The organism is Cyanobium sp. Alchichica 3B3-8F6, assembly GCF_024346435.1.
Lineage (GTDB): Bacteria > Cyanobacteriota > Cyanobacteriia > PCC-6307 > Cyanobiaceae > Cyanobium_A.
Window position 1 is genome coordinate 1 of the sequence record NZ_JAGQCZ010000016.1, and the last position, 45,664, is coordinate 45,664.

At 67.9% G+C, this 45,664-nt stretch carries 53 protein-coding genes, 3 tRNA genes and 1 rRNA gene; 32 read left to right on the forward strand and 25 right to left on the reverse strand.

From position 1 onward, the window contains the following. Positions 1-102, forward strand: a 5S ribosomal RNA gene (gene rrf, locus KBY65_RS11785); the annotation flags it as partial. A gap of 141 nt (positions 103-243) precedes the next feature. Here rrf and KBY65_RS11790 read toward each other — a convergent pair. From KBY65_RS11790 to KBY65_RS11810, 4 genes are all read right to left on the reverse strand, one after another. Further along, the gene (locus KBY65_RS11790) at positions 244-645 is read right to left on the reverse strand and encodes a DUF4440 domain-containing protein (RefSeq protein ID WP_255001689.1); all 402 of its coding nucleotides are present in this window, start codon (positions 643-645) and stop codon (positions 244-246) included. Beyond that, positions 642-2,048, reverse strand: a complete 1,407-nt coding sequence (mtnC, locus tag KBY65_RS13975; RefSeq protein WP_315860078.1) for an acireductone synthase — start codon at positions 2,046-2,048, stop codon at positions 642-644. The genes KBY65_RS11790 and mtnC overlap by 4 nt, the downstream gene beginning before the upstream one ends. A gap of 17 nt (positions 2,049-2,065) precedes the next feature. Then, entirely contained in the window at positions 2,066-2,911 is an 846-nt protein-coding gene (locus KBY65_RS11805; protein ID WP_255001690.1) for a DNA-formamidopyrimidine glycosylase, read from the reverse strand. A gap of 136 nt (positions 2,912-3,047) precedes the next feature. Further along, a complete protein-coding gene (locus tag KBY65_RS11810; protein ID WP_254988875.1) occupies positions 3,048-3,257 on the reverse strand; it encodes a photosystem I reaction center subunit IV in 210 nt (69 codons plus the stop codon). Positions 3,258-3,406: 149 nt separating this feature from the next. On the opposite strand from KBY65_RS11810, the gene KBY65_RS11815 reads away from it, so the two are divergent. Then, the gene (locus KBY65_RS11815) at positions 3,407-4,453 is read left to right on the forward strand and encodes a hypothetical protein (protein ID WP_409996069.1); all 1,047 of its coding nucleotides are present in this window, start codon (positions 3,407-3,409) and stop codon (positions 4,451-4,453) included. A gap of 134 nt (positions 4,454-4,587) precedes the next feature. Next, positions 4,588-6,111, forward strand: a complete 1,524-nt coding sequence (locus KBY65_RS11820) for a RecQ family ATP-dependent DNA helicase (protein ID WP_255001737.1) — start codon at positions 4,588-4,590, stop codon at positions 6,109-6,111. A 13-nt stretch (positions 6,112-6,124) separates the two neighbouring features. Here KBY65_RS11820 and KBY65_RS11825 read toward each other — a convergent pair whose 3' ends face one another. The 7 genes from KBY65_RS11825 to KBY65_RS11855 all read right to left on the reverse strand — a co-directional run bounded on the left by KBY65_RS11825 (position 6,125) and on the right by KBY65_RS11855 (position 12,668). After that, positions 6,125-7,597, reverse strand: a complete 1,473-nt coding sequence (locus tag KBY65_RS11825) for a LysM peptidoglycan-binding domain-containing protein (RefSeq protein WP_255001691.1) — start codon at positions 7,595-7,597, stop codon at positions 6,125-6,127. 116 nt (positions 7,598-7,713) lie between these two features. Continuing rightward, positions 7,714-9,102 carry an aldehyde dehydrogenase family protein gene (locus tag KBY65_RS11830; RefSeq protein WP_255001692.1) on the reverse strand — a complete coding sequence of 463 codons (1,389 nt, stop codon included), beginning with the start codon at positions 9,100-9,102 and terminating at the stop codon, positions 7,714-7,716. Between the two features lie 64 nt (positions 9,103-9,166). Beyond that, positions 9,167-9,712 (reverse strand): hypothetical protein, encoded by a 546-nt coding sequence (locus KBY65_RS11835; protein ID WP_255001693.1) that lies wholly within the window; start codon positions 9,710-9,712, stop codon positions 9,167-9,169. A gap of 73 nt (positions 9,713-9,785) precedes the next feature. Then, positions 9,786-11,852 (reverse strand): sensor histidine kinase, encoded by a 2,067-nt coding sequence (locus tag KBY65_RS13980; protein WP_255001694.1) that lies wholly within the window; start codon positions 11,850-11,852, stop codon positions 9,786-9,788. Beyond that, positions 11,849-12,445, reverse strand: coding sequence for a response regulator transcription factor (locus tag KBY65_RS11845; protein WP_233128735.1), 597 nt, complete (start codon positions 12,443-12,445; stop codon positions 11,849-11,851). The genes KBY65_RS13980 and KBY65_RS11845 overlap by 4 nt, the downstream gene beginning before the upstream one ends. Before the next feature lie 59 nt (positions 12,446-12,504). Then, positions 12,505-12,576: transfer RNA gene (locus KBY65_RS11850), tRNA-Thr, on the reverse strand. Between the two features lie 10 nt (positions 12,577-12,586). Continuing rightward, positions 12,587-12,668, reverse strand: a tRNA-Tyr gene (locus KBY65_RS11855). 56 nt (positions 12,669-12,724) lie between these two features. Between KBY65_RS11855 and aroQ the strand changes: the two genes are divergently transcribed. Both aroQ and KBY65_RS11865 read left to right on the forward strand, forming a co-directional pair. Beyond that, positions 12,725-13,165, forward strand: coding sequence for a type II 3-dehydroquinate dehydratase (gene aroQ / locus KBY65_RS11860; RefSeq protein WP_094561438.1), 441 nt, complete (start codon positions 12,725-12,727; stop codon positions 13,163-13,165). Further along, on the forward strand, positions 13,162-13,842 hold the full coding sequence (locus tag KBY65_RS11865) for a tRNA-(ms[2]io[6]A)-hydroxylase (RefSeq protein ID WP_233128733.1): 681 nt from the start codon (positions 13,162-13,164) through the stop codon (positions 13,840-13,842). The genes aroQ and KBY65_RS11865 overlap by 4 nt, the downstream gene beginning before the upstream one ends. A gap of 571 nt (positions 13,843-14,413) precedes the next feature. Here the strand turns inward: KBY65_RS11865 and KBY65_RS11870 are convergent. After that, on the reverse strand, positions 14,414-14,962 hold the full coding sequence (locus KBY65_RS11870) for a 1,2-dihydroxy-3-keto-5-methylthiopentene dioxygenase (protein WP_094561437.1): 549 nt from the start codon (positions 14,960-14,962) through the stop codon (positions 14,414-14,416). A 55-nt stretch (positions 14,963-15,017) separates the two neighbouring features. On the opposite strand from KBY65_RS11870, the gene cobI reads away from it, so the two are divergent. Next, a complete protein-coding gene (cobI, locus tag KBY65_RS11875) occupies positions 15,018-15,773 on the forward strand; it encodes a precorrin-2 C(20)-methyltransferase (RefSeq protein ID WP_233128731.1) in 756 nt (251 codons plus the stop codon). Between the two features lie 13 nt (positions 15,774-15,786). Beyond that, positions 15,787-16,500: a DUF4079 domain-containing protein gene (locus tag KBY65_RS11880; RefSeq protein ID WP_255001696.1), complete on the forward strand. Its 714-nt coding sequence runs from the start codon at positions 15,787-15,789 to the stop codon at positions 16,498-16,500. On the opposite strand, the gene dusB is transcribed toward KBY65_RS11880, so the two are convergent. Continuing rightward, on the reverse strand, positions 16,491-17,519 hold the full coding sequence (dusB, locus tag KBY65_RS11885; RefSeq protein WP_255001698.1) for a tRNA dihydrouridine synthase DusB: 1,029 nt from the start codon (positions 17,517-17,519) through the stop codon (positions 16,491-16,493). The genes KBY65_RS11880 and dusB overlap by 10 nt on opposite strands. A 28-nt stretch (positions 17,520-17,547) precedes the next feature. Here dusB and KBY65_RS11890 point away from each other — a divergent pair, with 28 nt between their 5' ends. Next, entirely contained in the window at positions 17,548-18,027 is a 480-nt protein-coding gene (locus KBY65_RS11890; protein ID WP_255001699.1) for a DUF1823 family protein, read from the forward strand. Between the two features lie 36 nt (positions 18,028-18,063). Here the strand turns inward: KBY65_RS11890 and KBY65_RS11895 are convergent, their stop codons facing one another. Further along, positions 18,064-19,680, reverse strand: a complete 1,617-nt coding sequence (locus KBY65_RS11895; RefSeq protein WP_158217077.1) for a gamma-glutamyltransferase family protein — start codon at positions 19,678-19,680, stop codon at positions 18,064-18,066. 364 nt (positions 19,681-20,044) lie between these two features. Between KBY65_RS11895 and KBY65_RS11900 the strand changes: the two genes are divergently transcribed. The 7 genes from KBY65_RS11900 (at position 20,045) to proC (ending at position 26,958) form a co-directional block, all read left to right on the forward strand. Then, complete coding sequence (locus KBY65_RS11900; RefSeq protein ID WP_255001700.1) at positions 20,045-21,943, forward strand: carbon-nitrogen hydrolase family protein; 1,899 nt, start codon at positions 20,045-20,047, stop codon at positions 21,941-21,943. Between the two features lie 210 nt (positions 21,944-22,153). Then, the gene (der, locus tag KBY65_RS11905) at positions 22,154-23,521 is read left to right on the forward strand and encodes a ribosome biogenesis GTPase Der (protein ID WP_094561432.1); all 1,368 of its coding nucleotides are present in this window, start codon (positions 22,154-22,156) and stop codon (positions 23,519-23,521) included. Between the two features lie 31 nt (positions 23,522-23,552). Then, on the forward strand, positions 23,553-24,485 hold the full coding sequence (locus KBY65_RS11910; RefSeq protein WP_255001701.1) for a CbiQ family ECF transporter T component: 933 nt from the start codon (positions 23,553-23,555) through the stop codon (positions 24,483-24,485). 52 nt (positions 24,486-24,537) lie between these two features. Further along, positions 24,538-24,804 carry a PipX family protein gene (locus KBY65_RS11915; protein WP_094561450.1) on the forward strand — a complete coding sequence of 89 codons (267 nt, stop codon included), beginning with the start codon at positions 24,538-24,540 and terminating at the stop codon, positions 24,802-24,804. 4 nt (positions 24,805-24,808) lie between these two features. Next, on the forward strand, positions 24,809-25,468 hold the full coding sequence (locus tag KBY65_RS11920; RefSeq protein ID WP_369802058.1) for a YggS family pyridoxal phosphate-dependent enzyme: 660 nt from the start codon (positions 24,809-24,811) through the stop codon (positions 25,466-25,468). Positions 25,469-25,583: 115 nt separating this feature from the next. Beyond that, complete coding sequence (locus tag KBY65_RS11925) at positions 25,584-26,135, forward strand: cell division protein SepF (RefSeq protein ID WP_094561429.1); 552 nt, start codon at positions 25,584-25,586, stop codon at positions 26,133-26,135. A 7-nt stretch (positions 26,136-26,142) separates the two neighbouring features. Next, complete coding sequence (proC, locus tag KBY65_RS11930; RefSeq protein WP_255001702.1) at positions 26,143-26,958, forward strand: pyrroline-5-carboxylate reductase; 816 nt, start codon at positions 26,143-26,145, stop codon at positions 26,956-26,958. Between the two features lie 22 nt (positions 26,959-26,980). On the opposite strand, the gene plsY is transcribed toward proC, so the two are convergent. Genes plsY through KBY65_RS11955 form a run of 5 tightly spaced genes read right to left on the reverse strand, consistent with a single transcriptional unit; the run spans position 26,981 to position 31,170 of the window. Then, positions 26,981-27,601 (reverse strand): glycerol-3-phosphate 1-O-acyltransferase PlsY, encoded by a 621-nt coding sequence (plsY, locus tag KBY65_RS11935; protein ID WP_254988702.1) that lies wholly within the window; start codon positions 27,599-27,601, stop codon positions 26,981-26,983. Between the two features lie 11 nt (positions 27,602-27,612). Further along, complete coding sequence (locus KBY65_RS11940; RefSeq protein ID WP_255001704.1) at positions 27,613-28,521, reverse strand: DUF3086 domain-containing protein; 909 nt, start codon at positions 28,519-28,521, stop codon at positions 27,613-27,615. Between the two features lie 8 nt (positions 28,522-28,529). After that, positions 28,530-29,000 (reverse strand): DUF3119 family protein, encoded by a 471-nt coding sequence (locus KBY65_RS11945; RefSeq protein WP_094561425.1) that lies wholly within the window; start codon positions 28,998-29,000, stop codon positions 28,530-28,532. Continuing rightward, entirely contained in the window at positions 29,000-29,764 is a 765-nt protein-coding gene (locus KBY65_RS11950) for an MlaE family ABC transporter permease (protein WP_094561424.1), read from the reverse strand. Before KBY65_RS11950 ends, KBY65_RS11945 begins: the two co-directional genes overlap by 1 nt. Further along, positions 29,761-31,170 carry an MFS transporter gene (locus KBY65_RS11955; protein WP_094561423.1) on the reverse strand — a complete coding sequence of 470 codons (1,410 nt, stop codon included), beginning with the start codon at positions 31,168-31,170 and terminating at the stop codon, positions 29,761-29,763. The genes KBY65_RS11950 and KBY65_RS11955 overlap by 4 nt, the downstream gene beginning before the upstream one ends. Positions 31,171-31,241: 71 nt before the next feature. On the opposite strand from KBY65_RS11955, the gene KBY65_RS11960 reads away from it, so the two are divergent. Together KBY65_RS11960 and KBY65_RS11965 are read left to right on the forward strand one after the other, a co-directional pair. After that, positions 31,242-31,312, forward strand: a tRNA-Gly gene (locus KBY65_RS11960). A gap of 144 nt (positions 31,313-31,456) precedes the next feature. Further along, on the forward strand, positions 31,457-31,600 hold the full coding sequence (locus tag KBY65_RS11965; RefSeq protein ID WP_255001707.1) for a chlorophyll a/b-binding protein: 144 nt from the start codon (positions 31,457-31,459) through the stop codon (positions 31,598-31,600). Between the two features lie 203 nt (positions 31,601-31,803). Here KBY65_RS11965 and KBY65_RS11970 read toward each other — a convergent pair whose 3' ends face one another. Beyond that, entirely contained in the window at positions 31,804-33,870 is a 2,067-nt protein-coding gene (locus tag KBY65_RS11970; protein ID WP_255001739.1) for a glycogen debranching protein, read from the reverse strand. A 157-nt stretch (positions 33,871-34,027) separates the two neighbouring features. Here KBY65_RS11970 and KBY65_RS11975 point away from each other — a divergent pair, with 157 nt between their 5' ends. From KBY65_RS11975 to KBY65_RS12015, 9 genes are all read left to right on the forward strand, one after another. Next, entirely contained in the window at positions 34,028-34,699 is a 672-nt protein-coding gene (locus KBY65_RS11975; RefSeq protein WP_255001740.1) for an MBL fold metallo-hydrolase, read from the forward strand. 225 nt (positions 34,700-34,924) lie between these two features. Further along, entirely contained in the window at positions 34,925-35,200 is a 276-nt protein-coding gene (locus tag KBY65_RS11980; protein WP_094561421.1) for an HU family DNA-binding protein, read from the forward strand. A gap of 101 nt (positions 35,201-35,301) precedes the next feature. Continuing rightward, complete coding sequence (gluQRS, locus tag KBY65_RS11985; protein ID WP_255001709.1) at positions 35,302-36,282, forward strand: tRNA glutamyl-Q(34) synthetase GluQRS; 981 nt, start codon at positions 35,302-35,304, stop codon at positions 36,280-36,282. Positions 36,283-36,731: 449 nt separating this feature from the next. Continuing rightward, entirely contained in the window at positions 36,732-37,028 is a 297-nt protein-coding gene (locus KBY65_RS11990) for a hypothetical protein (RefSeq protein WP_233128727.1), read from the forward strand. A gap of 73 nt (positions 37,029-37,101) precedes the next feature. Continuing rightward, positions 37,102-37,401, forward strand: coding sequence for an NAD(P)H-dependent oxidoreductase subunit E (locus tag KBY65_RS11995; RefSeq protein ID WP_255001741.1), 300 nt, complete (start codon positions 37,102-37,104; stop codon positions 37,399-37,401). Beyond that, on the forward strand, positions 37,392-37,607 hold the full coding sequence (locus tag KBY65_RS12000; protein WP_254988696.1) for a (2Fe-2S) ferredoxin domain-containing protein: 216 nt from the start codon (positions 37,392-37,394) through the stop codon (positions 37,605-37,607). The genes KBY65_RS11995 and KBY65_RS12000 overlap by 10 nt, the downstream gene beginning before the upstream one ends. Beyond that, positions 37,532-38,389, forward strand: coding sequence for a hydrogenase expression/formation protein HypE (gene hypE, locus KBY65_RS12005; RefSeq protein ID WP_255001711.1), 858 nt, complete (start codon positions 37,532-37,534; stop codon positions 38,387-38,389). The genes KBY65_RS12000 and hypE overlap by 76 nt, the downstream gene beginning before the upstream one ends. A 109-nt stretch (positions 38,390-38,498) precedes the next feature. After that, positions 38,499-39,185, forward strand: a complete 687-nt coding sequence (locus tag KBY65_RS12010; protein WP_255001712.1) for a response regulator transcription factor — start codon at positions 38,499-38,501, stop codon at positions 39,183-39,185. 112 nt (positions 39,186-39,297) lie between these two features. Continuing rightward, the gene (locus tag KBY65_RS12015) at positions 39,298-39,531 is read left to right on the forward strand and encodes a DUF3136 domain-containing protein (protein ID WP_255001714.1); all 234 of its coding nucleotides are present in this window, start codon (positions 39,298-39,300) and stop codon (positions 39,529-39,531) included. Here the strand turns inward: KBY65_RS12015 and KBY65_RS12020 are convergent. After that, positions 39,528-40,031 (reverse strand): hypothetical protein, encoded by a 504-nt coding sequence (locus KBY65_RS12020; RefSeq protein WP_255001716.1) that lies wholly within the window; start codon positions 40,029-40,031, stop codon positions 39,528-39,530. The two genes, KBY65_RS12015 and KBY65_RS12020, sit on opposite strands and share 4 nt — an antisense overlap. 84 nt (positions 40,032-40,115) lie before the next feature. On the opposite strand from KBY65_RS12020, the gene KBY65_RS12025 reads away from it, so the two are divergent. The 3 genes from KBY65_RS12025 to KBY65_RS12035 are packed head-to-tail and all read left to right on the forward strand — an operon-like array spanning position 40,116 to position 42,217. After that, entirely contained in the window at positions 40,116-40,400 is a 285-nt protein-coding gene (locus tag KBY65_RS12025; RefSeq protein WP_255001718.1) for a hypothetical protein, read from the forward strand. Between the two features lie 12 nt (positions 40,401-40,412). Continuing rightward, positions 40,413-42,011, forward strand: coding sequence for a heavy metal translocating P-type ATPase (locus KBY65_RS12030; protein ID WP_255001720.1), 1,599 nt, complete (start codon positions 40,413-40,415; stop codon positions 42,009-42,011). After that, positions 42,008-42,217, forward strand: a complete 210-nt coding sequence (locus KBY65_RS12035) for a hypothetical protein (protein ID WP_233128801.1) — start codon at positions 42,008-42,010, stop codon at positions 42,215-42,217. The genes KBY65_RS12030 and KBY65_RS12035 overlap by 4 nt, the downstream gene beginning before the upstream one ends. Here the strand turns inward: KBY65_RS12035 and KBY65_RS12040 are convergent. The 3 genes from KBY65_RS12040 to KBY65_RS12050 all read right to left on the reverse strand — a co-directional run bounded on the left by KBY65_RS12040 (position 42,208) and on the right by KBY65_RS12050 (position 43,141). Continuing rightward, positions 42,208-42,582, reverse strand: coding sequence for a VOC family protein (locus tag KBY65_RS12040; protein WP_255001722.1), 375 nt, complete (start codon positions 42,580-42,582; stop codon positions 42,208-42,210). The two genes, KBY65_RS12035 and KBY65_RS12040, sit on opposite strands and share 10 nt — an antisense overlap. Positions 42,583-42,744: 162 nt before the next feature. Continuing rightward, positions 42,745-42,876 (reverse strand): hypothetical protein, encoded by a 132-nt coding sequence (locus KBY65_RS12045; protein WP_255001724.1) that lies wholly within the window; start codon positions 42,874-42,876, stop codon positions 42,745-42,747. 37 nt (positions 42,877-42,913) lie between these two features. Then, entirely contained in the window at positions 42,914-43,141 is a 228-nt protein-coding gene (locus KBY65_RS12050) for a hypothetical protein (RefSeq protein ID WP_094561745.1), read from the reverse strand. A gap of 526 nt (positions 43,142-43,667) precedes the next feature. Between KBY65_RS12050 and KBY65_RS12060 the strand changes: the two genes are divergently transcribed. The 3 genes from KBY65_RS12060 to KBY65_RS12070 all read left to right on the forward strand — a co-directional run bounded on the left by KBY65_RS12060 (position 43,668) and on the right by KBY65_RS12070 (position 44,960). Further along, complete coding sequence (locus KBY65_RS12060; RefSeq protein WP_094561747.1) at positions 43,668-44,324, forward strand: DoxX family protein; 657 nt, start codon at positions 43,668-43,670, stop codon at positions 44,322-44,324. A 90-nt stretch (positions 44,325-44,414) separates the two neighbouring features. Then, positions 44,415-44,558, forward strand: coding sequence for a chlorophyll a/b-binding protein (locus KBY65_RS12065; RefSeq protein ID WP_254988687.1), 144 nt, complete (start codon positions 44,415-44,417; stop codon positions 44,556-44,558). A gap of 165 nt (positions 44,559-44,723) precedes the next feature. Then, positions 44,724-44,960 carry a chlorophyll a/b-binding protein gene (locus KBY65_RS12070; RefSeq protein WP_255001728.1) on the forward strand — a complete coding sequence of 79 codons (237 nt, stop codon included), beginning with the start codon at positions 44,724-44,726 and terminating at the stop codon, positions 44,958-44,960. A gap of 327 nt (positions 44,961-45,287) precedes the next feature. On the opposite strand, the gene KBY65_RS12075 is transcribed toward KBY65_RS12070, so the two are convergent. Continuing rightward, on the reverse strand, positions 45,288-45,664 hold a 377-nt coding region (locus KBY65_RS12075), incomplete at its 5' end, for a transposase (RefSeq protein WP_255001733.1).

Below are 45,664 nucleotides of genomic sequence, written 5' to 3' on the forward strand. Positions count from 1 at the left end.
GCAGTGGAACCACTCCGATCCATCTCGAACTCGGTTGTGAAACGCTGCAGCGGCGACGATATTTGGGGGGCAGCCCCCTGAGAAAATAGCTCGATGCCAGGTAAAACCTTCATTCCATCTTCTGGTTAATCTGCTTTGGTTTCCTTTTGGAAGCCTGAAATCAGCGATCTCCCTTGAAGCAGAAAGCCACCCCCCTGGGTGGCTTTTTTGTTGGGCGTGTGCGCGCTTGTTGTGGTGGTTTGCTTAGGAGCGGTGGGCGTGTACCTGCAGCCAGTTGCCGTCGATGTGTTGCCACACGCGCGTTTCGCAGCAGCTGGCGGTGATGGGCACACCGTTGCTGAGCTTCTGAGTGAGGCGGGTGTAGCTCAAGATGGCCGCATCGGGGCCGATCCAGCGGATGTGGGGCCTGGCCATGTTCACCTGCACCGGTGTGGCGCTCGCCTGGGGATCGCCGGGAAGCTCGAAGTAAAACTTGTGGAAGGGCAGGCCTTCGGCCAGCACGCCGTTGGTTTCTGCTTCGAAACAGGTGAGATCCGTGCTGCAGAGGCTGGCGTAGGTGTCCCAGTCGCCGCACGCCACGCTTTCGAGCAAAGTCTGGTTCAGGCTCAGAAGGGCTTGATCGAGGCTCTTGAGATTCGAACTCACGGGGTCAGCACCAGGTCGTTGAAGCTCACGATCCTCTCAAACGGCCCCGGGTCGCGTCCGGGGTTGCCCTCGCGATCGCTGAACACCACCTGCATGCCCGCGGCAGCGGCCGCCTGACATTCCGTTAGGGCATCGCTGACAAACAGCATCTGCTCAGGATCGACGCCGAGCTGAGCGGCGATGGTCGCGTAGCTCTCGGGCGCCTGTTTCGGGCCGATTCGAGTGTCGAACCAATGGCTGAACAGCGGCCGTAAATCGCCTGCATTGCTGTGGCCGTAGATCAAGCGCTGGGCGGCGACCGACCCGGAGGAATACACCGCCAACACCAGACCGGCCCCATGCCAGCGCCGCAGCGCGCCAGGCACATCGGCGAATAGTGGCCCTGTCAGGGCACCGCTTCGGTAGCCCTGCTCCCACACCAAGCCCTGGAGATCCTTGAGGGGGGTGAGTTTGCGATCGCGGCGGATCAACCACCGCAGGTAGGCCAACGTTCCTACCCCGCCCTGTTGCCGCAACGCTTGGGCCTCGGGGTCGGCGTCCTGCCGCCAGGCGGCTTCGACCTCATCCAGGAGGCTTCGCACCGCGAGGTCGTTGCGATGGCTGTCCAGAAACGCTTCGAGTTGTTCTGCCGCATAGGGAAACAGGGTGCTCGAGACAAAGCTCACGGGGCAGGTGGTGCCTTCGATGTCGAGCAGCACGTGTGTCACCCCCTGCCGACACACCTGGTTTCGGGGCGCTTGGCGCTGCTGCCGCGGCGCGCTTAAGGCCTCAAGCAGCAGCTGGCGCCAGTGCTGCTCCAGCAGAAATTCCAGGATCTCCAGATGGCGATGGGCCGTTGGCAGATCACGCCCCCAGGCATAGAGGCCATGGCCCGCGATGAGCAGCCCGTGGGGCGCCTGGCGCAGGTGGGGTTCGGCCTCGGCCCGCAGACGCTGCAGATCCTGGTTGTTGTCCAACACCGGAATTGCCACCGAGCTCTCGTGGGTGGTGATGCCCTCCAGACCCTTGAGCATTTCCAGGTCGTGCAGGCTCAGATGGGCAACGCCGCAATCGCCGCTGGGGGCGTAGTGCTGGGAGAGCAGCGTGCCGGCCTGGGAGTGCGTGTGCAGCACGGCACCGGCCCCGCAGGTTTCCACCAACGCCAAATGCAGCTGGGTTTCGGCGCTGGCCTTCCCCTCCCCCCGCACCACACCGCCGTGGGCATCCACCACGATCAACGCTTCCGGCGCCACGGAGCCCTTGTCGACACCGCTCGGTGCCATCAACAGCTGTAGGGGCTCGCGATCCAGCACGCAGCTGAAGTTGCCGCCCGTGCCGTCGCACCAGCCGCGGCGGTGGATCGTTGCCATGGTGGCGCTGAGTTGCTGCGCCAGGGCGGCGGTGCTGCCGGCTACGGGATCCACGCTCAACTGCAAGGAGCTCAATGCTGGCAGCTGGGGCACCAGTGGCTGCTGCGGCCGCCGAGCTTGTCGCGGCGAATGGGGGTGTGGCAACGGCGGCAGGGTTCGCCGCCCCGCCGATACACCCAGGCCACGCCGCCGTAATTGCCTTTGCTGCCGCTGAGGTCGCGAAAATCGCTGAAGGTGGTGCCCCCCGCACCGATGCTGGTTTCCAGCACCTCCACCAGGGCCTGGTGCAGCCCTTTCAGCCGCGACAGCGACAAGCGTCCACTGGGGGTGCTGGGCTGGATGCCAGCGGCAAACAACGACTCATCGGCGTAGATGTTGCCGACTCCTGCCACCAGAGACTGGTCCAACAGCGCGTTTTTGATCGGCCGGCTGGAGCCCCGCAGGCGCTCACGCAGGTAGGTGGCGCTGAAGGCCTCGCTGAACGGTTCCGGCCCCAATTTCTGCAGGCCGGTGATCACGCTCTCCACGGGCTCGCCTGGCGGCACCCACCACATCTGGCCGAAGCTGCGGGTGTCCACGAAGCGCAACTCCTGGCCCGCGGCATTGAACAGCTGCACCCGCGTGTGGGCGCAGGGCGGGCGCGGCGCATCGAGCCAAAGAAACTGGCCGGTCATGCGCAGGTGCACGCCCCAGGTGCCGGCGTCGCGTCCCCCGCGGCTGAGCTGCCCCATCAGGTATTTGCCGCGCCGCTCCCAGGCTCCAACTTCGGTGCCGCTCAGGGCAGCGGTGAAGGCGGCTGGCGATGCTGGGCTGGCGATGGCCCGCGCCCGCAGCACCTCCACCCGCTCGATCGTGAAGCCTCGGGTTTGGCTCTCCAGGCCGCGCCGCACGGTTTCCACTTCGGGGAGTTCAGGCATGGGCGCTGGCAGGGCGGGCAGAGCTGGGGACTCCTGCGAGCCCATTCGAAAGCCCGCACCACCAACGGTGGCACGGGCTGATCTGGCGCACGATTGGGATGTGGCGCGCCGCTTGAGGGAACAAGCCGGCCGGAGCTCAGGCCTTGTCGAGTTCGCTCTCGGCGAAATTGTTGGTGTTGATGCCGCCTTCAGAGCCGCTATAGCCGTTGTAGTTCACCTTCTCGAAGCGAACCACCACGGGGTAGCGGATGCCGGAGGTGTCGATTGAAGCGACGGTGCCGACTTCGTTGAACCAATAGGACTCGGGGCGCTTGATGCGCACCTTGTCGCCGCGGGAGATGGCCATCGCTGCGCTGTAGATCGGGTGGCTGCCACAGGGAAGATACCCGCGCGGGCGGGAGGCTTCATCGCCGGCGTCACGATTCGTCGCCCTTCCTGTGGGGGCCGCGAGCTGCCCCGTGGCACGATCGCGTCTTCAGCCGCGCGACCCCTTCCATGGCCATGGCCCCCACGGAGGTCCCAACGCCGCCGGTGCTGACGCTCGAGCTGCCCGATCCAGACAGCGACACCATCAGCACGATGGAGTTTCTGGCCCGCCTCGAGGAGGCCTGGGCCGTGTGCGATCGCTTCGACCTGCAGACCGAGATCTGGCGGGGGCGCATCCTGCGGGCTGTGCGAGACCGTGAAAAGCGCGGCGGCGAGGGGCGCGGCACCGGCTTTCTGCAATGGCTGCGCGAGCGCGAAATCAGCAAGACGCGGGCTTACACCCTCATCCAGTTGGCCGAGTCGGCCGACAGCCTGGTGGGCGACGGGATGCTGGAGGAAACCAGCGTCAACAACTTCTCCAAGCGCGCCTTTCTGGAGACGGCCCAGGCCGATCCGGAGGTGCAGCAAATGATCAGCGAGGCGGCCAACGAGGGTCAGCAGATCACCCGCAAGCAGGTGCGGCGTCTGAGTGATGAGTTCACCGCCGCCACCAGCCCGCTCCTGCCCGAGGAGATCCGCCAGCGCACCGCTGAAAACCTGCTGCCGCCGCGGGCTGTGGCTCCTTTGGTGAAGGAGCTGGCCAAGCTGCCCGAGGCCCAGCAGGAGGACCTGCGCCGGGTGTTGCGGGAGGAGCCGGAGCTGGAGCGGGTCAAGGATGTGACCAGCACGGCCCGCTGGCTCAGCAAAGCGGCGGAGGCGGCCCTGGCGGTGCGGGCCTTCCAGCAGGGGGAGCTGGATTTCGAGAAGGCCCTGCAGGAGGCCCAGCGGCTCGATGCCCTCGGCTTGTTGGCCGATGCGGTGGGTCAGGCCCAGGCCCTGGAGAGTGCCGTGCTGAAGCTGCACACCAGCTGGCGGCGGCTTGGTGGTCTGCAGGAGCGCCTCTGGGTGGAGAGCGGCAGCAGCACTCCCCATCTGCGGGAGCTGCTCACGGCTCTGCAATCGCTCAGCGGCAGCACCCTGCGGGTGTCGCTGGGGGAGCTGGCGGGTGGCAAGCGGGTGCGGCTGCAGCTGGTGGAGGAATCCCCCGACCAGCTGGACCCCCCGCCTCTTCCGTGAGCGCGGCGCCTCCCCTGCATCTGGTGGCCGCTATGGTCGGGTGCACTATGGGTAGGGCTCTTTTGTCTGGCTCCCTGCCCAGCGGCACAACTCGCAGCACGACTCGCAGCAGGCGCGTCGGCGAGCTGAGGTCTCTGGGGGATCCGCTGGAGCTGGCCCTGGAGCGTCATTTCGGTTGGTCGACGTTTCGGCCCGGCCAGCGCCCGGTGGTGGAGGCCCTGCTGGCTGGCCAGGACTGCCTGGCGGTGCTGCCCACCGGGGGCGGCAAATCGCTCTGTTATCAGCTGCCGGCCCTGGTGCGCGGCGGGTTGGTGCTGGTGATCTCACCCCTGGTTGCCCTGATGCAGGACCAGGTGAGCCAGCTGCAGCGCCGCGGCATCCCGGCGGCCTGTCTGCACGGCGGCCTGGCGTTGCCGGAGCGGCGGCAGTTGCTGCAGCGCCTGCGGGATCACAAGCTGCGCCTGCTCTATTTGGCGCCCGAGCGGCTCCAGGCGGAGGCCACCCGCCAGCTGCTCGACGACGTGCTCGAGAGCGGTCAGCTGGTGGCCCTGGCGGTGGATGAAGCCCACTGCATCAGCGCCTGGGGCCACGATTTCCGCCCCGACTACCGCCGCCTGGGGCAGTTGCGCGCCCAGTGCCCGGGGGTGCCCCTGGTGGCGCTCAGTGCCACCGCCGCCCCCCAGGTGCGGGCCGACATCATCCGTCTGCTGCAGCTGCGCCGGCCGCTGATCCAGGTGCGTTCGGCCCGCCGCACCAACCTGGTGTATGGCATGCAGCTGCGCCCGGCCGATCCTTTGCCCCTGGTGCTGGAGACCGTGACGGCCGCTCGCGGGGCTGTGCTGATCTACGCGCGCACGCGCCGCTCCGTGGAGCAGTGGGCCGCCCGACTCACGGCGGCTGGGCTGGAGGCGATTGCGTATCACGCCGGCATGGATCCCGAAAGCCGCCAGCTGGCTCTCGAGCACTTCCAGCACAAGCCCAGGCCGGTGTTGGTGGCCACCGTGGCCTTCGGGATGGGGGTGGATCGACCGGATGTGGGATTGGTGCTGCACCTGGATCTGCCGGCCAGTCCGGAGCGGTACCTGCAGGAATCGGGGCGGGCGGGGCGCGACGGCCTGCCGGCCCGTTGTTTGGTGCTCTACGACCCGGCCGATCGCACGAGCCTCGGCTGGGCCATCCGGGGGGGTGGATCCCAGCTGATGCCTGCTGCCGCCACGGCGGTGCAGCGCCAGCAGGACCAGCAGCGCCTGGAGCTGGCCCAGCAGCAACTGCGGCGGATGGAGGCCGTGGCGGAGGGCGAGGGCTGCCGGGAGCAGGCGCTCCTGCTGGCCGTGGGCGAGCTGGCCGCCGCCTGTGGCCGCTGTGACAACTGCCAGAGCCCACGGCGACGCCAGGATTGGTCGGTGGATGCGCTCACGGCGCTGGAGGCGCTTGAGGCCCGGCCGGGTCGGGATTTGCGCAGCCTGGCCGAAGAGCTGGCGGGTGCGGCGTCGGCCGAGCTGCGCCAGGAGCAGGAGGCCAGCTGGGGTTGGCTGCTGCGGCGCTTGGTGCAGGAGGAATTGCTCAGCGAGAGCGACGACGGCGCCCAGCGCCTCTACCTGCGGGCCTCGAGCCGGCGCTATTGCCGCCAGCCCTGGCCGTTGCACTGGGCCGCCTGAGGCGGCTGGGGATTCAGCTGGCCCGAGCCTTGCAGATGTCGCTGATCAGCTGTTCTTCGAAGTCGGTTTGGGGAGCATCCCAGCTCTTCCACTGCCCCGACTGGCTGGTGGCATTCAGCTTTCGGGCCCCACAGTTGACCGCCAGATAGACAGGCTTGCCGTCGCCGTTGAGGGTCGGGGCCACATAGCTACCGCCCATGGGCTGCCAATTGGCCCAGTCGACCTGGAGTGGGCCGTAGCTGCGCCAGTCGGGGCCCTGGGGCTTGCTGCTGCCGGCCTTGCTGGTAGTGCTCGGCCGCGGTGTTGTGGCGGCCCGGGTGGCGGTGCTCACCGGCTTGGTGGTGGCTGGCTTGGGGGTGGCCGTTTGGGGAGTGGCGGTGGTCGCGGCAACGGCTGTGGTGGCTGCAGTGGTTGCGGCGCCAGTGGTGGCTGCGGCGATGCGGCTGGTTGGCTGGGCCGTCGCCACGGCCTGGGCTGCGGCTGGCGCTGCGGCAGCGGGTTGGGGCGTGGTTTGCGCCGTGACCGTGGGCTGGGGGCGGGGTGTGGGCTGAACCGTCGGCTGCACTGTCGGCTGAACGGTCGGCTGCACCGTGGCCGTGGATTGGGCTGCCTGCGTCACGACCGGTTTGGGCTTGGGCTGGGCGACGGGTTTGGCTGCGGCTTTGACGGGTGCTTTCGCAGTGGCTTTGGGGGTGGCCTTGACCGGTGGTGGGGCTTGCAGTTTCAACCGGGTGCCGGAGACGACCAGATTGGGGTCGCTGATCTTGTTGATGGCCACCAGCTTTTCGACGGGCAGGCCGTAGCTGTCGGCGATGGTGGAGAGGCTTTCGCCGCTGCGCACCACGTGCTCCTGGGCGTTGCGTGGGGTGGCGCTGCTGCGGGCTGCCGGTGCCGAGGAGGGCCGACCGGGGATGGCCAGACGGGTTCCAGCCACCACCATGTTGGGGTTGCTGATCTGGTTGAGCTGGATCAGGCGCTCGGTGCTGGTGCCAAAGCGATCGGCGATTTCCGAGAGGGTTTCACCGCTTTTGATGGTGTACGGCGCCGTGGGCAAGGGGCGGGGTGCGGCTGCGCTGGCGCTGCTTCGGGCTCCGGGCACCACCAGCTTCTGGCCGGCTACCACCAGGTTGGGGTTGGTGATGCCGTTGGCCTGCATCAGCTGGGTGAGGCTGACGCCCTGACGGGCGGCGATTTCCGAGAGGGTTTCACCCGGCTGCACAGTGATGCTGCCGCTGCGGGCACCACCGCTGGCCGCTGCCGTGCTTCGGGCTCCTGGCAGCACCAGCTTCTGGCCGGCCACCACCAGATTGGGGTTGGTGATGCCGTTGGCTTGCATCAGCCGGGTGAGGCTGACCCCGTGGCGCTCGGCGATTTCCGAGAGGGTTTCGCCCGGCCTCACCACCACATTGGCCAAGGCCGCTGCGGGAGCCAGGCTGGGCAGGGGCAACACCACTGCTAGGGCCAGGGCGGCAAGGGAGCGACGCATCGGCACCACTGATAGATGCTGGAACGTTAAGGGGGCCGCCCGGGCCGATCCAGCCCCCGGATGACCTTCGGCGCATCAAAGGTTCTGATCGGCCCAGCGCGATCAGCGACTCCCGATCAGCCCAGCAACCGTTTCACCAGTCCCAGCTTGCCGGCATAGGGGGGGTAGCGGAAGGGCAGTTCCAGCCAGAAGGGCCGCCGCAGCACCGTGCGCTGGTGCGAGAAGGTGAGAAAGCCGGTGTGGCCGTGGTAGCTGCCCATGCCGCTCTCCCCCACGCCGCCAAAAGGCAGGGCGGCGGCGCCGGCTTGCAGCACCACGTCGTTGAAACACACCCCGCCGGAGCTGGTGGTGGCGAGGGTGCGCTCCTGGGCGCTGCGGTTGGGGCTGAACAGATACAGGGCCAGCGGCTTGGGCCTGCTGCGCACCTCCACGAGAGCCGCGTCGAGATCGGCCACCTGCTGCACCGGCAGGATCGGGCCGAACAGCTCCTCCTGCATCAGCGGATCGTCGCCGGAGGCCACGGCCACCACGGTGGGTTCGATCCGCCGCCGCGCGGCGTCGCTGCGTCCCCCCACCAGCACCTGGCCCTGCTGGCGCGCGCCCGCCAGCAGGGCCTCCAGCCGTTGGAACTGGGCGTCGCTGACGATGCAGCCGAGATCGTCGCTCGCCAGTGGATCGGCGCCGTAGAAGCGGGTCCATTCGGTGGCGATGGCGGCCACCAGTTCTCCCTGAAGGGGAGCCTGCACCAGCACGTGGTCGGGGGCGATGCAGGTTTGGCCGGCGTTGAGCCCCTTGCCCCAGGCCAGGCGCCGGGCGGTGGTGGCGATGTCGGCGTCGGCCAGCACGATCGCCGGGCTCTTGCCGCCGAGCTCCAGGGTGACGGGGGTGAGGTGGCGGGCTGCAGCGGCCATCACCAGTCGACCCACCCGGCCGCCACCGGTGAAGAAGATGTGGTCGAACTGCTCCTCAAGCAGCTTGGCGGCCACCGCCCCATCGCCGGTGACCACCTGCACCACCTCGGCGGGGAAAGCCGCCGGGATGGCGCGGGCCAGCAGCTCCGCGGTGCGAGGCGCGTGCTCGGATGGCTTGAGCACGGCGGCGTTGCCTGCCGCCAGAGCACTCACCAGGGGGTGCAGGCAGAGCTGGAAGGGGTAGTTCCAGGGGCCGATGATCAACACGCAGCCCAGGGGTTCGGCCTGCACCCAGGCTTGCCCCGGCCGCAGGGCCAGATCCAGCCCCATCGCCCGCGGGGCCATCCAGCCCTTCAGCTTCCGGCGGGTGAGAGCCAGCTCCTGGCGCACCGCGATCAGTTCGAAGGTGGCCTCGAGGGGAGGCTTGCCCAGGTCGGCGGCCAGGGCCTCAAGCACCTCCGCTTCATGCTGGCTGAGCAGTGCTGCCAGGCGATCGAGCTGCTCCAGGCGCCAGGCCAGGCTGCGGCTCAGCCCGGCACTGACCGGTGCCCGCATCGCCGCGATCGGAGTTGCCAGGAGCGGGGGGGAGGTCATGGCAGACATCAAGGGCATCCACCCTGGCAAATGGTCGGTGCTCCATGCGCAAAACATCGGTGCGCTACGCATCGGTGCGGAGCTGGCCGATGAGCTCCTGCAGTGCCGGTTGCTCCAGGTTGTCGTGCCGCAGCACGACGGCAGCGGGCCGCAGGGGTTGCGCTGCTCGGGTCAGCCCCACCACCACCCAGTCGCCGAAGGGGAAGGGTTGGCTGTGGTCGCTCCAGGTGGGGGCCAATCCATTCGGGTCGGCGAGGACGGCCAGATCCAGCACCCGCTCGCGCAGCAGTTCCAGGCTGCGCTCTTCTGCCAGCCATTCCTGCGGCAGGGGGCTGCCGAAATGGCCCAGCCGCTGCAGCTGACGGCTGCCCCTGGCCAGGCGCAGCAGCTGGGCGGTGTGGCGCAGGGATCGCAGAACAGCCTGGTTGGCATGGGCTCGGTAGCGGCCCTGGCTCTTGCGGAAGTCCAGCCCCAGCTGCTCGCTGGCATGGCGGTAGAGGCGCGAGACGGAACTCTGGTCGCAGTTGCTGAGGGTCGCCACGCGGCTGGTGCTGCCCGTGATCTCCAGCAGATCCAGGATCGGTACGCCGTCGATCAGGATGTCGCGCATACCGTCACAAGCATGTTTTTGTAGCGCTGCGACCGTATGAATTCGTGAGGCGCCCCGGCTTGTGGATTACCCGTTAGTGGGTAGGGCCGCCACTGGAACGATCAGCCACTGGAAAGATCAGCTGCACCGCGGCGCCTCCCAGGGGCGAGCGACCCACCACCACCTGGCCATGGTGGTTCTCCATGGTGGTCTGAACCACGAACAATCCCAGGCCGCTGCCGGTGGGCTTGCTGGTGGCTAGGGGCTCAAGGTCTGTCTCCGGCGCCTGGAAGCCCGGGCCGTTGTCCGCCACGGTCAGCACCACCGTGTCGGCATTGCGCCGAAGGCCCACCACCACCGTGGCCGGGGCGCCATCCACGCCGCCCCCCGCGCTCTCCAGGGCTTCCAGGGCGTTGCGCAGCAGGTTGACCACGGCGATCTGGATCTGGGCCGCATCGCCCATCACGGCCCAGCTCTGGTCCAACCCCTGGCGCTGCACCGTGACGCCGGCGGCCTTGAGGCTGGGTGCCGCGTAGAGCAGGGCATTGCGGGTCACGTGGGCCAGGTTGAGCAGCTGGTGGTGGGTTTGCACGTTGCGCAGCAGGCTGCGCATCTTCTCGATCGTCGCCACCACCGCATCGGCGTTGGCGGCGATGGCCCGCAGCGGTTCCTGCAGGGGTTGGGCCAGCGGAGCATCGCCCTGCTCCAGCAGCAGCTTGCTGTTGAGGAGCAGGGTGCTGAGGGGCAGGTTGATCTCATGGGCGACGGCGGCGGCCTGCAGGCTGCTTTTGAGCTTGTCCTGCAGCACCAGCACGGTTTGGGCGTCCTTGAGGCGTTCCCGCTCCATGGCCTCTGCCAGCTGCCGCCTGGCCTGGGTGAGTCGCTCCACCAGGGCGCCGAAGGCCTGGGATACCGCCTCGATTTCAATGGCGCTGCCGGCGGGCAACTTCGGGTCGAAAACCAGATCGGCTGTTGTGGGCGTCACCTGGGTGGCGGCCTCCCCACAACGCCGTCGCAACACCTCGAGCGGACCCAGCAGCCAGTCGCCCACCCGGATGGTCACGACCACCGCAGCGGCCACGGCGGCCAGGGAGAGCAGCAGGGCAATCAGGGCGAAGCGCTGGCTGGCCTGAACCGCCTGGTCGGACTGGTTGGCGGTGATCAGCAGCCAGTTGAGCCCTTCCCGTTGCCCCCAGGGATTGAGGTCGAGCAAGAACGTGTGGCCGTCTTGATCGGTGGTGTGGGGGCCGGTCTGCTCGGTTCGGGGCTGGAGGGAGCCGTTGCGGCCCTGGCGGAACAGGTTGCGGCTGGCGGCTTGCACCAGGGGATCGGGGAGTTGATCGATGCGGACCCGGCGGGTGGCGTCTCCCGTGCCGATGCTGGTGAAGGCTGGCCGGGAGCTGGCCACCACCATGCCGTCGGGCTCCACGATCAGGGCAAAGCCGCGCACGTCTTTCCACACCTCCGCCAGCCAGGTGTTGAGCTGGCTGAGCACGAAGTCGACGCCGATCACGCCGAGCAGCTGGCGATTGGGCCCATAGAGGGGCTGGTTGTAGGAGATCGCCAGCACCGCGGGTTTGTCTTCCCATTGGTAGATCGAGCTCCAGCTGGCTTTGCCTGCCTTCACCGTTTCGACATACCAGGCTTCCTCGTGCGCGGTGGTCATGCCAGGCACGGTCTCGAGCAAGGCCCCCCGCTCCCCTTTTGCCCCCAGGGCGTACACGCCCAGGGTCCCTTTGCCGAGGGGGCTGGCGATGGCGTCCTCATTGAGCACGAAGGCGCCGTTCTCGAGCCGCTCCACCCCGATGAATTCGCCGGCTGGGTTGCCGAAGTTGATGTAGCCCACCGGGAACAGCTGCATCTGGCTCCAGAACCGCTGCCCCATGGCCTCGAAATCCGTCAGCGAGAGCTGGCCTTGCCGGATGGCGAGCACGTTGAGGTTGTTGATCAGTTGCGGGGCCTGCAACCGGCTTGAGAGCTGCTCGGAGAGGTCGGTGATGGCATCCTGCTGGCGCAGGGCATCGGTGAAGCTGAGGCCGCTGCGCTGGCCGCTGAAGTAGGCCATGCCGCCCACCGCGCTGCTCACCAGCAGCAGCTGCAGGCTGGTGGCCCAGATGATGCGGTCGCGCAGGCGCTGGCTGGGAGGGGAGGGGAGCTTCACGGCATCGGCGCTAGGTGCAGCACCGCCCGCCGCACCAGTTCGGCGCCGCTGCAGCCCAGGCGGCGGGCAATCGCCTTGCGGTGCGTCTCCACCGTGGCCAGCGACAGCCCGGTGCAGGCAGCGATGGCTTTGTTGGAGAGTCCGCGGCCGATCAGCTGGAAGATCTCCCGCTGGCGGGGCGTCAGGCTTGGAATCGCCGGGTGGCGGGATGGCGTATCGGGCTCCTGCGGCAGCAGGGCCGACTCGATCACGCCCTGGAGCGTTTCGTAGGTGGAGGTTTTGTCCACCACACCCACCAGCATCGGCTCGAGCTCCTCCGGGCACACAAAGCTGGCGGCCTGGGCGGAGAGCACCAGCGTTCGCGCCTGCGGCTGCTGCATCTGCAGAAACCGGGCCACCTCCAGGCCATCGCCATCGGGCAGGGCAAGATCCAGGATCAGGATGTCGGGTCGATGGCGGCGGCAGGCCAGCAGGCCGTCGTGGCAGCTTGTGGCTGTGGCCACCACCGCCAACCCCCGCAGCCCCTGCAACATCGTGCAGAGCAGCTGCAGAAACATCACCTGGTCTTCAACGATCAGGCAACGCAGACTCACGGAGCGGGTGCCGCTGTCTGCATCATGCCGAAGAATCCGGTGCCGGCTTCGGTTTTGTAAGCCCTTGACGAGACTTGAACTCGTGACCTCTCCCTTACCAAGGGAGTGCTCTACCGCTGAGCTACAAGGGCATGTGGAAGGTGGGCCGGGTTGGATTTGAACCAACGTAGGCAGAGCCAGCGGATTTACAGTCCGCCCCCATTAACCACTCGGGCACCGACCCGAACCACACCCGAAGAACTTACCAGCCGACCCCTCCCGGAGACCTTCCTTTACCCCATGCAGCTGCTTGCCCTCCACGGCCCCAATCTCAACCTGCTCGGCACGCGCGAGCCGGGGTTGTACGGCAGTGCCAGCCTGGAGCAGATCAACGCGGAGCTGCACCAGCGGGCGGTGGAGTTGGGGGCCACGATCGACTGCTTCCAGAGCAACCACGAGGGGGCCCTGGTGGATCGCATCCAGCAGGCGCGCGGCGCCGTGGACGGGATCCTGATCAACGCCGGCGCCTACACCCACACCTCGATCGCCCTGCGCGATGCCCTGCTGGGGGTGGCCATTCCTTATGTGGAGTTGCACCTGAGCAACGTGCATGCCCGGGAGCCGTTTCGGCATGGGTCCTATCTCGCTGATCGGGCGGTTGGGGTGATCTGCGGGTTTGGCGCAGGGAGCTACCGATTGGCGCTCGAGGGCCTGGTGGCTCATCTGCGCAGCTCGTCTTGACCACCTCCGTCACCCCCGCGCTGAGGGCCGAGCAGGCCCGTATCAAGTGGCTGTTGGCCCCCAGCAGCGCAAGCTGGCTGGATCAGGCCAATGCCCGGCCTGATCTGGTGCTGATCGATCACGCCCACTGCGAGCGCAAGGCGGCCGGTGTGGCCCTGCAGTTGATGTTCCGCTACCCCTCCGATGCAGGGTTGGCGGCGGCGCTCAGCCCGCTGGCACGGGAGGAACTCGAGCACTTCGAGCTGGTGCTGCAGTTGCTGCAGCGGCGCGGCATTGCCCTCAAGCCGCTGCCCGCGCCAGGGTATGGCGCCCAGCTCACGGCGGCGGTGCGCAAGGGTGCGCCCGAGCGCATGCTGGATTCCTTCCTGGTGGCCGGCTTGATCGAGGCCCGCAGCCATGAGCGCATGGCCCTGCTGGCGGCCCACAGCCTGGAGGTGGCCTTGCGCGATCTCTACTCCGAACTGCTGACGAGCGAAGCTCGCCACTTCGGTCTCTATTGGCTGCTGTGTGAAGCGCGCTTCGGCCGTGAGGCCACCATGGCGCGGCTGCAGGAGCTGGCGGCGGTCGAAACCCAGGCCTTAACTGGATTTCTGACGCATCTCGAGGACGTGCGGATGCATTCTGTGGGGGTGGAGCTGGGGAGCTCGCCTGTGGGGCCGCTGCACGCCGACCCATGAAGGGCGCAGCCATCGCTGCAGATCTTTGATCGGGACGATTCGGGGATCATGGGCTGCCAGGGGCAGGCCGCACCCCGAGGCGCCAAGCCCTGGAGCCAGAAGGTGGTTGTCACCTGGGCGCTGGGCGAGGGCACGGTGGTGATGGCCGATCCCTGGCTATCGGGTTGAGCTCACCTTCTCGAGCAAACGCACGGGATACGAGACCTCTGGAGGCAACGGCGCGATCCGTGTGTTTTCAGGAACTGCGGGAGACTCGATCAGCATCTTGGTGCGGGTCGACGAAGGCTGCTGATTCGAGGCAGAAGAGCACCTCTCCAAATCGAAGGATGGCTGGTGGTCACAGTGATGAGGGGCGATGTTTTTGCTCCCCAGTTCCTTTGCCAAAACTGCCATGAAAAGCCCAATCTTCGGGATCCTTGGCCTCCTTCTTCTGACTGTTTCTGGCGTGCCAACCATGGCAGAGCAGCGTGGCGGGCCGAACTCCGGTGGATCACGTCCGCAGACCCCTGCCGAATTGTCCAATAGCGACAACCCTTGTGGAGCCCAGCAGCGTCCCTGTGGGTGGTAAGAGCTAGTCGAGCAGCGGAAACTGCGCAGCGATGCCATCGCCGGTGAACTGGGCCACCCAGCCGTCGGGGTTGTCGAAGAAGCGGATGGCGGTGAACTGCGGGGCGGAGCCCATGTCGAACCAGTGCTTGGTGCCGGCGGGCACCCGCAGAAAGTCGCCGGTCTCACAGTGCACTTGCAGCACCTCTTCGCCGATGTGCAGGCAGAACAGCCCGCAGCCCTCCACGAAGAAGCGCACTTCGTCTTCGCTGTGGGTGTGCTCGGCCAGAAACTTCTGCCGCAGGGCCTGCCGCTCGGGGTGATCCGGGGTGAGGCAGATCGCATCCACCGTGGGGTAGGTGCCGCTGGCCTGCACCCGGGCGATCTCCGCGGCATAGGCCGCCAGGATCTCGGCCGGCTCGGCGTGTTCCGGGAGCTCCACCCGGGCCGGCCAGCGCTCGAAGCCGATGCCGCGCGCGGCCAGGGCTTCGCCGATCAGGGCCGGATCGCTGCTGGCCAGGCTGGCCGCGGCGGGGCTACCGCCAGCGGCCGGGAAGATCTGCAGATGGCTCATCGCACCAGCGCGCCCACTGACGTGAGCCTAGAAAGGGCCCCTCAGCAGCCTGTGTGTGATTCCCCCCTCGAGTGCGCCTGCCGCCGTCGGCCTCACCCTGGTGGGCGTGGGCCCCGGTGATCCGGAGCTGCTCACGGTGGCGGCGGTGCGGGCGATCCAGGCGGCGGCGGTGGTGGCCTACCCGGTGGCGCGGCTGGAGGCTGAGGGCATGGCGGCGGCCATTGCTTCTCCCTGGATCGACCCGGAGCAGCGGCGGTTGCCGCTGCTGTTTCCGATGGTGACGGAGGCCGAACCGCGCCGGGCGGCCTGGCACGCCGCCGCCGATGCCCTAGCGGCGGAGGTGGCGGGTGGCCGCGCCGTGGTGCTGCTGTGCGAGGGAGATGCCTCTCTCTACGCCAGTGCCTCCTATGCCCTGCTGGCCCTGGCGGAACGCCATCCGGCCTGCCCCGTGGCGGTGATCCCCGGCATCACTGCGGTGGCGGCTGCAGCAGCAGCAGGCCGCTGGCCCCTGGCCCTGCAGCAGGACGCCCTCTGGATCCGCCCCACCCCTGACACCGCCGCGGCACTGGAGGCGTTGCTGGCGGAAGCCCGGGCGGCTGGGGCGGTGCTGGCCCTGCTCAAGCTGGGCCAACGCTGGCGCTGGGTGCGGCCGATTCTCGAGACCCGGGGCCTGCTGGAAGCGGCATTGTTTGCCCAGCGGGTGGGCTGGCCCGACCAGCTGCTGGCCGCGGCCGCGGCGGTGCCCGGCGAGGAGCAGCCCTACTTTTCGCTGTTGCTGATCCGCCAGGGTTGGCCCGAGGTGTTGCCATGACTCAGGTGCTGCCATGACGGCCATCGACTGGTTCTCCCTGCTGCACCCGGTCCTGGTGATCTTGTTTGTGTACCCGGTGGTGGGGGCCACGATCCGGCTGGGGATCCTGGTGCGCGAGAAGCGCCTGGGGATCACCCAGCAGCCCGCCCTGGTGCCCCGCGAACATGCCGACCACGGCCGCTGGCTCATGGCCGGGGTGGTGGTGGCGGTGTTGATCGCCCTCGTGTACTCCTTCCTCAGCAAGGCCGCGGAGCCCGGAGCGGCTTTTGCCGGAGGGGCAGCGCGCCTGGTGCTGCTGATGGTTGTGGCGACCGGCACCCTGGTGGCGCTGCTGGCGCTGCTGAAGGTGAAGCGGCCAGCGCTGCGGGCCAGCTTCACCCTGCTCACCTGGGCCGGTCTCCTGGGCCTGGGTAGCCAACCGGAGATCTGGCGCCTCTCCGACAACCCCTTCAGCGGGGCCTTCTGGAGCTCCCACTACTGGAGCGGGGTGCTGTTGACGGGGCTGCTGCTGTTCAACCTGGCGGCCCGGCCTGAAATCACCCGCCACCTGCGCTGGCGGCGGCTGCACATCGCCTCCAACCTGCTGGTGCTGGTGTTGCTGGCGGTGCAGGCCATCACCGGCAGCCGCGACCTGCTGGAAATCCCGCTCAGTTGGCAGAAGCCAGCGATCCACCGCTGCGATTTTCAGAGCCGCATCTGCCCGGAGCCAGCTGCTCCTCAAGCCTGAACAGCCGCTCCGCACTTTCCCAGCTGGCCTGCGGCCCGATCCAGCAGCTCCAGCGCCTCGGCCGGGGTGGGGGCCCGCATCAGGGCGTGGCGCAGCTGGGGGGCGCCGGCGAAGCCGTTGCAAGTCCAGCTCATGTGCTTGCGGGCGATCAGCAGGCCGTGGTCACCCTTGGCTGCCACCAGGGCCCGCAGCTGCTCGGCCGCCAGGGCCAGCTTCTCGGCAGGGCTGGGGGTGGGCGGCACCGGCTGGCCGGCCAGGGCCGCATCGAGTTGGCCCACCAGCCAGGGGGCGCCCATGGTGCCTCGGCCCACCATCACGCCATCGGCGCCCGTTTCCGCCAGGCAGCGCAACGCATCCTCCGGGCTGTTGACGTCGCCATTCGCGATCACCGGAATCGTGAGCGCCGCCTTCACCGCGGCGATGGCGGCCCAGTCGGCGCGGCCCTTGAAGCCCTGCTCGCGGCTGCGGCCGTGCAGGGTGAGCAGCTGGGCGCCGGCGCTCTCGAGCTGCTGGCACCAGGCCACGGGGGCGAGGTCGCTGCCGCACCAACCCAGCCGCGTTTTCACGGTCACCGGAATGCGCACGGCCGCGGCCACGGTGTCCACGATGCGGGCCGCCAGCTCGGGTTCGCGGATCAGGCCGCTGCCGCCGCCCTTTTTGGCGATCTTCTTCACCGGGCAGCCCATGTTGATGTCGATCAGGAAGGCGCCGGCGGCCTCGGCGCGGCGGGCCGCCTCGGCCATGGCGGCGGGGCGGTGATCAAACAGCTGCACGCCGATCGGGCCGGCTTCGCTGGCGAGCTCCTCCACCTTCTCCAGCCCGAAGCCCAGCTCCAGGCTGGTGGCGTTCACCATCTCGGTGAACAGCAGGGCATCGGGGGCCCAGCGCCGCACCAGGCCGCGGAAGATGCGGTCGCTCACCCCCGCCAACGGCGACTGCAGCACCCGGCAGCGCAGGGCGCGCGGTGTGCCGTTGCCGGCCAGCTGCAGGGGTGTCTGCGGGGGAGAAGCGGTGATCATGGTGATCCGATTGTGATGCTCCAGGCCGATGGCTTCCGTTCAGGCCGCCGCCAGCCCCGATCCCTTCGCCCTGAGCCGCGAATTGCTGGAGGCGGTGTTGGCCGACCGCCTCAGCGATCGTTTCGTGTGTGAGCTGATCTGGCCGCGCCTGGGATACGCGCAGAACGGCTCCGGCATCTGGAGCGCGGGCCCGGCTGCGGGCGCCGTGTGGCGGGAGTTCTTCCCGATCGAGCCCCAGTTCATCGCCGAGCGGCCGCCCAGCGTCGCCCTCACCCGCTCCATCCCCAAAGAGAACAAGCAACTGCTCAAGGAGCAGCTGGGCTTCGCGGGCTACCGGATCGGCGAGCTCTACCCGCGCCGCACCCGCCGCGCCACCGCCGTGAACTGGCTGCTGGCCCACCTGGCCGAGCGGGGCGAGCCCCTGGCGGATACGGGGCCGCTGCCGCCGTTGCTGGAGGCGCCGGCCGATCCGGTGGCGGGCCACCCGGGCGACTTGCCGGTGCGCTGACGGCGGCTGGCCGCCTGACCCCGCGGACGCCCCCCCTCAGAAGCCCAGGGCCACCCCATCGAGCCGGTGATCCACGCCGGCCTCCAGGCTGGTGCACTGGCCGGCGTCGTCGCGATGGAGGCGAACCATCTGGGCGCCCCCCTTGAAGCTGATGAAGCCATAGGAATCACCGAGCTGATGGCCGCGGGCCACCAGCTCGTGGCCCACGTCTGGCTTGAACTGGGGATCGATGTGCACCGCACCGGTCTGCATGATCAGCTTGAAGCGCGGGGCATCCACGGCCTGCTGGGGATTCATGCCCAGATCGAGGGCGTTCACCAGGATCTGGGTGAGCCCCTGGGGGTGGGCGTTGCCGCCGATCACGCCCATCACGAATTCCGGCAGCCCATCGCGCAGCACCATCGCCGGCAGGATCGAATGGCGCGGGCGGTGGCCCGGGGCCAGGGCGTTGGGATGGCCCGGCTGGCTGGAGAACTGGGCCGCCCGGTTGTTGAGCAGCACGCCCGTGTCGCCCGCCACCAGCCAGGAGCCGAACAGTCCGCTGATGCTGGTCATCAGCGAAACGGCGTTGCCCTCGCCGTCCACGGCGCACACATAGCTGGTGTCGCCTGAATTGCCGCCCTGGGGCCGGGTGGCTGGCCTGGCCTGGGCACTGATGCGGCGGCGGGCGGCGGCCAGGCCCTCCTGGCTGAGCTCCTGCTGCAGGCGCTCCAGCATCGCCGGGGTGGGCTCGCCCACCACGTCGATGGCCAGTTCAAAGCCCAGGCGGATCGCTTCGATCTGGTGGTGCAGCCGCTCCGCCTCGTGCATCGCAGCCAGGGGCAGGCCGTCGAGGATGCCAAGCGCATGCAGAGCCACCACCCCCTGGGAATTGGGTGGCAGGCCCAGCACCTCCCTGCCGCGGAAGCCCACGCTGAGGGGCTCCACCCACGCGGCAGCGTGCTGCTGGGCGGCCACGTCCGCCATGGTGGTGGGCACACCGCCTGCGCTGATCGTGCTGGCGATCGCCTCGGCTACGGGCCCTTCGTAGAGGCCCTGGCGGCCCTCCTGGGCCACGCGCTCCAGCGTGTCCGCCAGTTGCGGCAGGCGGATCAGCTGGCCCGGCTGAGGGGGAGCGCCATCGGGCAGAAACACCTCCCGCAGCTTGGCCGATGCGCTCTGCCCCATCAACGCGGCGCCCACGTCCCAGAACCCCGCGATCGACTCGCCCACCGGATAGCCCTGGCGCGCGTAGGCGATCACCGGCTCCCATAGTTGCTGCAGCGACCGCGTGCCGAAGCGCTCCAGCAGGGCGCACCAGCCATCCACGGCGCCGGGAATGGTGACCGAGGCTGCGCCGTGGTCCGGCATCAGCGGGACTGGCCCGATCCGCTCGAGGCTGGCGCCGCTCGGGGCTCGGCCGCTGCCATTGAGGCCAAACACCCGCTGCTCGTTCGCCGACCACACCAGCACCATGGTGTCGCCGCCCAGGCCGCTCATCATCGGTTCGGCCAGCGCCAGCATCCCGGCCATGGCCACGGCGGCGTCGACAGCGTTGCCGCCCTGCTCCAGCACCCGCAGGCCCACCCGGGTCACCAGGGGCGAGCTGGAGCTGGCCATGGCACGCCCGGCGAACACCGGGGAGCGGCGATCCAGAAAGGCAGGGTTGGCCATGGCGGCGTGCGGCTGTGGCGGTCTGGCCGCAGTCTGGTGCGGATGCTCCTTGCGCCAGCGGCTCAACCTTGTTGCAAGGTTCGCCATGTGGCCAGGTTCGCCAGGTTGCAAGGCTCGCGATCGGTTGCCCCCCATCGCTGCAGTTGATCCGGAGCGGCATGCCGATCAGCGGTGATCACCGCCGTGGCGGGAGCACCGAGAAGCGATGAGGAGGCTTGCGGCTGTGGGCAGGTGGCCAGCGCATAGCGGCCGGTTTGGCGACCAGCGGCAGGACGAGAGCAACGATCACCAGAAATGAAATAATCCATCAATGGCTGATGATGGTCATGGCATTGTACTACTGCACTGTGTGATTCCCACCTGAATGGCGACCCGATCCCTTCGGCGGTTTGCCGCTGGTTCCCTCGGCCTGCTCCTGTCCGGCCTGCTGAACAGCGGGGTGATGCTGCCGGCCAGGGCCTATGAGGGGAGACTCCCGGTGGGCGGGCGGCCGGTGAAGGTGGCCGCTGTGGACTTCATCCCCGCCTGGGGTGATCGGGACGGCAACATCCGCCGCCTTGTGGAGGCGGCCGAACGCGTGGCGGCCGAGGGCGTGCAGTACGCCGTGTTTCCGGAAACGGCGATCAGCGGCTACGACTTCGCAGATCCTGCCCAGCTGGCGCCCTTCGTGGACACCATTCCCGGCCGGGCCACCGATGCGTTGCTGCCGGTGCTGAAGCGCACCGGGTTGATCATGAGCGTGGGCATCGCCGAGAAGGATGCCTACACCGGCATTTTTTACAACACCGCATTGTTGCTGGGGCCGGACGGCATCATCGGCAAATACCGCAAAAACGGCCTCAATGGTCAGGATGTGCAACTGTTCGGCCCGGGCGATACCGATGTGGGCGTGTTTGACACGCCGATCGGCCGCATTGCCCTGATCATCTGCTACGACGACACCTACTGGCAGTACGACCGACTGGCCGCCCTGCGCGGGGCCCAGATCATCGGCTGGCATTCGGTGTCGGATCGGGTGATGCCGGGCACGCCGCCGGCCGCGGCCAAGGCGAATCACTCCACCGTGGCCAGCGTGCAACACATGAGCGCCCTCAACGGCGTGTGGGTGATCGGCGCCACCCGCAGCGGCATCGAGCGCAATCCGATCAACGGCAGCCAGCTCTATTACAACGGCGGATCGAGCATCTGGTCCCCCCAGGGCCGCAAGCTCGTGCAGGCGCCGGTGGTGCCTCCCCAGGTGCTGCCGCCCGGCTTGAACGGCATCTTCGCCACCACGATCATCCCGGCCGAAGCCGATGCCGTGCGCGAGCAGCGGTTGGCGGCACGCCGGCCCGCGCTCTACAACCCCCTGCTGGCCCTGCGGCGGGCACCCGTGGACACCACCGCCACCGCGACCCCGCGCCCGGTGCAGTTGGCCGCCGCGCAGTGGACTGGTGAGGCCTCGCGTCTCGGCAGCAGCCAGCCCCAGGCCAAGGAGTTGCTGGTGCTCCCCGAGCTCTCCGCCTTGCCGCGGGGTTTGCCGGCTGCTGAGATCAGCCGCCGGGCTGAGCGGCAAGGCGGCTCCTTTGAGCAGCTGTTGGCCCAGCGTGCCAAGGCCGGCAACGGCTACCTGGTGGGGAGCTATCCCGAGCGCGAGGGCTCCCGGGTGTTCCACACGGTGGCATTGGCCGGTCCGGCCGGCACCATCCTGGGCCGTTACCGCGCCACCCACCTCAGCGCGGCCGAGCGGGCCTGGGCCAGCGCTGGGGATGCCCCCACGGTGGTGAGCACGCCCCTGGGGCGCATCGGCCTGGCCACAGCGGGAGACCTGGCGGTGACCGAGCTCACCGGGCTGTACCAGACCCTGCGCACGGATGTGTTGGCGGTGCCCTCGGGTGATCCTTCGCCGTTGAAGGTGGAGATCGATCGCAAGCTCTACGCGGTGAGCGATCCACCCACCGGCCGCGCCGATCTCCATCCCTACCTGGCCGCCAAGCTCGGTCAGTTCTGGTTGGTGAGTGGCGGGCGGCGCATGGGGGACTCCACGGCCGCAGGGATCTTCGGCCCGGAACCGGTGGTGCACACGCCCACCCTCACGGCCGCGGCCGGTGCTGATGCGGTGCGCTACCGCACGGTGGTGCCTGCGGCGGGCACCTGGATCAACCAGCAGCAGCTGATCGACGGCCAGCGCAACGACCTGTTCAAGCCCCTGGTGCTCGACCCTGGCAATTCGTGCTTCCGATCCTGGAAGGTAGCGGGGCACGGCACCGTGGCTTGCCCGTGATGGGAATGCCCAGCTGATCAGCCCGTTCCGGCCCTGACGGGGCGCTTGGCCCGTTGGGCGCGTCGCCCGCAGCCTCGGCAACGGCAGGTGCTCCGATGGTGCTCACGATGTCGACCTGGCCCCGGGCGCGGGCCCCGACGGGCGTTCGGAGCGAACATCGCTGAGCCAGCCTGTAAGGTCGAAACAAGAACGTTGAAGGAATAATTCGTTTTGGCCTTACCGGTCGTTGCCATCATTGGCCGCCCCAACGTGGGCAAATCCACCCTGGTGAATCGGCTCTGCCGCAGCCGCGAAGCGATCGTGCACGACCAGCCCGGCGTGACGCGCGATCGCACCTACCAGGAGGGCTACTGGGCCGATCGCACCTTCCGGGTGGTGGACACCGGCGGCCTGGTGTTTGACGACGACAGCGAATTTCTGCCGGAGATCCGCGAGCAGGCCAACCTTGCCCTGGCCGAAGCCGCCGTGGCGCTGGTGATCGTGGATGGTCAGCAGGGCTGCACCGCCGCCGATCAGTCGATCGCCGAATGGCTGCGCGGCCAGGGGGTGCCCACCCTGCTGGCGGTGAACAAGTGCGAGTCGCCCGATGCGGGCCTGGCGATGGCAGCGGAATTCTGGGGCCTGGGCCTGGGCGAGCCCTTCCCGATCTCGGCCATCCACGGCGCCGGCACCGGCGACCTGCTCGACAAGGTGGTGAGCTTCCTGGCGCCCAGCGAGGAGCAGGAGGGCGAGGAGGAGCCGATCCAGCTGGCGATCATCGGCCGGCCGAATGTGGGCAAATCCAGCCTGCTCAATGCCGTGTGCGGCGAGAACCGGGCGATTGTCAGCCCGATCCGCGGCACGACCCGCGACACGATCGACACCACAATCGACCGCGAGGGCAAAACCTGGAAGCTGCTCGACACCGCCGGCATCCGCCGCCGCCGCTCGGTGAGCTATGGCCCCGAATACTTCGGCATCAACCGCAGCTTCAAGGCGATCGAGCGCTCCGATGTGTGCGTGCTGGTGATCGATGCCCTCGATGGCGTCACCGAGCAGGACCAGCGCCTGGCGGGCCGCATCGAGGAGGACGGCCGCGCCTGCGTGGTGGTGGTGAACAAGTGGGATGCCATTGAAAAGGACAGCCACACCATGCCGGCGATGGAGAAGGAGCTCCGCGCCAAGCTCTATTTCCTCGACTGGGCGCCGATGCTGTTCACCTCGGCTCTCAGCGGCCAGCGGGTGCAGGCGATCTTCCCGTTGGCCCTGCTGGCGGTGGAGCAGCACCGCCGCCGCGTCACCACCTCGGTGGTGAACGAGGTGCTCACCGAAGCCCTCAGCTGGCGCACGCCGCCCACCAGCCGCGGCGGCCGCCAGGGGCGCCTCTACTACGGCACCCAGGTGGCGGTGCGGCCTCCCAGCTTCACCTTGTTTGTCAACGAGCCCAAGCTGTTTGGCGACACCTACCGCCGCTATGTGGAGCGCCAGATCCGCGAGGGCCTGGGCTTCGAGGGCACGCCGATCAAGCTGTTCTGGCGCGGCAAGCAGCAGCGCGATGCCGAGAAAGAGCTGGCCCGTACCCAGAATCGTGGCCGTTGAGCCCAGGCCAGAGGTGAGAGGGAGCGGCTGAGTGGATGTTCTGCGCCAGATCCCCATCGGCCAGTTCGCCGCTCCGGATCCGGTGGAGGCGGCCGGCGGCGGCAGCTGGCTGCGCCGGCTCGACCCACGCCTGAAGCTGGCTTGGAGCCTGATCTTCCTGGTGACGCCGATCCTGGCGGGGCCGCTCTGGCGCCTCAGCCTGGTGGGCCTGCTGCTATTGATCACCGCCGTCAGTGGCCTGAGCTGGCGCCTGTGGCGCCGCAGCGTGCCGCTGCTGCTCGCCCTGGCCCTGCTGGTTGGCGGCTTGGCCGCGTTGTTGCCGGCGGGGTCGCTGCCACCAGCCCCTTTGCAACGCCCGCCGGTGGAGCTGCGGCTGGAGCCCGGCCCGCCCGGCACTGCACCGCCGGAGCGCTCTGGTGCCCGTTGGGTGCTGCTGCGCCAGGGGCCGCTGGTGGTAACCCGGCGCTCGGCGGAGCTCGGCCTCAATGGCGCCACGTTGCTATTCACGTTGGTGCACAGCGCCAACCTGCTGCTGCTCAGCACCGCGCCCGAGCAGCTGGTGTGGGCGATCAGCTGGCTGCTGGCCCCCCTGGGTCGGTTGGGCTGGCCGGTGGAGCGGCTCGGGTTCACCCTGCTGCTGGCTCTGCGGTTTTTGCCGCTGGTGCAGGAGGAGCTGCAGAACCTGTTGCGATCTGTTGCAACCCGGGCGGTGAATCTCAAGCGCCTGGGCTGGAAAGGGGGCCTCGGCCTGGTATTGGCTGTGGGTGAGCGGCTTCTGGCCAATGTGCTGCTGCGGGCTGAGCAGGGGGCTGAGGCGCTGCTGGCTCGCGGCGGCTGCTGGCTGGCACCTGAGCTGCTGCATCGCCCGCTGGTTGGGGGCCGGCGCCAGGGCCTGCTCAATGGCACGGCGGCGGGATTGCTGTTGCTGGTGCTCGTGCTGCGCTGGAAAGTCGGTGCCCTTTAATGGCAACTGACCGATCGCATTCGTGAGCAGCGCATTGGCGAGCAGCGCATTTGTGAGTCCCGAGCGCTATCTCAACCATCCCACCTTTGGGATGCTTTATCGGGTGGCGTCGGTGTCCGAAGGCCGTGATCTGTTTGCCACGCTGTATGCCCAGCGCATTTTCTTCATCGTCACCCTGCAGCCTCGGGGTGCCACTTTTGAGGTGGTTCCGCTGATGGATGCTCGCCACTACGCCGAACAGAATCTGGCAAGGGCCCGTCGTGAGGGTCCTGAGGCCCATGCCCATTGGCGTCAGTTGTTTGACCAGACCTTCATCTGAGCTGGTGGCTGACGGCGGGCTGCCTGAGCGATTGGCCGGCCTGCGGTTTGGGCTGCCCCCCGGCTGCCGCCTGTTGGCGGTGAGCAAGGGCCAGCCGACCGCCCGGATCCGTGAAGCGGTGCTGGCCGGGCAGCGCAGCTTCGGCGAGAGCCGGCTGCAGGAGGCTGCGGCCAAGCAGGCCGAGCTGGCCGATCTCGAGCCCCTCGACTGGCATTTCATCGGTCGCCTGCAGGCGAATAAGGCCCGCGGCGTGGTGCGCCATTTCGGCACGATCCACTCCCTCGACAGCCTGGAGCTGGCCCGCCGCCTGGCACGCATCGCCGCCGAAGAGCAGCGGGCTCCGGCCGTGCTGTTTCAGGTGAAGTTCCGCCCCGACCCCGCCAAAACCGGCTTCGAGCCGGCCGAGCTGCGTCGCCATTGGCCTGAGCTCAGCGGCCTGGCGCCGCTGCGGCCGGTGGGACTGATGACCCTGGCACCCCTGGGCCTCACGCCAGCTGAGCGCAGTGACCTGTTTGGCGACTGTGCCGCCCTGGCCACGGAGCTGGGCCTGCCGGAGCGCTCGATGGGCATGAGCGGCGACTGGCCCGAGGCGGCCGCGGCGGGCAGCACCTGGGTGCGCATCGGCAGCAGCCTGTTTGGAGCGCGGCCGGCCCCGTTGGGCTGAGCCTCCCGTTGACGGGGTGCGAATCCCGAAATCGGTGCGAATTCCGCTCTGAAACCCTTGCCGCCATTGGCGTGGGACGCTATTCAGGTGGAAAGCTTCCTGTGAGGTTCGCTCCGTGTCGTTGTTCTCCCGTCTGCGTGCCGTTGTCTCAGGAGACGACTACCTCGATGGCGACTACGACGACGAGCTCGATTACGACGGTGGCGAGCTGCCCGAGCCCGGTTTCACCAGCCGTGCCAGTGCTCTGGCCCTGAGCTCCGATTTCACGGCCGACGATCCTTTCGCCGGCACCAACGTGATCGGTATGCCTGGCCTGTCCACGGCCGCCGCTGAGGTAACCCTGATGGAGCCGCGCAGCTTCGATGAGATGCCCCGCGCCATCCAGGCCCTGCGTGAGCGCAAGACCGTGATCCTCAACCTCACGATGATGGAGCCGGATCAGGCCCAGCGCGCTGTGGATTTCGTGGCCGGCGGCACCTTCGCCATCGATGGTCACCAGGAGCGCGTCGGCGAGAGCATTTTTCTGTTCGCTCCCAGCTGCGTCACCGTGACCACGGCCGCCAGCGAAGAGACCTCCGCCTCCTCGATCGTGAGTCGGGAGAGCAGCGAGCCCCAGCAGGAGGCGGCCCCCAGCCCAGCTTGGGGACGCCAGGACGCCGCCATTTAGGGCCGTCGTGACGCCAACCTTCGGCGTGGTGGGCCTGGGCCGCATGGCCCAGGCTTTGTTGTGGCCCCTGCTGGAGGCTGGGCTGGTGGAGCGCGAGGGTGTGCGGGCTGTGGTGGCCAGTGAGGCCTCCGCCGCCAGCCTGCGCCAGGCCCATCAGTTGGCCGTGGACACCGATGCGGCCGCCGCCTGGACGGCACCGGTGGTGTTGCTGGCGGTCAAACCCCAGCAGCTGGAGGTTGCCGCCCGGGGCGCTGCCGAGGCCGCCGCGGCAGGTTCTGCTGCCCCATCGGGCGGCCTGCTGATCTCGGTGCTGGCCGGCGTCACCCTGGAGCGTCTGCAGCGCCTGTTTCCCGCTTGGCAGTGCGTGCGCGCTGTGCCCAACACGCCGGCGCTGGTGCGTGCGGGTCTCACCGGCCTGGCCTGCGCCGACGCCGTGCCGGCGGAGCGGCGGCGCTGGGTGGAGCAATTGTTTGCCCAGGTGGGCGAGGTGCACGAGCTGCCCGAAGCCCAGCTCGATGCCTTCCTGGCCCTCACCTCCTCCGGGCCCGCGTTTGTGGCGGTGGTGGCCGAGGCCCTGGCTGATGGTGCTGTGGCGGCGGGGCTGCCCCGGCGGCTGGCCCAGCGCCTGGCCCACCGCACCCTGGCCGGTAGCGCGGCCCTGCTGCAGGAGCGGGATCTCCATCCCGGCCAGCTCAAAGACATGGTGAGCTCTCCTGGCGGCACCACCATCGCCGGCCTGCGGCAGCTGGAGCAGGCTGGGCTGCGTTCGGCCCTGATTGAGGCGGTGATCGCCGCCGCCGAGCGCAGCCGCGCGCTGGCCTGAGCCGGCTCAGGCTTGAGTGCGGTCAGCCCTTGGAGGCGCCCAGCCGGGGCTCGGTGCCGGCCAGCAGCCGTTGGATGTTGCTGCGGTGGCGCCACACCACCAGCACGGTGGTGAGCAGGGCGAGGGCCAGGTAGGGCCAGCGCAGCCCCAGGCCCGTATCGGCAAACCAGCCCAGCATCAGCAGCGGCAGCGCCAGGGCCGCCACCACGCTGGAGAGCGACACGATGCGGCTGACGCTCAGCACGGCGAGAAAGATGCCGAAGCAGGCCAGGCCCACCGGCCAGGTGAGCCCCAGCAGCATGCCCAGGCCCGTGGCCACCGCCTTGCCCCCTTTCCAGCCCAGCCACACGGGCCAGATGTGGCCGGCCAGCGCCGCCAGCCCGGCCAGCACCACGCCAACCCCGAAGGGATCGAGCACGGTTTTGGCCAGCAGCACTGCGGCGGTGCCCTTGAGCACGTCCACCAGAAACACGCCCAGGGCAGGCCCCTTGCCCACCACCCGCAGCACGTTGGTGGCGCCGGTGGAGCCGGAGCCCTCGCGGCGGATGTCGAGGCCGGCAAGCCAGCGGCCCGCCAGGTAGCCGCTGGGGATCGAGCCGAGCAGGTAGCTGGCGAGCAGCACGGGCAGGGTGATCAGGGGCATGGCAGGCGGGGTCAGTAGGGCTCGTCGGTGATCAATTCGCCGGGGCCGGCCGCAAAGGCCAGCCACACCGGGAACTGCAGGATCGGGATGTCGATCACCTGCTCGCCCGCATCCACCACGATGAAGGGCAGTTCGCCGCGCTCCTCGAGGCGATCGGCGCGCTCCACCAAGGCGTCGGCCCGCTCGAACAGCACGATGCCGCTGGTGGGGCCGAAGTCTTCCCGCGCCAGGCCCAGGCAGTCCTGCAGGCCGCGGCGCCATTCCCCCAGGCGCTCGGGCTGGCTGGCCAGCACCAGGGTCTGGAAGCGTTCGCCGTAGAGCTCGCCCAGGATGGCGATCGCAGCCGCGGCCACCAGGGCATTGCGGCTGCGGCTGCCGCAGCTCGGCTGGGCGCCCCGGCCGCCTTGACCCAGGAACCAGTCGTCGAGCAGGGTGGCCCCGCTGGGGTCGAGGGTGCGGCGCAGCTGCCAGGGATCGGCGTAGAAGTCGGGCTGGCCGCCAAAGCCTGCCAGCCGTTCGCGAATCAGGGCTTCGTCCTGGCTGAACTGGCCGGCGGCGGCCACGGCAACACTCGGCTCGGCGTCTCTGGCGGCGGGGCTGGCCTGGTCGAGGGGGGAGGGCTGCACCAGCACCTGCTGGGGCACCAGCTCCACCTGCTCCGCCGCCACGGCCAGATCCTGCAGGGCGCCCACCAGATAGTCCTGGAAGCCCTTGAGCCGCCGTGCCACCGCATCGGCCTGGCCGGCGAAGCTGGATTCGATCTCCTTCTGGATCTGGCCGCGGCGGCCCTCCAGCTGGCGGATCTCCTCCTGCAGGGCCTCGCGCTGCTGGCGCAGCTCGCTCAGGGCCAGGGCCTGCCAGTCGGGTTCAGGGCTGGGGGTCTCGGGGCTGGGGGAAGCCTGGATGGGATCGTCAGACATCGGCGTCGTCAGAGATCGCTAGGGGAATCGGGTCGCTCCGGGGAACTGGACGGGCTCACGTGCAGCTCCAGTTGCTGTCGCAGTGTGGCCGGATCAAACAGCACCGGCAGCAGGTGAATGCTGCGCTGTTCACGGAAATAGAACAGCACCGGCAGCCCTGGCCAGAAGAGTTTCCAGCCCAGCCAGGCGGCGTAGGGGAAGCGGCGCAGCAGGCTCTGCTGGCGCCACACCAGCAGGGCGTCGCCGCCGAATTCCAGCCGCAGCAGGCTGGTTTGCAGCAGCAGGAACAGGCCGAGCACGGCAATGCCGGCGCCCAGCCAGATCGCCCCGCCCCACCAGGGACGCAGGGTGAGGGCGGCCAGCCCCAGGGCGATCACCCCAAGGGGCACACCGAAGCTGGGCGCCAGCACGATGCCGCTGGAGCCGGGGGTCGCGGATGGATCAAGGGGATCGGGATCGAGGGGATCAGTGGGCGTCATCAGCTGAACAGCAACTTGGTGAGCAGGGCATCCATCAAGGCAACGGTGACCAGAATCATCACCACGGCGCCGGTGGTGCTGGTGCCCACTTCCTTGGGGCCACCCCTGGTGGTGAGCCCCCAACCACAAGCGATCACGGCGATCTGCAGGCCGAATACCACCGCCTTGAGCAGCATGGACGGCAGATCGCTGGGCTCCATCCAGGTGCGCACCGAGTTCCAGAAGACGGCGGGAGGAATGCTGTAAAGCATCGTGCTGCTCACCTGGCCCGACCAGATCCCCACCCAGAAGAACAGCAGGCATTGCACCGGCGCCATGATCACCATGGCCAGCACCCGCGGCACCACCAGATACTCCACTGGGTCGGTGCGCAACATGGTGATCGCGTCGATCTGTTCGGTCACCTTCATGGTGCCGATCTGGGCGGCATAGGCCGTGGCCACCTTGCCGGTGAGCAGCGTGGCGGTGAGCAGCGGGGCGATCTCCCGCGACAGCCCCAGGGCCAGCAGACCGCCCACCGTGGCGCTGGCGCCCTGCTTGGAGAGCTCCGCCGCCACCTGGATGTTGAACACGGTGCCCGCGGCCAGGGCGGTGATCAGCACGATCAGGAAGCTGCCGGGCCCGGCCTCCATCAGCTCCTGCATCAGGTCGTTGAAGCCGATGCGCCCCTTGGCCATGGCGCTCACGGCTTGGCCGCCAATCAGCAGGCTGGCGCCAAAGCGTTTCAGCCAGCGGGGCGCTCTGGGCCAGTCGGGACGCGTCATGGCTGGCGGTGCAGGCCTTTCTCCGGCCAGCGTCGCATCACCACCAGGCCAGCGACGATCAGCAGTGCCGGAATCAGGCCCATGCAGACGCGAATGGTGGTGAGGGCCGAAGCCGGTTGGAGCAGCCCCTGGGCGGCTTCGTAGCCGCTCAGGCTCAGCCCATTGCCGAGGGCAAACACGGCGACGCCGATGCCCAGCTTCTGCGCTACCACCATCCAGGCGGTGTAGAGCCCCGCGGGTTTGTCGGGGTCGGCATCGACGGCATCGGGCAGCAGGGCCCAGGGAATCAGGTAGGCGGTGGAGGCCCCCAGGCCCGTGACCACAATCGTGAGCAGCAACAAGCCAAGGCTGATGCCATTGCTGAGGCTGGCCAGCGGAGCTGTTGCGGCATCGAGGGGCACCAGCAGCGTCGCCCCCACGCAACCGGCGATCCACAGGCCTGTGCCCCAGCGCAGGGCACACATCCGGCCGTGGCGTCCTGCGACCCGGCTCCACAGCTGCAATCCCGCCAGGGCACTGAGCTGAAACGGGATCAGGATCCAGGTGCTCCAGCTTTCGGGCAGGCGCATCACCACCGCCAGAAAGATCAGCGACACCGGCTGCATCAGTTGCAGCGCACACCAGAGCAAGAGGTAGAGCCCCAGCACCTTCACAAACCGCGGGTTGCCGGCGATGCGTCGCAGCTGGCGCCGGATCGGTTCTGGCATGCCCGTGGGGCGTTGGCAGTTGCGGGCGAAGGGCGCCAGGCCCCAGCAGCACAGCAGGGTGAACAGCGTCAGCGTCAGCCCCGACACCCAGCCCATGCGCTGATAGCCCGAGGCACCCTGGCCCACCAACAGAGCTCCCAGCACCAATCCCGCCAGGCCGGCCAGGATCGAGCCGGTGAAGCGGCCCGCATTCAGCTGGGTGCGCAGCTGGGTGGAGCTGGTGAGCTCGGAGGCGAGGGCGGAGTAGGGCAGGTTGACGCAGGTGTAGAGGCCCATGGCCACCAGCTGAATGGCCACCAGCACAGTGAATTTCTGCCAGTCCCCCCCCGGCGGCACCCACCACATCGCCACCAAGGCCAGGCCGAGCGGGATGGCGCTGCCGGCCATCCAGGGCAGACGCGGGCCCCAGGGGTGTTTGGTGTGGTCGCTGAGCCAGCCCACCAAGGGGTCGTTGATGCCGTCCCACACCTTCAGCACCATCAGCACCAGGCCGGCCATCCAGGCCGGCAGCCCCACCACACCGGTGTAAAACACGAATAGATAGAAGCCCAGCTGGGTGGCGGCCATGCCGGTGCCGATGTCGCCGAGGCCATAGCTCCACAGCAGCCGGCGTCGCGCGGCTGTCCCCAGGGGTTCGCTGCGTGCCGCGGTGAAATCAGGCGTCACAGGCGGCGATTTCGGGCTGGGTGGGCAGGTCATAATGCAGCAACTGCAGGTTGCAGCGCGGTGGGCCAACAATCCAGCAGCCGCTTCAGTACGTCTGTACTGCTGCGGGCGTAGTTTAGTGGTAAAACCTCAGCCTTCCAAGCTGATGATGCGGGTTCGATTCCCGCCGCCCGCTTTCTTCTTCCTGAAGGGTCTCCTTCTCGGCATGGGCGCCAGCTCTTTGGTTGGCTGTGGCGCAAGCGAGGAGCCAGGCGGAAATCACCCCTAGCCTGGCCCGTTCATAACCCGTTACAATTCGCGTAACAATCTGAAACGTCCCATGGCTGACTCGTCCCCCCGCTTCGGTTTTGTTGCTTTCGCCGAAACCTGGAATGGCCGCATGGCCATGCTCGGCTTCGTGATCGGCCTCGGCACCGAGCTGCTCACCGGCCAAAGCATCCTCTCCCAACTCGGTCTGGGTTGATCACCATGAGCACCGACTACACCGCAGCAATCGCTTCCCTCATCGCCCTGGTGGCGGTGCTGACCGGCATGACGGTTTACGTCCTTAGCCGTCCCACCGATCTGGGACAGAGGACCCGATGATCGCCGCTCTCACCACCTGACGCGGATACCGCTTCACGGCCGCATCACACCCACTCCTGCTTTAAGCCCTGCTAGCCAGCATTAGAGGGTTGTGCCGTGGAGCAGCGGTGCGGCCACCAGCACGACCAGGCTGCGGCTTTGCAGGGGGGCTCCGCTCGGTTGCCAGGGTTCCGCGATGGCCGGCAGGTCGTCGCCGGGCGCTAGGGCTGTGTCGATCACCCGCAGCCAGCCCTCACGGCAACTGGGCAATTCGAAATGCATGGCCTTGCTGTAGGCGTTCATGCCGCACCACACCAGCGGGCCCTGTTGGCTGTCGTTCAGGCTCCAGGCCAGCGTGTGCGACCAACTCGCCCAGTCGGGTTTGTCGCGTTCGATCCCGTGCCACTGGCGCCAGAGATGGCCGCGATCGCCGCTGCGCCGCTGGGGTTTGTCGTCGAGGGGGATTTCGGGGTTGAATAATCCCGCCAGGTGGGCCCGCAGCCGCAGCAGGCGTTGCAAAAACACCCGCAGGGCCAGGTCGCCGTCGTCGGGCTGCCAGTGCATCCAGCCGAGGGGGTTGTTCTGGCACCAGGTGTTGTTGTTGCCCCCCTGGCTGCGGCGCACCTCATCCCCCATCAGCAGCATCGGCACCCCGGGGGCCAGCAGCATGCTGGTGAGCAGGTTGCGCAGCTGGCGTTCCCGTAGGGCGGTGATGGCGTGGTCGCTGCTGGGACCTTCAACGCCGTGATTCCAGCTGTTGTTGTGGTTGTCGCCGTCGCGGTTGTCTTCGCCGTTGGCCAGGTTGTGTTTGCCGTTGAAACTCACCAGATCGGCCAGGGTGAAGCCGTCGTGGGCAGTCAGGAAGGTGATGCACTGACCGGGGTGCACCGGCGTGAGGTTGAACAGATCCGGGCTGCCGGAGAGCCGTTGCGCCATTGTCCAGCAGGTTTTTTCATCACCCTTCCAGAAGCGGCGCAGGTCGTCGCGGAAACGGCCGTTCCAGGTGGCCACCCGGCGGGCGGGGAAATCGGCCAGGCGGTAGAGGCCACCGCAATCCCAGGGTTCGCTGATCAGCTTGAGGTCGCTGAGGTCGGGATCGGCCTCCATGTCTTCAAACAGGGGCGGCGACTCAAGGGGGGCCAGGTTGTCGCCGCGGCTGAGGGCAATGCCGAGGTCGAAACGGAAGCCATCCACCCCCAGTTCGGTGGCCCAGCAGCGCAGGGATTCCAGGATCAACCGGCGCACCAGGGGCCGGTTGGCAGCAATCGTGTTGCCGCAGCCGCTCACGTCCTGGTAGTCGCCCTTGGCGCTCTGCTGGTAGTAGAGGCGGTCGCAGAAGCCCCGCCAGCTGAGGGTGGGGCCGTCCTGGTTGCCTTCGGTGGTGTGGTTGTAGACCACATCGAGCAGCACTTCGATGCCGGCGCGGTGGCAGGCCGTCACCAGTTGGCGCACCTGGTCGCGGCCGGCCAGGGGGTCGTTCCCGACCAGGTAGTCGGGATGGGGGGCCATCCAGCTCAAGGGGCTATAGCCCCAATAGTTGTTGCGGCCGGCCGGGGCATCGTGGGGGTCGAAGGCCATCACCGGCAGCAGCTCGATGGTGGTGATGCCCAGCTCGCGCAGGTAGGGCAGGGTGGGGATCAGGCCCAGCAGGCTGCCCTGCTGCTCCGCCGGCACCGGGCAGCCTGGACCCTGGGTGAAGCCGCCCACGTGCAGCTCGTAAATCACGCTCTTCTGCCAGCTGTGGCGCGGCCGCGGCGCGTGGTGGAAGTCAAACCGGTCCCGCTCGGTCACCACCCCCTTGAGACAGTGGCCGGTGTTGGGCGCGGCCCCCACGGCGCTGCCCCGCTGGTAGGTCGTCCAACCGGCGATGGCCCGGGCGCAGGGGTCGAGCAGCACCTTCGATGGGTTGAAGCCATGGCCGCCCGGCTGCAGCGGTCCAAACACCCGGTAGCCGTAACAGCAGCCCAGCCCCAGGCCCTCCACCTCCACGTGCCAGTGGTCGGCGGAGCGGTGCCGCTGGTCGAGCTCCACCACTCGGTGGGGTTCGCTCGCTTCTCCGCTAGCAAACAGCAGCAGTTCGATGCGGGTCGCCAGTGGGGCGACGACCGAGAAATTCACGCCCCGCGCCGTCAGGCTTGTGCCCAGAGGCCAGGGATGGCCGATGTGGATCCCCAGGTGGTGATTGGGGGCCTGGGCGAGGTCAGGACTGTTGAATTGGACCGTCAAGGCGCCAGGCCTGGTTGCCACAACGTTAAGTAGGTCCTCCGGACAGGCCTGGTGTCTGTCTCCGTTTCCCGATCCCTCGCCCCCGCCCCCGTTGACCCTGCTGTCCCAGCCCCCCGAATCCGGCCGGCCGCCCCAGCTGGTGCGCCCGGGCCTGTGGTTGTTTGCCCCCAGTCGCGACAGCCAGGGAGGCAGCAGCTGGTTGCTGGAGGCTGGGGCCTATGGCGGCATCGGCGATCTGCTGGTGGATGCGCCAGGGTTCACCGAGGCCAACCTGGCGATGCTGCGGCAGCGCACGGCGCAGGTGGGCCCCGGCACGCTTGTGCTCACCAGCCGCGAGGGCCATGGCCGCTGCCGTCGCCTGCAGGAGGCCCTGGGCTGGTCGGTGCTGGTGCAGGAGCAGGAGGCCTACCTGCTGCCGGGGGTGCAGGGGTGCACCAGCTTTGGCCATGAGCATCTCCTGGCGCCGGGGGTGCGGCTGCTCTGGACGCCGGGGCCCACGCCAGGTGCCTGCGTGCTGCATGTGCGAGCGGGGGAGCTCGATGGCCTGTTCTCTGGGCGGTTGCTGGTGCCTACAGGTCCTGGGGCATTGGCGCCGCTGCGCACGGCCCGCACCTTCCATTGGCCGCGTCAGCTCACCAGCGTGGCGCGCCTGCGGGCCTGGTTGCCGGCCGGGTCTCCCGACTGGATCGCCAGCGGTGCCGGGCTCGGCGCCCTGCGCAGCGACAAGCTCGTGCGTGGCGGTGCGGCGCTGCTGGCCCAGCTCGATCGCTGAAGCGTCAAGGCGCTTTTTTTGTAGCGATCCGGCAATTTTTGCGCATTGTGTGGGGGAATTGTCACGAAAACCGTTGCGGCGGTGGACTTCTGTGTTGCAGCGCCGTCCAGAGCCCCATACCATTGGCGCGCTCTACTCAGGGCCGGTCGGGGTTTTCCGACTCGCCACTTTCATCGCGACCCCACCGTCGCAACCCGACCGTCACCCCCGAGGCTTCCTCGTCCTATGAACAAAGCAGATCTCGTCAACCTCGTTGCTGCCCGCACCGAGCTCACCAAAACCGACGTCTCCCAGGTCGTCGATGCCGCCATCGAAACCATCATTGATTCGGTGGTGGAAGGCAAGAAGGTGTCGATCCTGGGCTTTGGTTCCTTTGAGCCCCGCGAGCGCTCGGCCCGTCAGGGTCTGAACCCCAAGACCGGCCAGAAGATCAAGATCCCTGCCAAGCGTGTGCCTGCCTTCACCGCCGGCAAGATGTTCAAGGATCGGGTTCAGGGCTGATCGGGGCCCCGCCCTGCCATCCACCCCAGATTGTCTGGTTGAAGCGGTCCTGCGGGGCCGCTTTTTTTGTGGCCGGATGGGACCGCATGAAGATAGAGACAGTGGCTTCTTCACCCCTGACGGCCTCGGCCCTTCCCTGCCATCTCCAAGCCCTGCTGGAGGCCGGTGTGCGCCGGCGGGAGCTGGGCTATCGGGGCCGTTTCGCCCCCTCCCCCACCGGCGCCCTGCACCGCGGCAATCTGCGCACAGCCCTGCTCAGCTGGCTGCACGCCCGGCTGCGGGGCGGGCAGTGGCTGCTGCGCATCGATGATCTCGATACGCCGCGCAACCGCTCCGGCGCCGAGGCCGCAATCCTGGCGGATCTGCGCTGGCTGGGCCTGACGTGGGACGGTGAGGTGCTGCGTCAGAGCGAGCGGCGCGGTTTGTATGGCACGGCCCTGTCGGCCCTGCGGCGCCAGGGCCTGCTCTATCCCTGCCGCTGCAGTCGCCGTTTGCTGGCGGATGTCTCGGCCCCCCATGGCGCCCTGGCGGTGTATCCGGGCTTCTGCCGCGATCGAGGCGGTGGCTGGGGACCTGAGCAGGGGAGGCTGCCCAGCTGGCGATTGCGGCTGGCGGCCGGGGCGCTGCGCTGGCCCGAGGCCTACGCCCCCCCCGGAGCCCTCGATGCTGAGGCTGCCATCGGCGATGTGGTGCTGCGCCGGGCCGATGGCTTCCTCGCCTATCACCTGGCCACGGCGGTGGACGAACTCAGTCTCGGCATCAGTGACGTGGTGCGCGGCGATGATCTGTGGAGCGCCACCGGCGCCCAGGTGGCGGTGATGGCGGCCCTGGGTGCGGCCCCGCCGAGCTACGGCCATGTGCCGCTCTGGCGCGACGCTGAGGGCCGGCGGCTCAGCAAGCGGGAGGGGGCCGAGGGCCTCGACGGTTACCGGCAGCGCGGCCTGGATGCGGCGGCGGTGCTGGGGGAGCTGGCTGCCAGTGCTGCTCTGGTGCCTCCGGGCAGCCGGCTGAGTGCCGCCGAGTTGCTTCAGGAGCTGAGCCCAGGGCGGCTGGATCGGGCCCTGCGGGCGCTTCAGCCTTAAGGAAGCTTTCGGGATCAGGGCGGGAAAAGCGGACCACACTGGCGACTAACGCCCAAGTCCCCGGATGGGGACCCCCGATGACCCTTTCCTATGCGCTCCTGCAGCGAACCAACCAATTGCGAGCATGCCGCTGCCCGCAGTGCGGCGGCAGTGGCATGCTGCGCCTGGCCGATCAGCGCTACCGCACTTGCCTCGATTGCCTCGGCCAGGGTCGGGTGATGCCCGCTGAGCTACGTGGCCAGCCAGCCGTGGTGATCAGCGTCTCTGCTTCTTCTGCCGCCAGATGAAAAAGGCTGCGGTGGCCACCACAACGGCCAGTGGTGCCGCCGTCAGCAGCAGCAGAATCACGGCAGTCCAGTCGGTGTACATCGCTCAGACGCAAAACCGTGGCCATCATCCCAGCAGACCGTGCCCGATCCGTGCGATCGGGCCATGCTGATGACATGCCGATGATCCTTTCTTTTGCCCGGGCGGCCTTGGTTCCAGCTGCGGCACTGGTTCCCGCTGCGGCACTCGGCCTCGCTGCGGTCCTGCTTCCCTTGGCTCCGGCGCGTGCCGGCGTGGAGTTTGACAACTGCCAGCCCACCGCTGATGGCGGCATCAGCTGCGACACGCGTGCCACCGGCAACACCTTGATGGACGACGAGTCGGCCCGGTATGGGCTCTTCGACGACGCCAGCCCCGGCTGGAATGAGTTCGATCCCGACCAGGGGTTTGAGGATGGTTTCGGTGGCAACGAGACCTGAGCTCTCCCGCTCCCATGGCCTGGGGGATTCGCTGATCGAGCGCCTCCACGCCGTGTAGCAGGCCCATGGATACCTGCCGCAGGCGGAGCTGCAACGCCTGGCAGGGGCGATGGCTCGCCCCCTCAGCGAGGTGATGGGTGTGGCCAGCTTCTATCACCTGTTTCGCTTCGATCCGCCGCCGCCGCACCGCTGCGTGGTGTGCCGCGGCACCGCCTGCTTTGTGCGGGGTGCCGAGCGGCTGGAGGCGGCCCTGCAGCAGCGGGGGGTGGGGTTTGAGACGGCCAGTTGTGTGGGGGCCTGCGGCCAGGCTCCGGTGCTGGTGTGCGATGGGGCTGTGGCCACTGGCGATCCCGGTGCGCTGCCATGGCTGTGACGGCCCCTCTGCGCTGGCGCTGCTGCGATGCCACCGCCTGCCGGGCGGCGGGGTCGGCGGCCCTGCGGCAGCGGCTCGAGGCCGAGGTGGGTGCCGATCGGGTCAAGCCGGTGGGCTGCCCCCTGGCCCGTTGGCCTTCAGCACCGACGGCTACGTGGTGCAACCGCTCGAATTTCCCGGCGGCGACATCGGCAGCCTGGCGGTGACCGGCACCGCCAACGACCTGGCCATGGTCGGGGCCAGGCCGCACCACCTGAGTGTGGGCCTGATCCTGGAGGAGGGGCTGGAGCTGGCGCTGCTGCGGCGGGTGGTGGCTTCGATGGCGGCGGCGGCCCAGCAGTGCGGCCTCACGATCGTGACCGGCGACACCAAGGTGGTGGAGCGCGGCAAGGCCGATGGGGTGTTCATCACCACCAGCGGCATCGGCGTGGTGGAGGCACCGCTGCCGATTGATCCCACCGCGATCCGCCCCGGCGATCAGCTGCTCGTGAGCGGCGATCTGGGCCGCCATGGGGTGGCGATCCTGGCGGCGCGCCATGGCCTGGCGTTGGTGCCGCCGGTGCTGAGCGATTGCGCGCCCCTCTGGCCCCAGGTGCAGGAGCTGCTGGCGGCGGGCGTGTGGATCCACTGCCTGCGCGACCTCACCCGCGGCGGCCTGGCCAGTGCCCTGCAGGAGTTGGCCGACGCGGTCGGGGTTGAGCTGGCGATCGAGGAGGTGCGTCTGCCGGTGGCTGAGCCGGTGGCGCGCACCTGCGACCTGCTGGGCTTTGAGCCATTGCACCTGGCCAATGAGGGCTGCTTTGTGGCGGTGGTGCCGCCCCAGGCCTGCGCTGCGGCCCGCGCGCTGTTGGAGCCGCGTGGCGGAGCCTGGGTCGGTTCGGTGCGGCCGGCCGGTGGGGCGGGGCCGCGGGTGTTGCTCAGGACGGCCCTTGGCACCGAACGGTTGCTGGTGCCCCTCAGCGGTGAGCTGCTGCCGCGCATCTGTTAAGCGGGCGTACAGCTGGGTCCCCTTTTGGGGGTAATCGGCTTGGAAGGGTCCCGTCGCTGGCTAGGTTTGTCGCAGTTCCGGTCAAGGCGTCCGCCCCGGAGAAAGGTCCATGGACCTCACCCCCTTTCTGAGCAGCCTGGAGGGCACCACGCTCGACCAGGTGCTGTTGTCGGTGGCGATCAGCGGCAAGGTGGCGATCGCCATGAAGGGCCGCTTCCTGCTGCGCTCCGTGTGTGAGAGCTTTCAGGACCGCACCCGCATCGGCTGTGCCGTCACCGATGAGGCCACCTGCCTGCGCTATCTGCTGCGGGAGCCCTACGAGCTGCTGATCTGCACCGACTACCTCGAGGACGGCAACGGCTTCGAGCTGGCCCGCAAGGCCCGCGCTGCCCAGCCCAGCCTGCGGGTGGTGGTGCTGGCGCTGGGGGATGTGATCCCGGCCCAATACGTCGATGCCCCCTGGTTGGAGGCGGTGGTGGCGGAGGCCGATTTCATCGGCGATCAGCGGCCCCTGCAGGCGGCGGTGCTGGCGGTGATGGGGCACCACTCGTATCGCAGTCCCGCCTTGCGCACCGGCACCCTGCCCTATCTCAGTTGCCCCCGGCTCACCAAGCGGGAATACGAGGTGCTGGATCTGCTGGCTAGCGGCCTCACCGATCGGGAGATCGCCGAGCGGCTGGTGGTCAGTGAGGAAACGGCGAAGACCTACACCAAGCGCCTGCTCAAAACCCTCGACGTCAACAACCGCCTGCAGGCGGTGCTCAAGGGCATGCGCTGCGGAATGGTTCAGATCTGACGCGTTCAGATCTGAATTGTCCCCCTATGGGGGGCTCGGGGACAGGGCCCTTGGGCGCAGAGTAATCCTGTGCCCACAAGGGTTCTCCGCTGACCCGAAGGCCGCTCGTTTCATGACCACCTCCCTGCCCGCTCCGGGCCTCACCATCGGTGAGCTCGAAGCCAACTACTCCCTGTACTGCAAGGCCCTGCGCCTGCTGATCCGCGAAGGCAAGTCGATTGCCAAGGTGCGTTGCACCGTCTGCTGGCAACGCCTCGAGATCCTCCACAATTGTCTGCCCGGTCAATACCGGGAGCCCGACTATCTCTTCGCCCTGCTGCAGAGGGAGCTGAAAACCGTCATTTAAGGCTCCGGGTCGAGCACCCAGAGGGCGAGGCCGCCGCCCCGGCCCCGGGCCAGCAACCAGCCCGAATCGGCGTTGCCCGTCCGGGCGATCAGGGCGAAGAAGGGGCGCCGGCGCGGCTCCGGTAGGCGTGTGATGGCGTGCCGCCACAGGGTCTGGCCGCCGAAGTTCAGCGCGAGCTCAGTGAACCAAAACTCCAGCAACGGCCGTGCGCCCCGCAGCTGGCCGTGGCCGCTGAAGCACAGCTGCAGAGCGCCGAGCTGCACGCTGTTGCGCACCGTGAGCGCGTCGTCAGCCGTGGCGCCTGCATCGATGCTGAGGCTGGCTTTCAGGCTTCGCAGCAGGGCGGCTGTCGTGGGGTTGGGCTGGGCCTGGGCTGTGCTCCAGAGCTGGTGGAGTCGCCAGCGGCCCACCAGGTTGGTTGTGGTGAGTTGGGAGCCTTGCCGGCGGCTGAGCCGTTCGCGCTCCAGCACCTCCGTGCCTGTGGGGATTGGGATGTCCATGGAGCGCCCTACGCCATACCCAGCATCCATAGTCACAGTGCAGACAGAGATGTTGTGACCATGCCTGGCCTCCAGCCACCTGCCATGGCCCCGTCCAGCCCGATGGCCAAGGATCCGTTCTGCGGGATGGTGGTGCCCACGGCCACAGCCCTCTCAGCCCAGCGGGCCAGCCGCACCTGTTACTTCTGCAGCCAGTGCTGCCGGCAAACGTTTCTGGCATCCGAGCAGGAGCTGCGTCGGATGCGTCGGCGCGTTGGTATTGCCCTCAGCGGCGTGCTGGCCTTGGCAATCGCGCGAGCCGGGGCCTTCCTGGCTTTGGCGGCCGGCGTGAGCCTGCTGAACATGGCGCCGGTGGCCCAGTTGCCCTAGCTCACCTGGGGTGTGTGGTTGTTCCTGCTGGCGACACCGGTGCAGGTGTTCGGGGGTTGGAGCTTCTATGTGGGGGCCTGGGCCGCCCTGCAGCGGCGCGCCCTGAACATGGACATGCTGATCGCGCTGGGCACCTCCGTGGCCTACCTCTACAGCGTGGTCGTCGTGTTTGCGCCCCAGCTCCTGCCGGTCGACATCGACGAGCGCGGTGTCTACTTCGAGGTGTCGGCGGTGGTGATCGCCTTTGTGTTGCTGGGCAAATACATGGAGGAGATCATCAAGCAGCGCTCCTCGGCGGCGGTGCGGCGGCTGTTGGATCTGCAGCCACCCACGGCCACGGTGATCCGCGAGGGCCAGGAGATGACCGTGCCGGCCGAGGCCGTGCTGCAGGGCGATCTGGTGCTGGTGCGCCCCGGCGAGAAGGTGCCCGCCGATGGGGTTGTTGTGGAGGGGCAATCGTCGCTGGACGAGGCGCTGATCACCGGCGAATCGCTACCGGTGAGCAAGCAGCCGGGAGCGGAGCTGATCGGCGGCACGATCAATGGGCGCGGGCTGCTGCGCTTTACGGCCACGCGGGTGGGGGCCGAGACGGCCCTGGCCCAGATCATCCGCATCGTCGAGGAGGCCCAGGCCAGCTCAGCGCCGGTGCAGCGGCTGGCGGATCGGGTAACGGCCTGGTTTGTGCCGGCGGTGGTGGCCGTGGCGTTTGCGGCCTTTGCCCTCTGGACCCTGGCCGGCAGCTTCAGCAGTGGCCTGCTGGCCTTCATCGCCGTGCTGGTGATCTCCTGCCCCTGCGCCCAGGGCATCCTGATCCGCAGCGGTGAGGTGCTGGAGCGGGTGGAGCGGCTCACCACCGTGGTGTTCGACAAAACCGGCACCCTCACCCAGGGCAAGCCCGCGCTCACCCAGGTGGTGCCGATGGCTGGGCAGTCGCGCGAGCAGGTGCTGCAGCTGGCGGCCTCGCTGGAACACGGCTCCGAGCACCCCCTGGCGGCGGCCCTGCTGGAGGCCGCCAGCGCTGAGGGGCTGGCGCTGCTGCCTGCCCGGGATTTCCAGGCCCAGGTGGGGGAAGGTGTGCAGGCAGTGGTGCAGGCAGTCGTGCAGGCAGTGGTGGGCGACCAGGCCCTGTGGCTGGGCAACCGGGCCCTGGCGCGGCGCGTTGTGCCCCAGCTTCCTGGGACTGTGCAACACGCTGTGCAACAACTGGAAACCGCCGGCAACACCGTGATGCTGCTGGGCCAGGGCGAGGCCGTGCTGGGCCTGCTGGCGGTGGCCGATACCGTGCGGCCGGAGGCGAGGCAGGCGGTGGAGCTGCTGCAGCAGCGGCGGATCCAGGTGGTGATGCTCAGCGGCGACAACCGCACCACGGCTGAGGCGATCGCCGCCCAGGTGGGCATCACCGAGGTGATTGCTGAGGTGCGTCCCGCCGATAAGGCCGACACCATTCGCGCCCTGCAGCAGGCCGGCCAGGTGGTGGCGATGGTGGGCGATGGGGTCAACGACGCCCCGGCCCTGGCCACCGCCGACATCGGCATCGCCATCGGCTCCGGGGCGGATGTGGCCAAGGAGGCGATCTGCTGCTGCTCGGCAACGACCTGCGCGATGTGGTGACGGCCATTGGTCTGTCGCGGGCCACGATGAACAAGATCCGCCAGAACCTGTTCTGGGCTTTCATCTACAACTCCCTGGGCGTGCCGATTGCGGCCCTGGGCTGGCTCAACCCGATGATTGCTGGTGCGGCGATGGCCCTGAGTTCGCTGTCGGTGATCGTGAATTGCTCGCTGCTGCGCCGCTACCGCCGCGCGGCTCAGGCCTGAACCAGCAGCAGCAGGCGGTTGCCCTCCGGATCCTGCAACCAGGCTTCCACCCCAAAGGGTTCGTGCCGCGCCGGTTCCAGTAACGATCCCCCCTCCGTGGTGGCCTGCTGGATCCAGGCCTGGAGCAGGGCGGCGGGGTCTCCAGCATCCACGGTCCGTTGCAGGCAAAGCGCCATCCGCCCTGGCTGCCTGGGTTGGGGCCGGCTGCGGGAGGGTGCGTAGAGCTCGAGGAAGCCACCGGCCGGCCAGGGCACGCGCCAGTGGCTCGATCCCGACCCTTGTTGGGCGGGGGCGTTCAGCAGGGCGGCATAAAAGCGAGCCAGGTTGGCCGGATCATCGGCGGCCAGCACGATCGAGCCTCTCATCGTCAGCCTGCCCCGCAACGCCTGATGCAGTGTTCCAGAGCTGGAGGCGGTTGGGCATGCTGCTGAGGCTGTGCACTGCCTGATCCAACAGGCCCGCCAGGCGCTTTGTGATTCGAAGACACAACCGGCTGAGGGGCTGAGGTCAGAGCTCAGCCGCCGTGATCAGGACACACTGGTTGTATCGGCAACGACCAGGCCCCACTCCAGCAGTAAGGCGGTCACCATCGCAATGGCACCAACGGTCCAGGCCGAGCGCATCAAGCGGCTGAGCATCAGAAAACGAACAGGAATCATCTGACCATCCAACTCTGAGTCGGCAGGTTCACCGGCCTCAGTGCCTGATCCCTGACGGCAGCGCTGCAGCACTGCGGCGAGCGCTGGGCTGCAACCGCACCCGGTAGCTGACATGGGCTGGGCCGAGCGCGTGGATCAGGGCATCCCGGGCCTCTTCCTGCAGGCTTTCGCGCTCCATGGCGCAGACGGCCAATCCAAGGGCGGCGTTCTCGCCGATCAAGGTGCCATCGGGCCGTTGGCTGACGGTGAACAGGGCTTCTCGCATGTGTGAACCATCCGGGCTCTGCTCGCCAGAGCCATCGCTTCTTGCATCCTCACGGCAACAGCGCGGTTGGCGGTGTGATCAGCCCTACCTGTTGAGGTGATGATTGCCGACCTTTTTCTGCTGCTTGCTGACGTCAGCTCTGTTCAGGCTGCCTGGGCATGGCGGTGGCGCAGGAGCTGGGGCGAAAGACGGCAGCCCAACTGAATCCCGCCTTGATCCAGAAGTCGACCCAGCCTTTGCACGGCTGACTGTTCTGGCCTGGAGAAGCGGCTCTGCTCGGAGAGAACCCAGTCAATCTCCGGCTGGGTGATGACTCCAGAACTCAGGGCCTCAAGGAACAGCTCGCCCAACACCATGACCTTTATAACGGAGTTGTTACATCTTGCACCGCTGCCGCGGTGAGCGCGAGCGAGGTGCTCCAGGAAGGCGCTTGAAAGCGACTGGTGCAACTGGGCAGGGCGACCACCTTTGCTTGCTTCACGTTTCTTCACTAAGCCTGCCAAGATTTCATAAACGCCCTCTGACCATGTCCACGTCTCTTCTGCTGGAGCTTTTTGGTGGCTTCGCGGGGGCCTGCTTCACGCTCTGGCTGGCAACCCAAAGCATGTCTTCACCCCGCGGCTCTGTGCTGGCTGGCCTGGCGCCGCTGAAGCCAGCCGTGCTGACCTATCTGCAGAGGCCAGGACTGCTGGCATCCGTCGGCCTGCTGCTGCTGCGCCTGAGCATCGGCGTGATGATGATTCATCACGGCCAGGAGAAGCTCGCCGACCCTCAGCAGTTCGCCAACACCTATGTGGCGTCGCTGCACCTGCCCTTCCCCCTCTTCTTTGCCTACGTGGCGGGATTCTCTGAGCTGATCGGCAGCTGGCTGGTGATCCTGGGCCTGCTTACCCCTCTGGGCGCCCTGGCCCTCACCGGCACGATGGCGACCGCCGCTTACCAGCACATCCTGACGGCCGGCCTGAACATTTACGTGCTGGAGCTGGTGGTGCTCTACCTGGGAGGCAGCCTGGCGCTGCTGCTGATCGGGCCGGGGCGTTTTTCCTTTGATGCCGGCATGGCTCCAGAGCTGATCGCTGGCATGGAAACCTCCAGCTCAAGCTTCGAATCGGAGTGGGCTGAGCGCTCCGGCTCCCTGACTCCGCTGGCCATCCCTGTAAAGGCCTTCGATCGGGCTGACTGATCCGAACGAGGTCGCAGTCAGCACATCCCCCGCGCCCCCGCCTGCAGCCGTCACATTGTGTTACAGTTCACTTAACAAATCGAAACAGTCATGGCTGAATCCACCCCCCGCTTCGGTTTTGTCGCCTTCGCCGAGACCTGGAATGGCCGTTTGGCCATGCTCGGCTTCGTGATCGGCCTGGGCACCGAGCTGCTCACCGGCCAGAGCATCCTCGGCCAGCTCGGTCTGGGCTGAGCCCATGACCACTGACGTGCTCAGTCGCCCCACCGACCTAACCCCGAGGACTCGATGATCGCCACCCTCTGCGTTGTGCTTTTTGGTGCCTGGGTTTTCGGTGCCTTGCTCCAGCCCGATCTCGCGGACTGATGCTTCAGCTTCTGATTCATTCTTGAAAATCCCATGACCAACACCCCCGCTAACGACCAATGGCTCGAGCACCGCGCCGAGCAACTGATGCTTCTGGAGCAGCTCAAGCGAGCTGAGCTTTTCAATGGCCGAGCCGCCATGCTCGGCATCGTGCTCGGCATCGTCACTGAGTCCATCACTGGTTCTGGCATCGCGCATCAGATCGGCCTCGGTGCGTTGGTGGACGGCTACGCCGCCTGCCGCACCCAGTTCCTGCCCTTCTGCTTCTGAGATTTACGGCCTTTGGGCCTGCCATCAGCCCCCGGCCCTGCCGGGGGTTTTGTTGTGGCTGCAGCTCGTCTCTCCACGGCTAAACGACCAGCGCCTCCACGCGCCAGGCATCAAGAACAAGACGTAGCAAAAGAGACCTTAAATGGTAACAATTTTGACACTTCGCTTGTAATGATTTTCCGGTAATCATTTCAGGGCACCTCGAATAATCAGTACAAATGGGAAATCTTGCGGACATAAAAAAGCCGCCAAGGAGGCGGCTGAGCAACAATACATTATATTGGCTATTGACGAGTTTCCCTGAACCGTGGCACTTCTATGAGTGACTCATGCAAACACTACTACGTGGGCAGAGCGCTGGAGAAAACGAAGGAAGTTGAATGTCAGGTTCTTGAGGCCCCACCAAGCCTCGTTCCTTTCTAGCCCAATCTTTCTTGACAGCTTTCCACCCATGGACATGGTCATGCAGCCAAAGACATGCTCGACACAAGCTCTAATTGACAACTTGACACGATTCAATTCCTTGGCTGCATCGCTAAGCGGTTGATTGCGAGCGCCTTTTTCGTGGATCAGGCTGTCGAATCCACCGAGATTCAGAAGATTATCAAAGCTTTCACCGGAATATGCTGAGTCTGCCCAGACATAGTCATGCTCGTTTTCTGGATCAAGCAGTCGTGGAAGCATCTGGCTGTCATGGATATTGG

Coding starts and splice junctions, on each gene's coding strand:
- KBY65_RS11805 (WP_255001690.1), bottom strand. CDS start 2,911: ATGCCTGAACTCCCCGAAGTGGAAACCGTGCGGCGCGGCCTGGAGAGC.
- KBY65_RS11810 (WP_254988875.1), bottom strand. CDS start 3,257: ATGGCCATCTCCCGCGGCGACAAGGTGCGCATCAAGCGCCCCGAGTCC.
- KBY65_RS11815 (WP_409996069.1), top strand. CDS start 3,407: ATGGCCATGGCCCCCACGGAGGTCCCAACGCCGCCGGTGCTGACGCTC.
- KBY65_RS11825 (WP_255001691.1), bottom strand. CDS start 7,597: ATGCGTCGCTCCCTTGCCGCCCTGGCCCTAGCAGTGGTGTTGCCCCTG.
- KBY65_RS11830 (WP_255001692.1), bottom strand. CDS start 9,102: ATGACCTCCCCCCCGCTCCTGGCAACTCCGATCGCGGCGATGCGGGCA.
- KBY65_RS11835 (WP_255001693.1), bottom strand. CDS start 9,712: ATGCGCGACATCCTGATCGACGGCGTACCGATCCTGGATCTGCTGGAG.
- aroQ (WP_094561438.1), top strand. CDS start 12,725: ATGCAGCTGCTTGCCCTCCACGGCCCCAATCTCAACCTGCTCGGCACG.
- KBY65_RS11870 (WP_094561437.1), bottom strand. CDS start 14,962: ATGAGCCATCTGCAGATCTTCCCGGCCGCTGGCGGTAGCCCCGCCGCG.
- KBY65_RS11880 (WP_255001696.1), top strand. CDS start 15,787: ATGACGGCCATCGACTGGTTCTCCCTGCTGCACCCGGTCCTGGTGATC.
- dusB (WP_255001698.1), bottom strand. CDS start 17,519: ATGATCACCGCTTCTCCCCCGCAGACACCCCTGCAGCTGGCCGGCAAC.
- KBY65_RS11890 (WP_255001699.1), top strand. CDS start 17,548: ATGGCTTCCGTTCAGGCCGCCGCCAGCCCCGATCCCTTCGCCCTGAGC.
- KBY65_RS11895 (WP_158217077.1), bottom strand. CDS start 19,680: ATGGCCAACCCTGCCTTTCTGGATCGCCGCTCCCCGGTGTTCGCCGGG.
- KBY65_RS11900 (WP_255001700.1), top strand. CDS start 20,045: ATGGCGACCCGATCCCTTCGGCGGTTTGCCGCTGGTTCCCTCGGCCTG.
- plsY (WP_254988702.1), bottom strand. CDS start 27,601: ATGCCCCTGATCACCCTGCCCGTGCTGCTCGCCAGCTACCTGCTCGGC.
- KBY65_RS11940 (WP_255001704.1), bottom strand. CDS start 28,521: ATGTCTGACGATCCCATCCAGGCTTCCCCCAGCCCCGAGACCCCCAGC.
- KBY65_RS11945 (WP_094561425.1), bottom strand. CDS start 29,000: ATGACGCCCACTGATCCCCTCGATCCCGATCCCCTTGATCCATCCGCG.
- KBY65_RS11950 (WP_094561424.1), bottom strand. CDS start 29,764: ATGACGCGTCCCGACTGGCCCAGAGCGCCCCGCTGGCTGAAACGCTTT.
- KBY65_RS11955 (WP_094561423.1), bottom strand. CDS start 31,170: ATGACCTGCCCACCCAGCCCGAAATCGCCGCCTGTGACGCCTGATTTC.
- KBY65_RS11965 (WP_255001707.1), top strand. CDS start 31,457: ATGGCTGACTCGTCCCCCCGCTTCGGTTTTGTTGCTTTCGCCGAAACC.
- KBY65_RS11980 (WP_094561421.1), top strand. CDS start 34,925: ATGAACAAAGCAGATCTCGTCAACCTCGTTGCTGCCCGCACCGAGCTC.
- KBY65_RS11990 (WP_233128727.1), top strand. CDS start 36,732: ATGATCCTTTCTTTTGCCCGGGCGGCCTTGGTTCCAGCTGCGGCACTG.
- KBY65_RS12000 (WP_254988696.1), top strand. CDS start 37,392: ATGGCTGTGACGGCCCCTCTGCGCTGGCGCTGCTGCGATGCCACCGCC.
- KBY65_RS12010 (WP_255001712.1), top strand. CDS start 38,499: ATGGACCTCACCCCCTTTCTGAGCAGCCTGGAGGGCACCACGCTCGAC.
- KBY65_RS12015 (WP_255001714.1), top strand. CDS start 39,298: ATGACCACCTCCCTGCCCGCTCCGGGCCTCACCATCGGTGAGCTCGAA.
- KBY65_RS12020 (WP_255001716.1), bottom strand. CDS start 40,031: ATGGACATCCCAATCCCCACAGGCACGGAGGTGCTGGAGCGCGAACGG.
- KBY65_RS12025 (WP_255001718.1), top strand. CDS start 40,116: ATGGCCCCGTCCAGCCCGATGGCCAAGGATCCGTTCTGCGGGATGGTG.
- KBY65_RS12040 (WP_255001722.1), bottom strand. CDS start 42,582: ATGAGAGGCTCGATCGTGCTGGCCGCCGATGATCCGGCCAACCTGGCT.
- KBY65_RS12045 (WP_255001724.1), bottom strand. CDS start 42,876: ATGATTCCTGTTCGTTTTCTGATGCTCAGCCGCTTGATGCGCTCGGCC.
- KBY65_RS12050 (WP_094561745.1), bottom strand. CDS start 43,141: ATGCGAGAAGCCCTGTTCACCGTCAGCCAACGGCCCGATGGCACCTTG.
- KBY65_RS12060 (WP_094561747.1), top strand. CDS start 43,668: ATGTCCACGTCTCTTCTGCTGGAGCTTTTTGGTGGCTTCGCGGGGGCC.
- KBY65_RS12065 (WP_254988687.1), top strand. CDS start 44,415: ATGGCTGAATCCACCCCCCGCTTCGGTTTTGTCGCCTTCGCCGAGACC.
- KBY65_RS12070 (WP_255001728.1), top strand. CDS start 44,724: ATGACCAACACCCCCGCTAACGACCAATGGCTCGAGCACCGCGCCGAG.